62 protein-coding genes, 4 tRNA genes and 1 pseudogene (2 of these 67 only partly in view) are annotated in these 57,187 nt (G+C 53.8%); 8 read left to right on the top strand and 59 right to left on the bottom strand.

Features of this window, described 5'->3' with window-relative positions:
• The 23 genes from CHM34_RS01535 to CHM34_RS19155 all read right to left on the bottom strand — a co-directional run.
• Positions 1–179, bottom strand: partial view of a prephenate dehydrogenase gene (locus CHM34_RS01535; RefSeq protein WP_094263072.1) — the start only. The gene continues 925 nt to the left of window position 1, outside the view; 179 of the gene's 1,104 nt are visible here — the first part of the coding sequence; the start codon lies at positions 177–179; the stop codon falls past the left edge of the window.
• Positions 180–184: 5 nt separating this feature from the next.
• Positions 185–1,291, bottom strand: coding sequence for a histidinol-phosphate transaminase (hisC, locus tag CHM34_RS01540; RefSeq protein ID WP_094262811.1), 1,107 nt, complete (start codon positions 1,289–1,291; stop codon positions 185–187).
• A 433-nt stretch (positions 1,292–1,724) separates the two neighbouring features.
• Complete coding sequence (gene trpA / locus CHM34_RS01545) at positions 1,725–2,537, bottom strand: tryptophan synthase subunit alpha (protein ID WP_094262812.1); 813 nt, start codon at positions 2,535–2,537, stop codon at positions 1,725–1,727.
• On the bottom strand, positions 2,537–3,730 hold the full coding sequence (gene trpB / locus CHM34_RS01550; RefSeq protein WP_094263073.1) for a tryptophan synthase subunit beta: 1,194 nt from the start codon (positions 3,728–3,730) through the stop codon (positions 2,537–2,539). Before trpB ends, trpA begins: the two co-directional genes overlap by 1 nt.
• On the bottom strand, positions 3,711–4,391 hold the full coding sequence (locus CHM34_RS01555; protein ID WP_094262813.1) for a phosphoribosylanthranilate isomerase: 681 nt from the start codon (positions 4,389–4,391) through the stop codon (positions 3,711–3,713). Before CHM34_RS01555 ends, trpB begins: the two co-directional genes overlap by 20 nt.
• Positions 4,373–5,170 (bottom strand): indole-3-glycerol phosphate synthase TrpC, encoded by a 798-nt coding sequence (gene trpC / locus CHM34_RS01560; protein WP_094262814.1) that lies wholly within the window; start codon positions 5,168–5,170, stop codon positions 4,373–4,375. Before trpC ends, CHM34_RS01555 begins: the two co-directional genes overlap by 19 nt.
• Positions 5,160–6,185, bottom strand: coding sequence for an anthranilate phosphoribosyltransferase (gene trpD, locus CHM34_RS01565; protein WP_094262815.1), 1,026 nt, complete (start codon positions 6,183–6,185; stop codon positions 5,160–5,162). The genes trpC and trpD overlap by 11 nt, the downstream gene beginning before the upstream one ends.
• Before the next feature lie 13 nt (positions 6,186–6,198).
• Complete coding sequence (gene trpE, locus CHM34_RS01570; protein WP_094263074.1) at positions 6,199–7,722, bottom strand: anthranilate synthase component I; 1,524 nt, start codon at positions 7,720–7,722, stop codon at positions 6,199–6,201.
• A gap of 215 nt (positions 7,723–7,937) precedes the next feature.
• Positions 7,938–8,315 carry a chorismate mutase gene (gene aroH, locus CHM34_RS01575; RefSeq protein WP_094263075.1) on the bottom strand — a complete coding sequence of 126 codons (378 nt, stop codon included), beginning with the start codon at positions 8,313–8,315 and terminating at the stop codon, positions 7,938–7,940.
• Positions 8,312–9,409, bottom strand: a complete 1,098-nt coding sequence (gene aroB / locus CHM34_RS01580) for a 3-dehydroquinate synthase (protein ID WP_094262816.1) — start codon at positions 9,407–9,409, stop codon at positions 8,312–8,314. Before aroB ends, aroH begins: the two co-directional genes overlap by 4 nt.
• 1 nt (position 9,410) lies before the next feature.
• Complete coding sequence (aroC, locus tag CHM34_RS01585) at positions 9,411–10,580, bottom strand: chorismate synthase (RefSeq protein WP_094262817.1); 1,170 nt, start codon at positions 10,578–10,580, stop codon at positions 9,411–9,413.
• 377 nt (positions 10,581–10,957) lie between these two features.
• On the bottom strand, positions 10,958–11,404 hold the full coding sequence (gene ndk / locus CHM34_RS01590; protein ID WP_094262818.1) for a nucleoside-diphosphate kinase: 447 nt from the start codon (positions 11,402–11,404) through the stop codon (positions 10,958–10,960).
• A gap of 435 nt (positions 11,405–11,839) precedes the next feature.
• Positions 11,840–12,811, bottom strand: coding sequence for a polyprenyl synthetase family protein (locus tag CHM34_RS01595; RefSeq protein ID WP_094262819.1), 972 nt, complete (start codon positions 12,809–12,811; stop codon positions 11,840–11,842).
• 167 nt (positions 12,812–12,978) lie between these two features.
• A complete protein-coding gene (locus CHM34_RS01600; RefSeq protein ID WP_094262820.1) occupies positions 12,979–13,716 on the bottom strand; it encodes a demethylmenaquinone methyltransferase in 738 nt (245 codons plus the stop codon).
• A gap of 6 nt (positions 13,717–13,722) precedes the next feature.
• Positions 13,723–14,475 carry a heptaprenyl diphosphate synthase component 1 gene (locus CHM34_RS01605; protein WP_240511810.1) on the bottom strand — a complete coding sequence of 251 codons (753 nt, stop codon included), beginning with the start codon at positions 14,473–14,475 and terminating at the stop codon, positions 13,723–13,725.
• A 90-nt stretch (positions 14,476–14,565) separates the two neighbouring features.
• Positions 14,566–15,060 (bottom strand): hypothetical protein, encoded by a 495-nt coding sequence (locus tag CHM34_RS01610; protein WP_094262821.1) that lies wholly within the window; start codon positions 15,058–15,060, stop codon positions 14,566–14,568.
• Between the two features lie 74 nt (positions 15,061–15,134).
• Entirely contained in the window at positions 15,135–15,362 is a 228-nt protein-coding gene (gene mtrB / locus CHM34_RS01615) for a trp RNA-binding attenuation protein MtrB (RefSeq protein ID WP_094262822.1), read from the bottom strand.
• Positions 15,363–15,438: 76 nt separating this feature from the next.
• Positions 15,439–15,515: transfer RNA gene (locus tag CHM34_RS01620), tRNA-Pro, on the bottom strand.
• A 98-nt stretch (positions 15,516–15,613) separates the two neighbouring features.
• Positions 15,614–16,186, bottom strand: a complete 573-nt coding sequence (folE, locus tag CHM34_RS01625) for a GTP cyclohydrolase I FolE (protein ID WP_094262823.1) — start codon at positions 16,184–16,186, stop codon at positions 15,614–15,616.
• Between the two features lie 247 nt (positions 16,187–16,433).
• Positions 16,434–16,721, bottom strand: coding sequence for a non-specific DNA-binding protein Hbs (hbs, locus tag CHM34_RS01630; RefSeq protein ID WP_169713532.1), 288 nt, complete (start codon positions 16,719–16,721; stop codon positions 16,434–16,436).
• A 193-nt stretch (positions 16,722–16,914) separates the two neighbouring features.
• Positions 16,915–18,393: a stage IV sporulation protein A gene (gene spoIVA, locus CHM34_RS01635; RefSeq protein ID WP_094262825.1), complete on the bottom strand. Its 1,479-nt coding sequence runs from the start codon at positions 18,391–18,393 to the stop codon at positions 16,915–16,917.
• A 205-nt stretch (positions 18,394–18,598) separates the two neighbouring features.
• Positions 18,599–19,312, bottom strand: a complete 714-nt coding sequence (locus tag CHM34_RS01640; RefSeq protein WP_094262826.1) for a YphF family lipoprotein — start codon at positions 19,310–19,312, stop codon at positions 18,599–18,601.
• A 53-nt stretch (positions 19,313–19,365) separates the two neighbouring features.
• Positions 19,366–19,524, bottom strand: coding sequence for a hypothetical protein (locus CHM34_RS19155; RefSeq protein WP_169713533.1), 159 nt, complete (start codon positions 19,522–19,524; stop codon positions 19,366–19,368).
• Between the two features lie 220 nt (positions 19,525–19,744).
• Here CHM34_RS19155 and CHM34_RS01645 point away from each other — a divergent pair, with 220 nt between their 5' ends.
• A complete protein-coding gene (locus CHM34_RS01645) occupies positions 19,745–20,164 on the top strand; it encodes a hypothetical protein (protein ID WP_141201609.1) in 420 nt (139 codons plus the stop codon).
• A gap of 172 nt (positions 20,165–20,336) precedes the next feature.
• Here CHM34_RS01645 and CHM34_RS01650 read toward each other — a convergent pair whose 3' ends face one another.
• The 14 genes and pseudogenes from CHM34_RS01650 to CHM34_RS01715 all read right to left on the bottom strand — a co-directional run.
• Positions 20,337–21,368: an NAD(P)H-dependent glycerol-3-phosphate dehydrogenase gene (locus CHM34_RS01650; protein WP_094262828.1), complete on the bottom strand. Its 1,032-nt coding sequence runs from the start codon at positions 21,366–21,368 to the stop codon at positions 20,337–20,339.
• Positions 21,369–21,395: 27 nt separating this feature from the next.
• Entirely contained in the window at positions 21,396–21,995 is a 600-nt protein-coding gene (plsY, locus tag CHM34_RS01655) for a glycerol-3-phosphate 1-O-acyltransferase PlsY (RefSeq protein WP_094262829.1), read from the bottom strand.
• A gap of 72 nt (positions 21,996–22,067) precedes the next feature.
• On the bottom strand, positions 22,068–23,384 hold the full coding sequence (der, locus tag CHM34_RS01660; RefSeq protein ID WP_094262830.1) for a ribosome biogenesis GTPase Der: 1,317 nt from the start codon (positions 23,382–23,384) through the stop codon (positions 22,068–22,070).
• Positions 23,385–23,509: 125 nt separating this feature from the next.
• A complete protein-coding gene (locus CHM34_RS01665; RefSeq protein WP_094262831.1) occupies positions 23,510–24,007 on the bottom strand; it encodes a DUF3189 family protein in 498 nt (165 codons plus the stop codon).
• Positions 24,008–24,014: 7 nt separating this feature from the next.
• Positions 24,015–24,401, bottom strand: coding sequence for a hypothetical protein (locus tag CHM34_RS01670; RefSeq protein WP_094262832.1), 387 nt, complete (start codon positions 24,399–24,401; stop codon positions 24,015–24,017).
• Positions 24,401–24,592: a capping complex subunit for YIEGIA gene (locus CHM34_RS01675; protein ID WP_094262833.1), complete on the bottom strand. Its 192-nt coding sequence runs from the start codon at positions 24,590–24,592 to the stop codon at positions 24,401–24,403. The genes CHM34_RS01670 and CHM34_RS01675 overlap by 1 nt, the downstream gene beginning before the upstream one ends.
• Before the next feature lie 28 nt (positions 24,593–24,620).
• Positions 24,621–25,499, bottom strand: coding sequence for a YIEGIA family protein (locus CHM34_RS01680; RefSeq protein WP_206093740.1), 879 nt, complete (start codon positions 25,497–25,499; stop codon positions 24,621–24,623).
• Between the two features lie 12 nt (positions 25,500–25,511).
• Positions 25,512–26,126, bottom strand: a complete 615-nt coding sequence (locus tag CHM34_RS01685; protein WP_094262835.1) for a hypothetical protein — start codon at positions 26,124–26,126, stop codon at positions 25,512–25,514.
• Between the two features lie 126 nt (positions 26,127–26,252).
• Positions 26,253–27,401, bottom strand: coding sequence for a 30S ribosomal protein S1 (gene rpsA, locus CHM34_RS01690; protein WP_094262836.1), 1,149 nt, complete (start codon positions 27,399–27,401; stop codon positions 26,253–26,255).
• 88 nt (positions 27,402–27,489) lie between these two features.
• The gene (locus tag CHM34_RS01695) at positions 27,490–27,762 is read right to left on the bottom strand and encodes a hypothetical protein (RefSeq protein ID WP_094262837.1); all 273 of its coding nucleotides are present in this window, start codon (positions 27,760–27,762) and stop codon (positions 27,490–27,492) included.
• Positions 27,759–28,352, bottom strand: coding sequence for a lysophospholipid acyltransferase family protein (locus CHM34_RS01700; RefSeq protein ID WP_094262838.1), 594 nt, complete (start codon positions 28,350–28,352; stop codon positions 27,759–27,761). Before CHM34_RS01700 ends, CHM34_RS01695 begins: the two co-directional genes overlap by 4 nt.
• A 3-nt stretch (positions 28,353–28,355) precedes the next feature.
• On the bottom strand, positions 28,356–29,036 hold the full coding sequence (gene cmk / locus CHM34_RS01705; protein WP_094262839.1) for a (d)CMP kinase: 681 nt from the start codon (positions 29,034–29,036) through the stop codon (positions 28,356–28,358).
• Positions 29,037–29,323: 287 nt separating this feature from the next.
• Entirely contained in the window at positions 29,324–30,670 is a 1,347-nt protein-coding gene (gene ypeB, locus CHM34_RS01710; RefSeq protein WP_094262840.1) for a germination protein YpeB, read from the bottom strand.
• Positions 30,671–30,687: 17 nt separating this feature from the next.
• Positions 30,688–31,041: pseudogene (locus CHM34_RS01715) on the bottom strand (cell wall hydrolase); the annotation flags it as partial.
• 544 nt (positions 31,042–31,585) lie between these two features.
• On the opposite strand from CHM34_RS01715, the gene CHM34_RS01720 reads away from it, so the two are divergent.
• On the top strand, positions 31,586–32,566 hold the full coding sequence (locus tag CHM34_RS01720) for an asparaginase (protein ID WP_094263077.1): 981 nt from the start codon (positions 31,586–31,588) through the stop codon (positions 32,564–32,566).
• 72 nt (positions 32,567–32,638) lie between these two features.
• On the opposite strand, the gene CHM34_RS01725 is transcribed toward CHM34_RS01720, so the two are convergent.
• Entirely contained in the window at positions 32,639–33,622 is a 984-nt protein-coding gene (locus tag CHM34_RS01725) for a YpdA family putative bacillithiol disulfide reductase (RefSeq protein ID WP_094262842.1), read from the bottom strand.
• A gap of 89 nt (positions 33,623–33,711) precedes the next feature.
• Positions 33,712–34,995, bottom strand: a complete 1,284-nt coding sequence (locus CHM34_RS01730; protein WP_094262843.1) for a Glu/Leu/Phe/Val family dehydrogenase — start codon at positions 34,993–34,995, stop codon at positions 33,712–33,714.
• Positions 34,996–35,171: 176 nt separating this feature from the next.
• Between CHM34_RS01730 and CHM34_RS01735 the strand changes: the two genes are divergently transcribed.
• Positions 35,172–35,879, top strand: coding sequence for a PIG-L deacetylase family protein (locus CHM34_RS01735; RefSeq protein WP_094262844.1), 708 nt, complete (start codon positions 35,172–35,174; stop codon positions 35,877–35,879).
• A gap of 52 nt (positions 35,880–35,931) precedes the next feature.
• Here the strand turns inward: CHM34_RS01735 and CHM34_RS01740 are convergent, their stop codons facing one another.
• From CHM34_RS01740 to CHM34_RS01765, 6 genes are all read right to left on the bottom strand, one after another.
• Positions 35,932–36,525, bottom strand: a complete 594-nt coding sequence (locus CHM34_RS01740; RefSeq protein ID WP_094262845.1) for a genetic competence negative regulator — start codon at positions 36,523–36,525, stop codon at positions 35,932–35,934.
• A 460-nt stretch (positions 36,526–36,985) separates the two neighbouring features.
• A tRNA-Cys gene (locus CHM34_RS01745) sits at positions 36,986–37,059 on the bottom strand.
• Positions 37,060–37,119: 60 nt separating this feature from the next.
• Positions 37,120–37,211 (bottom strand) — tRNA-Ser (locus CHM34_RS01750).
• A gap of 20 nt (positions 37,212–37,231) precedes the next feature.
• Positions 37,232–37,324: transfer RNA gene (locus tag CHM34_RS01755), tRNA-Ser, on the bottom strand.
• Between the two features lie 81 nt (positions 37,325–37,405).
• Positions 37,406–37,807, bottom strand: coding sequence for a hypothetical protein (locus tag CHM34_RS01760; protein WP_094262846.1), 402 nt, complete (start codon positions 37,805–37,807; stop codon positions 37,406–37,408).
• An 86-nt stretch (positions 37,808–37,893) separates the two neighbouring features.
• Positions 37,894–38,496, bottom strand: coding sequence for a CPBP family intramembrane glutamic endopeptidase (locus CHM34_RS01765; RefSeq protein ID WP_094262847.1), 603 nt, complete (start codon positions 38,494–38,496; stop codon positions 37,894–37,896).
• Positions 38,497–38,633: 137 nt separating this feature from the next.
• Between CHM34_RS01765 and CHM34_RS01770 the strand changes: the two genes are divergently transcribed.
• Positions 38,634–38,843, top strand: coding sequence for a ferredoxin (locus tag CHM34_RS01770; RefSeq protein ID WP_094262848.1), 210 nt, complete (start codon positions 38,634–38,636; stop codon positions 38,841–38,843).
• Between the two features lie 30 nt (positions 38,844–38,873).
• Here the strand turns inward: CHM34_RS01770 and CHM34_RS01775 are convergent, their stop codons facing one another.
• Positions 38,874–39,221, bottom strand: a complete 348-nt coding sequence (locus tag CHM34_RS01775) for a rhodanese-like domain-containing protein (protein WP_094262849.1) — start codon at positions 39,219–39,221, stop codon at positions 38,874–38,876.
• 220 nt (positions 39,222–39,441) lie between these two features.
• Between CHM34_RS01775 and CHM34_RS01780 the strand changes: the two genes are divergently transcribed.
• Positions 39,442–39,939 (top strand): inorganic diphosphatase, encoded by a 498-nt coding sequence (locus tag CHM34_RS01780; RefSeq protein WP_094262850.1) that lies wholly within the window; start codon positions 39,442–39,444, stop codon positions 39,937–39,939.
• 70 nt (positions 39,940–40,009) lie between these two features.
• Here the strand turns inward: CHM34_RS01780 and CHM34_RS01785 are convergent, their stop codons facing one another.
• Positions 40,010–42,163: an ATP-dependent helicase gene (locus tag CHM34_RS01785; RefSeq protein WP_094262851.1), complete on the bottom strand. Its 2,154-nt coding sequence runs from the start codon at positions 42,161–42,163 to the stop codon at positions 40,010–40,012.
• Positions 42,164–42,281: 118 nt separating this feature from the next.
• Positions 42,282–42,629, bottom strand: coding sequence for a hypothetical protein (locus CHM34_RS18905; protein ID WP_141201610.1), 348 nt, complete (start codon positions 42,627–42,629; stop codon positions 42,282–42,284).
• On the opposite strand from CHM34_RS18905, the gene CHM34_RS01790 reads away from it, so the two are divergent.
• The 3 genes from CHM34_RS01790 to CHM34_RS01800 all read left to right on the top strand — a co-directional run bounded on the left by CHM34_RS01790 (position 42,603) and on the right by CHM34_RS01800 (position 46,207).
• Positions 42,603–43,760: a pyridoxal-phosphate-dependent aminotransferase family protein gene (locus CHM34_RS01790; protein ID WP_094262852.1), complete on the top strand. Its 1,158-nt coding sequence runs from the start codon at positions 42,603–42,605 to the stop codon at positions 43,758–43,760. The genes CHM34_RS18905 and CHM34_RS01790 overlap by 27 nt on opposite strands.
• A complete protein-coding gene (serA, locus tag CHM34_RS01795; RefSeq protein WP_094262853.1) occupies positions 43,745–45,325 on the top strand; it encodes a phosphoglycerate dehydrogenase in 1,581 nt (526 codons plus the stop codon). The genes CHM34_RS01790 and serA overlap by 16 nt, the downstream gene beginning before the upstream one ends.
• Positions 45,326–45,505: 180 nt before the next feature.
• Positions 45,506–46,207: an SDR family oxidoreductase gene (locus CHM34_RS01800; RefSeq protein WP_094262854.1), complete on the top strand. Its 702-nt coding sequence runs from the start codon at positions 45,506–45,508 to the stop codon at positions 46,205–46,207.
• A gap of 251 nt (positions 46,208–46,458) precedes the next feature.
• Here the strand turns inward: CHM34_RS01800 and CHM34_RS01805 are convergent, their stop codons facing one another.
• From CHM34_RS01805 to scpB, 11 genes are all read right to left on the bottom strand, one after another.
• A complete protein-coding gene (locus tag CHM34_RS01805; protein ID WP_240511811.1) occupies positions 46,459–48,279 on the bottom strand; it encodes an ATP-binding protein in 1,821 nt (606 codons plus the stop codon).
• Positions 48,276–49,001 carry a response regulator gene (locus CHM34_RS01810; RefSeq protein ID WP_094262855.1) on the bottom strand — a complete coding sequence of 242 codons (726 nt, stop codon included), beginning with the start codon at positions 48,999–49,001 and terminating at the stop codon, positions 48,276–48,278. Before CHM34_RS01810 ends, CHM34_RS01805 begins: the two co-directional genes overlap by 4 nt.
• A 71-nt stretch (positions 49,002–49,072) precedes the next feature.
• Positions 49,073–50,278 carry a c-type cytochrome biogenesis protein CcsB gene (gene ccsB, locus CHM34_RS01815; RefSeq protein ID WP_094262856.1) on the bottom strand — a complete coding sequence of 402 codons (1,206 nt, stop codon included), beginning with the start codon at positions 50,276–50,278 and terminating at the stop codon, positions 49,073–49,075.
• 11 nt (positions 50,279–50,289) lie between these two features.
• Positions 50,290–51,873: a cytochrome c biogenesis protein ResB gene (locus tag CHM34_RS01820; RefSeq protein ID WP_094262857.1), complete on the bottom strand. Its 1,584-nt coding sequence runs from the start codon at positions 51,871–51,873 to the stop codon at positions 50,290–50,292.
• A gap of 162 nt (positions 51,874–52,035) precedes the next feature.
• A complete protein-coding gene (locus tag CHM34_RS01825; RefSeq protein ID WP_094262858.1) occupies positions 52,036–52,752 on the bottom strand; it encodes a pseudouridine synthase in 717 nt (238 codons plus the stop codon).
• A 337-nt stretch (positions 52,753–53,089) separates the two neighbouring features.
• On the bottom strand, positions 53,090–53,629 hold the full coding sequence (locus CHM34_RS01830; protein ID WP_094262859.1) for a spore maturation protein: 540 nt from the start codon (positions 53,627–53,629) through the stop codon (positions 53,090–53,092).
• A gap of 24 nt (positions 53,630–53,653) precedes the next feature.
• Positions 53,654–54,241 (bottom strand): nucleoside recognition domain-containing protein, encoded by a 588-nt coding sequence (locus CHM34_RS01835; protein WP_094262860.1) that lies wholly within the window; start codon positions 54,239–54,241, stop codon positions 53,654–53,656.
• A 4-nt stretch (positions 54,242–54,245) separates the two neighbouring features.
• The gene (locus CHM34_RS01840; protein WP_094262861.1) at positions 54,246–55,391 is read right to left on the bottom strand and encodes a D-alanyl-D-alanine carboxypeptidase family protein; all 1,146 of its coding nucleotides are present in this window, start codon (positions 55,389–55,391) and stop codon (positions 54,246–54,248) included.
• 141 nt (positions 55,392–55,532) lie between these two features.
• Positions 55,533–55,985 (bottom strand): GerW family sporulation protein, encoded by a 453-nt coding sequence (gene ytfJ, locus CHM34_RS01845; protein ID WP_094262862.1) that lies wholly within the window; start codon positions 55,983–55,985, stop codon positions 55,533–55,535.
• Positions 55,958–56,620, bottom strand: a complete 663-nt coding sequence (locus CHM34_RS01850; RefSeq protein ID WP_169713534.1) for a DUF2953 domain-containing protein — start codon at positions 56,618–56,620, stop codon at positions 55,958–55,960. The genes ytfJ and CHM34_RS01850 overlap by 28 nt, the downstream gene beginning before the upstream one ends.
• Before the next feature lie 121 nt (positions 56,621–56,741).
• Positions 56,742–57,187: the 3' portion of an SMC-Scp complex subunit ScpB gene (scpB, locus tag CHM34_RS01855; RefSeq protein WP_240511812.1), read on the bottom strand. 235 nt of this gene lie beyond the right edge of the window; only the last 446 of its 681 coding nucleotides appear in the window; the start codon falls outside the window, past its right edge; it ends in the stop codon at positions 56,742–56,744.

Below are 57,187 nucleotides of genomic sequence, written 5' to 3' on the forward strand. Positions count from 1 at the left end.
TTCGTCACCGCTTCTTCCATCCGGGTAAACCCCCGGTGAATCACTCCCGCCGATTCCGCCAAATGAAGTGTTTTCTCCGACCGGTCATATCCGTAAACTTCCACCCCCGCCCTCTCCTTCAATCCGAGGGCCAGGGAGCCGCCAATCAGACCGATCCCCAGCACTGCCGCTCTTTCCATAGCAATCAAGCGACTTCCTTCGGTTTCGGCAGATGGAGACAGCCCGCCAGTTCTTGGAGAAACCGCTGGTTTTGTTCCGGTGTCCCTACTGTGACCCGAATATGGGTGGGATAACCTAAGGCCGCTCCGGAACGGACAATCATTCCTTTTTCCAGCAGGCACTGAAACACATCGTCGGCGGGCTTTTCCGTATCCATCATCACAAAATTGCCGTGGGCCGGAAAATAAGACAGCCCCCACTCATCCAGTTGGGCTTGGATCCGTTCGATTCCCCGGCGGTTTTCCCGGCGGCAGTTTTCTACAAACTCCCGGTCCGCCAAAGCGGCTCGTGCGGCCCGTTGGGCCAAACGGTTGGCGTTAAAGGGTTCCCGTACCCGGTTCATTTCGTCCACAATTCCCGGAGAGGCGACCGCATAACCGATCCGGAAGGCGGCCAGACCGTAAATTTTAGAGAAGGTGCGCAGAACCACGACCCGCGGATCCTTTTCCACTAAGGAAAGGGTGTCCGGATAGGAAGGATCCGTGACATACTCCTGATACGCTTCATCCACCACGACCAGTACATGATCAGGAAGCCGGTCCAGGAAAGAAACCAGAGCATCGTGGCTGATGATCGTTCCCGTCGGATTATTGGGATTGCATACCCAGACGATCCGGGTGTGATCGTTGACCGCCCGGGCCATCGCATCCAGATCATGGGTTCCCTCGACCATCGGCACCTCCACCGGAGTACACCCTTCAATCAGGGTCTGTGTCTTGTACCGGGGAAAGGTGATATCCGCCATTACTGCCTCATAACCGGGTTCCAGATAGGTTCGGGCGATCATCTGTACGATCTCGTCGGAACCGTTGCCGAACAGAATCCGGTCGGTGGAAACATTCAGGTGGGACGCTAGTTCCTGCCGCAGTTGAGGAGCCCCTCCTTCCGGATACATAAACAGATGCGCCTGTTCTTCAGTCAGGGACTCCCATACAGACGGAGAACAGCCGTAGGGGTTTTCGTTGGACGCCAACTTGATCACTTCTTCCAAACCGAGCTCCCGCTTCACTTCCTCCAGCGGTTTTCCCGGTTGATAGACAGGCACTCCTTGAAGTACAGACTTGGATTTCATGCGCGCGGTTCCTCCCACTTTTTTTCTCTCTAGTTTACACTAGAACCCCTGTGAAATGAAACGCCCGTTCATCCCCGGATACGGGATCAACGGGCAGACATCTAGAAGCATTGTGAAGTCGAGAGCGGCAGCCTTTACCCGAAACCGCTCCGATTGCACTCAAGATCACTTCGCTCTCGGGTTTCGCTATCCTGTCCGGCAGAGATGTAGACACTGGCCGCTCCGCATCTTCCTGCTGCGGGCAGAGGCAATGCCTGCGATGCAACACAAAGAAAGCTTTTGCATACACGCCCTTGCAGGCTGATTCTCCGCTGGGCAGGACAGCGTCCTTTACTTCAGGCGCTACCCATCAATTCTGTGGTGCCCGTGGGTGCAAAGTCGCTATTTCGGGTATATGCTTCTAGTCTTCCGATCATGGAAGTTGCGATTTGATTCAGTCTTGTTTTTCCCCGATCAGATCCCGGATAAATAAACGTAGTCCATCCAGAGCGGCCCGGCGTTTGGAAGGGTCCTGCAACTCTTCCCGCCGCTCTTCCACCTGACGGACGAGAGCGCTTCCCACCACCGCCGCGTCAGCGTGAGCCATGAACCGGTCCACATGCTCGCGCCTGGAAATACCGAATCCGACGGCAATCGGTACCGGGCTGTGCTGTTTCACCGTATCGAGGAACGCTTCCACCCCGTCGGCAAAAGCGGATCGAACACCGGTCGTACCCAAGGATGAAACACAGTAGACGAACCCCTTAGCCCGAGAAGCGATCTGCCGGATGCGTTCCCTCGACGTGGGAGCGACCAGGGGAACCAAGTGAAGACCTCGCTCTCCGGCGAAACGGGAAAGCTCTTCACTCTCCTCCCAGGGGAGGTCCGGGACGATCATTCCGTCGATGCCGGCCGCCTCGGCCTGCTGAACCAGCCGGGCGGGACCGAAGCGAAGAATCGGATTATAGTAGGAAAACAGTACGAGAGGGGCTCGCACGCCTTCGGCACGGGCCGCATCGGCCAACTGCAACACTTTAGGCAAAGTCATTCCCTCGGCCAGTGCCCGTTCCGATGCCGCCTGAATCACAGGACCGTCGGCCAAGGGATCGGAATAAGGCACCCCCAATTCAATTGCAGAAACCCCTTCTCCATCCAATAACTTAACCAGGTCCAGGCTGGTGTTGAAATCCGGATCCCCTGCTTCGATAAAGGGAATCACGCGACGGGAACGATCCTGTTGAAACGCCCGATCCAGCCGGTTCTCCATCACTCTCCCCCCAATTCGGAACGAATCGTTTCCACATCTTTGTCTCCGCGTCCCGACAGGCAGATCACAAGCAAGGAGTCGAAGCTCCCTTCACCCGCCAGTTTAACCGCCTCAGCCACTGCGTGTGCCGATTCCAGGGCCGGAAGAATCCCCTCCGTCCGGGAAAGGAGGCGCACAGCCTCCAATGCCTCCCGGTCTTCGGCACAGGTGTAGCGTACTCGGCCCCGCTCCTTCAAACAGGCATGTTCCGGGCCCACTCCCGGGTAATCCAATCCCGCGGAAACGGAGTGTGCTTCCAACACCTGTCCGTATTCATCCTGAAGCAGATAGCTGAGTGAACCATGCAACACACCGGGAGTTCCCCGGGATAAAGTGGCGGCGTGCCGATCCGTATCCAATCCTTCACCGGCGGCTTCCACACCGTGCAGACGAACCCCGCCGTCAGCGATAAAGGGGGTGAACATCCCGATCGCGTTGCTCCCCCCTCCGACACACGCGACTACATCATCGGGAAGACGCCCTTCTTTCTCCAAAAGCTGAGCCCGGGTCTCATCCCCGATGATTCGTTGAAAATGGCGGACCATTTCCGGATAAGGGTGAGGCCCCACCGCCGAACCGATCAGGTAAAACGTATCCTCCACATGAGAAACCCAATACCGGATCGCCTCATTGGTAGCATCTTTCAATGTGCGGCTGCCGGAAGTAACAGAGATCACTTCCGCCCCCAACAACTCCATCCGAAACACATTGAGCCGTTGACGGCGGACATCTTCCTCGCCCATAAACACCTTGCATTCCAACCCCAGCAGAGCGGCCACTGTCGCCGAAGCGACACCGTGCTGTCCGGCTCCTGTCTCAGCGATCAGCTTTTTCTTACCCATCCGCCGTGCCAAAAGCCCTTGCCCCAAGGTGTTGTTAATTTTATGGGCCCCGGTATGATTCAAATCCTCCCGTTTCAGATAAATGCGGGAACCACCGGCGTACTCCGTCAGCCCCTCGGCCAGCGTCAACGGAGTCGGACGGCCGGAGTACTCCTGCAGCAGGTAGGAAAGCTCTTTTCGGAACTCCGGGTCCTCCACTGCCGACCGGAACCCATTTTCCAATTCATTCAGCGCATTCATCAAAGTTTCCGGAACGAACCGTCCGCCGAAGGCGCCGAACCGACCCGGCCGGTCAACGGCTTGCTCCGACATTTTCTTTTCGCTCAAAATGTCTCACCCTCTCCACCAATGCTTTCATCTTTCTTCGGTCTTTTCGTCCCCCGGTCTCCACTCCACTGGATGCATCGACACCCTCCGGACCGCATCGGTCCATCAGCTTCCCCACATTATCCGGGCGAATCCCTCCGGCGACCCAGACAGGCACTCCGAACCGTTCCCAACGCCGTCGAATCTCTGAAACCTGATTCCAGGGAAAAGTCAGACCGGTTCCGCCGCGTTTTCCTCTTGAGGCGGAATCCAGTAGAATCGCATCCGTCCAGGGGGCATAGGCCTCGGGGTACAGCTTCCTGTCACCGTCTTCACCGATATGGATCACTTTGATCAACGAGACCCCCGTCGTTTCCTTGACCCACCGGCAAAAAGCGGGAGATTCATCTCCGTGAAGCTGAATCATGTCAAAGGGAACCCGGGACAACCAATATTCGACTTCCTCCCGTCGCGGATCCATCATGACTCCCACGGACCGGACACCTTCAGGCAACCGGGTGACCATTTCCCGTGCCGGACCGGGAGAAACTGTCCGCTTCCGACCCGGTACCAGAATCAATCCGGCGGCATCGAGGTCGAGCCCCGTTAACGCATGGATATCCTCCATTCGCCGCATCCCGCACAACTTTACGAAGGTTCGGCGCAACCGGTTCCACCTGCCAGTAACCGACGAATCGCCCGTTCCGGCGACTCTTGCCGCATCAGATACTCTCCCACCAGGACGCCTTCTACCCCGGCTCGGCTCAATCGTTCCAAATCCGCCCGGGAATGGATCCCGCTTTCACCAATGACGGGAATCCCCTCCGGAATCAGGGGAGATAGCTCTTCTGTCACCGCCAAATCCGTGTCGAAGGTGGTTAGGTTGCGGTTGTTGATACCGATCACATCCGGCTTTGCCTGCAGAGCGGCATCGATTTCCTCGGCCCGGTGCACCTCGATCAGTGTTTCCAGACCCAATCGACGGGCTTCCCAAGCCAGCTCCTTCAGCGCCTCTTTTTCCACCATGGCGGCAATCAGGAGGACGGCATCGGCTCCCAACAGCCGGCTCTCTACCAACTGAACCGGATGGAGGATAAAATCCTTCCGCAGTACCGGCAAAGAGACCTGTTCCTTCACTCGCCGGAGATAATCGGGATGCCCGTGAAAAAAGGTCTGATCCGTCAATACCGAAACAGCGGAAGCCCCTCCCGCTTCATAAGCCCGGGCAGTGGAGACGGGGTTTACCTGCTCTTGGATCGTTCCCCGGGAAGGTGAGGCCGGTTTTACCTCGGCGATCAAAGCCGGGGATTCCCGTTTCACCATCGCTTTTGCCAGAGAACGGCAGGACGACATCCGATCCGCCGCTCTCCGGTCGTCAGCAGTCAACTCCCGGGACAGGCCTTCCACTTCCTTCCGCTTCTCCTCTGTAATCCGATTAAGAAACACGGTGGACCTCCTTTCCGGCACCGACCATTTTCTCCAATTTCTTTTCCGCCCGGCCGCTGTCGACGGTTTCGGCGGCAATATGGATTCCCTCCTGCAGACAGGTGGCCCGGCCCGCCACATAGATGACCGCACCGGCATTAGCCAGGACCACATCCCGTTTGGGTCCGGAAATACCCTTTAAAACATCCCGGATCAACTCGGCGTTAATCTGGACATCACCCCCGGCCAGTTCAGAGAGGGAGCAACGATTCAACCCCAACTCCTCCGGAGTCACCCGGTAAGTATGAACCTGTCCGTCCTTTCCTTCACTGATTCGGGTTTCACCGGTGACGGAAACCTCGTCGATACCGTCCAGACCGGCGACAACCAGCACCCGGTCCGCTCCGAGGGATAGAAGCACCTGCGCTACCGTCTCCGTCAGGTCCGGATCATAAACGCCGACCAATTGGCGCCGAACCCCGGCGGGATTGGCCAAGGGCCCCAATAGATTGAAACACGTGCGAAAGCCGAGTTCCTTCCTCGCCGGCATCACATTTTTCATCGCCCGATGATACAGGGGGGCGAACATAAAACAGATTCCCCACTCCCGAAGGGCCCGTTCCGCCTCTTGAGCATCCATCCTAATATCGATACCCAAAGTCTCCAAAACATCGGCGCTTCCGCTTCGGCCCGATGCGGCCCGATTGCCGTGTTTGGCCACGGGAATCCCCGCCGCCGCGGCGACGATCGTCGCCGCCGTAGAAATATTGAAGGTACCCTTTCCATCTCCGCCCGTCCCGCAGGTGTCCACTGCATCGGGAATCTCCAGCCGAACCGGTGTCACCTTTTCCCGCATGGCATGAGCGAATCCGGAAATCTCCTCCACGGTTTCTCCCTTCATGCGCAGGGCCGTTAAGGCGGCCCCGATCTGCGCCGAGGATACGTTTCCTTCCATCATCGTCTTCATGAGTTCCGCCGATTCCTCCCGGGTCAGATCATGACCACTCACCACTTTGGATAAGGTTTGCTGGACCATATTCCCTCCCCTTTCATCGCTCTGCGGTTATTGAAAACAGGCTCTCTGCCAGGTTAAGAGCCCGAATGATTCCCTTGGCCTTATTTCTGGACTCCTCGTATTCCGCCTCCGGATCGGAATCAGCAACAACGCCGCCCCCGGCCTGGATATAGGCAGTGCCATTCCTGAAGTATACGGTCCGGATCGTGATACAACTGTCCAGATTGCCGGTGAAGCTGAAATAACCGATCGCTCCGGCGTAGATTCCCCGGGGTGTTCCTTCCATTTCGGCGATCAACTGCATCGCCTTCACCTTTGGCGCTCCCGACACCGTTCCCGCGGGAAAACAGGAACGGAAAGCGTCCAAAGGCTTCCGTCCCTTCGCCAATCGTCCAGTGACATGGGAAACCATGTGCATCACATGGGAATACTTTTCGATCACCATATGATCCGTCACTTCCACCGAACCGTAGCGGGAGATTCGCCCCAGATCGTTGCGGCCCAAATCCAGAAGCATCACATGCTCCGCCCGCTCCTTCTCATCGGCCAGCATCTGCTCGGCCAGGGATTCATCCTCCGTCGGATCGGCTCCCCGAGGCCTCGTACCGGCGATGGGCCTTGTCTCCATCCGGTCTTCCGTCACCCGGACCAGCAGTTCCGGGGACGCTCCCACCACCTCTTCGTCGCCCAGCGAGAGATAATACATATACGGAGAAGGGTTGAGCACCCGGAGCACCCGATAAACATCAAAGGCACGGGGAGCACGGGGCCATTTCCACCGCTGCGAGGGAACAATCTGAAAGATATCCCCCCGGCGGATATGCTCTTTGGACTTTTCCACCATCGCGCTGTATGCGTCCTTCGTCATCTCGGGAACCGTCCGGGAAAAGTCCGCCTCCAGCCTCTTGTCGATAGCGGGCGGAAAAGCGACGAATTCAGGATCTCGGAAACGAAGCGTCTCCGCCCACTCGTCAACAGCGGCAATGGTTTGTCGGTAACCCCGAAGCAGCTCATCTTCACCGGCTCCGTCAGGCACGTGAAAATTGGCCACCAGTGTGATTTCCTGCTTCAGATGATCGACGATCATCAACCGGTCGCAAAACATCAGATGCATGTCCCTCGCTCCCGTTCCTTCCGCCCCGGGATGGCGGGACACCGGTTCGAAATAGCCGATCGACTCATAACCGATATAACCCACTGCTCCGCCGAGAAAAGGCGGATATCCGGTATAGCCGGGAGAGCGATAACGCTGCAATAACTGCTCCAGTTCTTCCAGAGGATCGTCACAGGAATACGCTTTTTCACCGGTCCCTTCCGCGATCCGGATCTCCCCACCTTGACACTGAAAAGTCAGAAAAGGGTCCGTGCCGATAAAAGAATAACGTCCCCAGCGCTCGCCTCCTTCCGCACTTTCCAGCAGAAAGGAATAGGGTCGATTCCCCAAGCGCTGATACAGGCGGATCGGTGTCTCCGTATCCGCGAAGATAGTTTTTAAGACAGGAATCGTCGAGTAATCGCGGGAGAGCTCCCGCACTCGATCAAACGGGGGATAATACACGATATCTCCTCCCTCCTCCAGGTCATAACCCTTTTGGAGACGAAGAGATCGGTTGCGAGAGGAAAAAAGAGGAAAATAAAAAGACCAAAGCACAGAAAGCTTTGGTCGGTCGTCCGTTCCAAATACCTCCGCTCTCCTCTGCTTGCCAATCTCATCTCATCTCGTCTCTCAACTCATTGAATTGCTGTCTACTTTACCGAAGTCGGGCCCAGTTGTCAACGGTCGGTTTTCTCCGCCAAATCCGGCCGTAAAGAACGGGCCTCTTTGAGGTATGCATGGCGGATTTGTTCCGGTTGTAAATCCGTATTGACGTGAACCAGGAGACGGAGACACCTGGAAAGTGCACCCGGCACGTCAATTTCGCTGGCGCACATTAAGGGGACCGAGTCCCAGCCGGACATCTCCCGGATCGCGCGTGCGGGAAAAGTAGCGTTTAAATCAGGACTCATCGTGATAAACACACTGGCGATCGCATCCGGCCGAATTCCGTTCAACCGGACGATTTCCTCCAACAGCTCCCGGGTCGCCCTCAAGATGAGCCCGGCATCGTTTTTCTCAACGGTTGTGGCCCCTCGGATACCGCGAATCATCAGTCCTCTTCCCCTTTCAATCGGCGCAATACCCGGCGAACCGCCGATTCTTCGACGGAATGCCGCACCCGAACCGATCCGATCGACCTCGGCAGGACAAAGGTGTAATCCCCTTCCCGGGCTTTTTTGTCCCGACGCATCGCCGCCAACAGTTCCTCCTCCGACCATTTCGGCGACAATCGGGTCGGCAGACCGAAATCCACAAGGAGATCCCGGGTGGAGTCAAAAACGCGTACAGCGGTACCTAACTCCTCCCCGAGGCGGGAGGCCAATGTCATCCCGATCGCCACCGCCTCCCCGTGCGTGTAAGTGCCGTATCCGGCCACCGATTCCAATGCATGCCCAAGGGTGTGTCCGTAGTTGAGAATGGCGCGGAGTCCCGTTTCCCGCTCATCCCGGGAAACGACATCCGCCTTCACCCGGCATCCCCTGAAGATCGCCTCTGTCACCCGGTCGGGCTCCAGATCCATTAGCGAATCGCTGTTTTTTCGCAACCAATCGGCAAAGGAAGCATCCCAGATCAGGGCGTGTTTCACTACTTCGGCATAACCGGAAGAGACTTCCCGCTTCGAAAGCGTCTTCAGCGTATCGACATCGAATATCACCGCCGACGGTTGATAAAAGGCACCGATCATATTTTTGCCGAGACGGGAGTTGACACCCACTTTTCCCCCGACACTGCTGTCATGAGCCAACAGGGTGGTCGGCAACTGAAAAAAGGGAACCCCCCGCATATAAGAAGCGGCCAAAAACCCGGCCAGATCCCCGATGACGCCGCCTCCCAGAGCCAGGATGCCGCCGGTGCGGTTCAAACCGAACTGGAGGCAATCTTCCACCATCGATTCCAACCGAGTCAGGGTTTTGGAGGATTCCCCGGCGGGAACCGAAATCTGCCCGACCGTACAGCCCGCTTTCTCCAGGGACAGTGCAACGTGATCGGCATACAACGGGCCGACATGGGAATCTGTCACCAACATCAAAGGATGTCGGAGATTCCAACCGGATTCCTCCAGCAGACGGGGGAGCCGCTCGTAAAGTCCCGATCCGATATGAATGGGATAACTCCGGCTCGGCGTGTTCACTTCCAGCGTCTTCACCTTAAAACTCCTTCACTTGTTTACGATATTGTTCAACACACCGGTGCAACTCTTCCGCCGTATCCGAAGAAAACTTCTCCAACAAAGCCCGGGCCACTTCCCAGGCGACCACGTTCTCCGCCACAACGCCGGCGGCAGGCACGGCACAATTGTCCGAACGCTCAATACTGGCTTGAAAAGGCTCCTTCGTATCGATATCCACGCTGTTCAAGGGTTTGTACAGGGTGGGGATCGGCTTCATCACTCCACGGACCACAATCGGTTCTCCGGTGGTCATCCCGCCTTCAAAACCGCCCAACCGATTGGTGGCCCGATGATACCCCTTTTCCTCCGACCAGAGGATCTCGTCATGAACCTGGGATCCCTTTCGTTCCGCCGCTTCAAACCCGATTCCGATCTCCGCCCCCTTGAAGGCGTTGATGCTGACGATCGCCTGAGTGATGCGAGCGTCCAGCTTCCGGTCCCAGTGGACATGACTGCCCAGACCGACAGGAACGTTCTCCACGATCACCTCGACGACCCCCCCTAGAGAATCCCCTTCCTGTTTGGCTTCATCGATCAGGCGGATCATCGCCTGTTCCGCTTCAGGATCGAGACAGCGTACCGGAGACGCTTCCGACCGTTCTGCGATCTCTTCCGCCGTCCACCGGGCCGGGTCCAAGCGCTCGGTTCCCACGGTACCGATGCGGACCACATGGCTCGCCACGCGGATGCCGCAAAGCTGAAGCACCTGTCGGGCGACAGCCCCGGCGGTGACCCGTGCCGCCGTCTCCCGGGCGCTGGATCGTTCCAACACATCCCGCATATCCCGGTGGCCGTACTTGATCGCCCCGTTGAGATCGGCATGCCCCGGACGGGGCCGGGAAACGCGGCGCTTCTCCGTTTTTTCCCCTTCAGAGTCCGGACTCATCACGTCTTTCCATTTCACCCAGTCTTTGTTTTCAATGGCCAGCGCCACCGGAGCGCCTGTCGTCTCACCGAAGCGGATCCCCGATAAAACCTGAACCCGATCCGACTCGATCTGCATCCGTCGCCCCCGTCCATACCCTTTTTGGCGGCGGGCCAACTGCTGGTCAACCGCTTCCCGCGAAAAAGGAAGACGGCTGGGCAACCCCTCCACGATCAATGTTAATTGGGAGCCGTGTGATTCCCCTGCCGTTAAATAGCGCATATCCGATCGTCCTCTCTCCACTATGGCCTGCTTCGTTTTTTCCTGTACCAATGATAAGAACTCGACCTCGAAAAAGTTAGAAGTATGATAACATACCGAAGGCCAGCGGAAAACAAAAGATTTGTTTTTAAAGGGTATTTGATTGTTTTGCAAACCATTTTTAAATAATTCCTAAAAATATTGATTTACGTGGCTCATGGGAAAATTTAAATATCCACTAATGAAAACCTGGTAGAAGGATCATTTGGAGCAACCAATGCCTCTTCTTTTTTGCCATCACCCAGACCGGGGAAACGTCCTGAAGAATCCCGGGTCCACCGAAGATTCTTCTTAAAAAACATCGCCGCCCTTTCCCAGGGCGGCGATGTTTGAGTCGATCAGTAAATCCATTCATCCACCAGCTTCTTGTAGTCCACTTGCTCCTCATCCTTGAAAAAGAGAGCGATTTCACGCTCCGCACTTTCCGGAGAGTCGGAGCCGTGAACGATGTTTTTTCCCACTGTGATGCCGAAATCACCGCGAATCGTACCGGGATCGGCATCCGCCGGCTTGGTTTTGCCCATCATCTGCCGGGCGGTTGCGATCACGCCGTCCCCTGCCCAGACCATGGCGAACACCGGACCGGAGGTGATAAATTGAACCAACTCTCCAAAAAAGGGACGCTCCTTATGTTCAGTATAATGCTGTTCCGCCAATTCCCGGGGAATCGTCATCAATTTGCCGCCCACCATCTGAAACCCCTTTTTTTCAAACCGGGAAATAATCTCTCCGATCAATCCCCGTTGGACGCCGTCCGGTTTCACCATGATAAACGTTTTTTCCATTTGTCGTCATCCTCCATCCGTCTCATCCTATGTATGGATACCGTTTTCCCCGATGATCGGGGCAATCCATCAAAATTTTAACAAAAAGCCGAAGGTATAGCAAACCAGCCTTCTCTCCTAAGGTTCCTAAGGGCTTGTCTGGTCAATCACCGAAAGCAGCTGGGTTGCCGATTTCCAGCGTAGCAACGTTTGCACTCAGGGGAGCACAAGTCTCGCCTCGGTCGCTCCGCTCCCGGGTTTCACTATGCCTGACAATCGAGCGGAGTTTTCGGAGGACCGAACCAGCGGCCACTTTGCTTTTCTTTTGGCCGCTGGTTCGGTCCGTAGAAAAGGGAGCGGACCGTTAACCATCTGCGGGAGGACAACCCGGCGCGGAGTCGAAATCGGCTCCCGTGCCCAGTCAGCTAATCGTGGTAATTGATGACCGGACAGGCCCTAATACGATCGGTCACCGACAAACTCGGCAATCAAACGCAGGGATTCCCTCGCTTCTCCCCCGGGAAGGCGGGAAAGGACTTCCATCGCTTTCTCCAGGTACCGATCCGCCAACCGGTCGGCATATCCGATCCCGTCGGATCGACTGACACGGTGCAACACCTCTTCAATGGACCCCACCCGGCCTTCCGTCTCCAAGTAATTGGCGATCAACCGGCGATCCTTCCGGGAACCCCGCTGAAGCACGTAAATGACCGGCAATGTTACATTTCCCTGCCTTAGATCGCTTCCCGCCGGTTTACCCAGCGTTTTCTCATCACCGACGATATCCAGAACATCATCGGTAATCTGAAAAGCCATCCCCACGAAATACCCATAAAGACGTAGACAACGAACCCATTCCGGATCCGCCCCGCTGACGAGCCCTCCCAGATGGCAGCTGACCGCCATCAACAGAGCCGTTTTCCGCTTGATCCGGTGCAAATAGCGGAGCAGGGACTGGTCCATGTTGTAAAAGTCCCGGATCTGTTCAATCTCTCCCTGGCTCATCTGCATAATGGCCCGGGAGAGAACCTGATGAACCGCCGGTTCGCCGATCCGGGAAGCGATCATCAGTGCGCGGGCGAATATGTAATCCCCGGTGTACATCGCGACGCGGTTATCCCATTTGGCCTTAACCGTCTGGCGCCCTCGCCGGGTCGCCGCATCATCGATGACATCATCGTGCACCAGGCTCGCCATGTGAATCAGCTCCAACGGAACGGCAATCTCCTTGAGCCGACCCACATCATAACGGCCGAATTGACCGGAAAGCAAAACAAATACCGGACGCATCCGTTTACCCCCGGCCTCCAGCAGATGGGTCGCCGATCGGTTGAGCTGGTGGTGCTCCGTTTCAACGGACTTGCCCAGTTCGCCTTCGATCCATCGCAAATCCCGTCTTAAATTTCGATAAATGTCCTGCAGCTTCATAATCCTTCACCCTGGTTACTTGACACTCTCCACGCATGACGACGTGGGACTTTCTCCCTTTGTTTCCGCTGAAATCTCCCGCCTCCCGCAGGATGAGTAACTGTTTCCATTTAGTATCAGTATAAAATATCCGGATCGCTCTGACCATCCCGGACAACAGGAACGCTTTAACGGGAATCTCCCTTTACCCGACCGATATGCAAGGCGGCAATGCCTCCAGTCAACGGGTAAACGTCCACCCGGTCAAAACAGCCGTCTTCCTTCATGATTTCGGCCAATTCTTTGTAATCGGGAAAACGGATCAAAGACTCCGGCAACCAGCGATACTGCTCGTATCGGTTGGCGAACAGCTTGCCGAGCCATGGAAGGATTCGTTGAAAATATAGGTAATAGACAAACCGGAAAGGCGGCCAGGTAGGCTTGGACAACTCCAGCGAGACTACCTGCCCGCCGGGTTTCACCACCCGGGCCATTTCTCGGAGAACATGGCGAAAATCCGGCACATTGCGCAAGGCAAACCCGATGGTGGCGTGATCAAAGGTATGATCCGGGTAGGGAAGATGCATCGCATTTCCCTGAATAAGATCGACACGGGATTCTAGATTCTGATCGCTGATCTTTTTCCCTCCCACCTTCAGCATGTTTCGGCTGAAATCCAGCCCTACGATCCTCCCCGTACCGGAAGCCCGAGCCAGAGAGATGGTCCAGTCACAGGTGCCGCAGCAGACGTCGATCGCCGTTTCTCCGCCCTTCACCTTCATCTTTTTCATGGCAAAGGCACGCCAGCTCTTATGACGCCGAAAACTGAGCAGGGTATTCATCCGATCGTAATCCTTGGCAATGCTTTCAAACACCTGGTGGACAAACTCCTCCTTGGAGCGCTTCAATCGCTCTTCATCAGCCATTTCCCCTCATCCCTCCCGGACCAGCGCCTCTTTCAACGGCGACGACACGTAATTCTGAATCAGTTCGAGCAAATCATGACGCACTTCTAGAGGGCGTATGTTCCTCGCCAGTTGAAGGGTTTCCGCAGCCAGGGAACGGACGCGGTTCATCGGAACCGACCCCCACGGGGACATGCGCTCCGGGGAAACAGCTTCCCAGGAGTGAAGGAGCATCAGATATCCACAGAGAGGTTCCCAAGAATCCCGGGCCTCCTCTTCACAAAAAAAGCGGGCCAAGGCAGCGAGCAACCCTCCCTGAACGCGCATAGCCAGCTGAATGTAGGCCGACCAGGAAACCTCCCGTTGACCTCCCATCGCGTAAAGACCCATCTTCGCTTCGTTGACATCACAGACTGCCTTGGACAAGCGAGTGATCCCCTTAACTTCCCCCTCATCGGCGAGTTTTTCATAAAACAAGCTGCTCAAATAATCGCCCGCCAACACCGATAATTGGCGGGAACGCATTCCCTGTCCGCCGATCTCCTTCTCGTTGGACACGGTTTCATGGATATCCAAACCCATTTTCACCAGGCATGTCGCCACGCAATACAGGTGAATGCGCTCCTTCGGTTGTGAGCAGGAACGCATCATGTAGTAGAGAACCTGTACAAAAAACGAAGGGATCTCCGGCCTGGTAAGGGTTTGCTCCAGATAGGAGCAACGGATCATATTGTTGATTTCCGAGTGAATTCGGCGAATCTCTCTATCTGCGGACGTCATGTCGCGCCCCCCAACCATACAGTCAAATACGGTTATTTCCCCTTCAGTATAACATACTTTCCATGTACCAACACTGCACAGTTCGGTCTTTCAAGGGCCAAATCCCACCGGTTTCACCTGAAACATCCGTTCCATGTACTTTTGGGACGGCAACTCCTTGGCATTTTTCATCTGCGGATCCTGTTTGAGGTCCTCCCGACGGGCTTCCACCATCCAATCCTCCCCGGCCGCAACATGAACGCGGAGACGGACTGTCGATACGTTCTCCGTATGGACCAGGGAATGCCGGATCAGAGACAATACCTTGTCGTACACCTGGCGGTCGGTGGCGGAATCTTTGAAATCCACCCGGATCGACAGAACCTCTCCTTCCAGGTCAACCGTACGAATCTCATCGGTTTCCCGAAAATTGGACAAAAAATCAACCAGCGTTTCCTCTGTGACCACCCGTTCCTTGAAAGGATGGAAGGCGGTCACATCCGTATCATGGCGATCCGGCCGTTCAAGAGCCGGCAAAAGTGACAGGAGCGCAGCGATCATCGCCGATATAAAGACAGAAGCAAATAAATGGCGGGCAATCTGCATCAGACCCCTCCCTTGTCTTCCTGTCACCATTGTATCGGCGAACACCGCCAATCATGCCCCGATTCGCCCGGTTATCATTCCTCTTCCGTATCCATCTTTCCGAAGGGAGTCATGACCTCCGCTTTGCCGCGAATTTTGACAGCGGAGGTGCTCTCCGTAAACTGAGCGAGCATCACTTCTCCCTTGTCCAACTTCTCGGAGTGATGAAATCGCGTATCCCTTCCCCGGGTCATCCCGATGACACTCACTCCGTTTTCCTTCGCTTTTACCACAAAATAATCTCCAGCTTGATTCTCTTTCATCGAAAGACCTCCCTTAGTCCAATCCTCTTTGTTTCACCTAAACAAAAAGGCTCTCCAGCCAGGAGAGCCTTTGAATTGGTCGGGCTAGCCGGATTTGAACCGACGACCTCTTGCGCCCCATGCAAGCGCGCTACCAAGCTGCGCCATAGCCCGACATATCCGTTGAATAATGTTGTTCGCGTTGAAGCGACATGATTTAGTATATCGCGCTTTCATTAGGGTGTCAAGGGGTTATGTCGGGTTTTTTTATCTTATTTCGATCCGATCCCGATCAAGCTCAAAGCCTCGGCTCGCGCCGCCGGATCCTTTTCAAAGACCCCGCGTACGGAAGAGGTTACCGTCATCGCTCCCGGTTTTTTGACACCACGCATCGTCATACACATATGTTCCGCCTCCGCGACTACGATGACCCCGTGGGGATCCAGGGTTTTTTTTATCGAGTCGGCGATGGAATACGTGATGCGCTCCTGAAGCTGCGGTCGCCGCGAAATGGCCTCCACCGCCCGCGCCAGTTTGGAAAGACCCGTCACTCGACCACCCCTCGGGATGTAGCCGACATGAGCCTTTCCGAAAAAAGGAACCAAATGATGCTCGCACATGGAAAAGAAAGGAATGTCCTTAACCAAAACCAGTTCCTCATGCACCTCGTTGAAAATCGTCGAAAAATGCTCCTCAGGATCTTCCCGCATCCCTGAAAAGACTTCCTCGTACATGCGGGCCACCCGTTTGGGTGTATCCACGAGGCCCTCCCGGTCCGGATCTTCGCCTACCGCCTCCAAAATCATTCGAACCGCTTGTTGGATTTTTTCATGATTGATTTCCATCTCGATTCGCCTCCATTCCACCTGCTGTGTCTGAGGTTGGCGAAGAGCCGCTTATCAAAAGATACCCTCTGACCGTTTTACGCAAACCGAGATCCGATGAAAAAACAAAGGCCCCGAAGGGCCTTTGTCGGTACAGTTTTGGCATAAACCCGGGGAAGTAAACCTCCCCTGCCACCGGCTGTACCTGATGGAGGAGGGTACTCGTCCCGTCCTCCCGGGTGAGATCTATGTACCCAACCCTTTCGCATTACTTCGAGTTTACTCCGTCCTTTAGCGCTTTACCCGGTTTAAAAGCGGGCACTTTGCTGGCGGCGATCTGAATCTCTTCCCCGGTTTGCGGATTGCGGCCTTTGCGGGCGGCACGCTCACGTACCTCAAAGTTACCAAAGCCGATCAGCTGGACTTTTTCACCGGAACGAAGCGCCTCCGTGATCGCGTCGAATACGCCATCCACCGCTTGGGTCGCATCCTTTTTCGTCATGTTGGTCTTTTCAGCTACTTGAGCAATCAGTTCCGTTTTGTTCACTACCTTCACCTCCTTCAAACGCGTTCGGTTCTAACTCAATGTTTCACCGTTGATCTGCATCTTATACGTCCGCAGTCCCGACGGGAGCGGACAAACCTATAGTAATACACAAAACAGGCGAATTTCAAGTAGTTACGGGCTTTCCATCGGAAAAAAGCAAAAAAAGCACTCTTTTTGAGCGCTTTTTCCATGGAAGAGGAAATTATAAGATGATGGCGATCAAACCACCCGAACCTTCATTGATGATCCGCTCTAACGTCTCTTGAAGTTTATATCGGGCGTTTTCCGGCATCATCGATAGTTTGGCCTGAATTCCTTCCTTGACGATGGAATGGAGGGATCGACCAAAGATGTCCGATTCCCAAATGCTGAGAGGATTCTGCTCAAAATCCCGCATCAAGTAGTTGACCAGCTCTTCGCTTTGCCGTTCTGATCCGATGATCGGGGCAAACTCCGAATGAACATTGACCCGGATCATATGGATAGACGGTGCTGTCGCTTTCAGTCGCACGCCGAATCGGGGGCCCTGTTTGATCAGTTCCGGCTCATCCAGGGTCATCTCCTCCAGGGTCGGGGCGGCGACGCCATACCCTGTCGTCCTTACCATTTGAACCGCATCGGAAACTTTATCATATTCCCGTTTGGCCTTTGTAAACTCCTGCATCAGTTCCAAAAGGTGGTCTTTCCCGCGAATGGACACCCCTACAACCTCCGTCAAAATGCGGTCATACAACTCATCCGGGGCATACAGATCAATCTCCGCCACCCCTTGCCCCATATCCATTCCGGAGAGAGCCGCCCTCTGGATAAATTCATATTCCGAAAAGTACCCCACCACCTGATCCACATCTCTCAGGCGCCGGATATCCTGGACCGTATCCCGAACCGAGTTCTCAAACTCCTGCCGGAGCCAGTGTTCCTCATCCAATACCATAACCCAACTGGGAAGATTGACGTTGACTTCGTGAACCGGGAATTCATACAATACTTCCTTCAAAACGGCATAAATCTCTTCTTCGCCCATGGTGGCCACACTCATCGCCATCACGGGAATATCGTATTTCTCCTCCAGCGATTCCCGCAGTGCCTGAGCCTCTTCACTGTGAGGATGTGCAGAGTTGAGAAGAAGAATGAAGGGTTTGCCCACTTCCTTCATTTCTTCCACAATCCGCTCCTCCGCGTCTTCATATGCCTGCCGGGGAATATCGGCAATGGAACCGTCCGTCGTTACCGCAACACCCAGGGTGGAATGTTCCTGAATCACTTTGCGAGTCCCGATTTCCGCCGCTTCCTGGAAGGGAATCGGCTCCTCGTACCACGGTGTATTGATCATCCGAGGCCCGGCTTCATCCTCATACCCCTTCGCGCCTTGAATGGCATAACCGACGCAATCCACCAACCGGACATTGATGTCGATCCCTTCGCTGACGTTCAACTGAACGGCCTGGTTGGGAACAAACTTCGGCTCAATCGTGGTGATGGTCTTGCCGGCCCCGCTCTGGGGCAGTTCATCGGTGGCACGGACCTGTTCGGCGTCATCGCTGATGTTGGGGATGACGACCTGCTCCATAAATCGCTTGATAAAAGTCGATTTTCCGGTGCGTACCGCACCGACCACACCTAGATAGATATCTCCTCCAGTCCGTTCGGCAATATCTTTAAAGATATCGACTTTTTGCACGAAAACCCCTCCCTTGAAAGTTCCGGCTTGATCTGTGTCATCGGTGCGAAGGCCCTTCGCCTCCTTTTCACGCGTTCCGGATCATTTTGGACACTATAAATATATGAGGGGGACGCCGCTTTATGAATCCCCTTTCGGAAAAAAGAAATGAGCTGTCCATTCGACAGCTCATTACAAGGATTGATGAAATCCACGCTCCGATTGTTCATCGGTCAGCCCGGAAAACAGGATCGCCATCCTCCAGACGGATCGGAGGAGAAAATACGGGAACAAAGATTGAATCTTTATATAACAGCCGTCTCAGATCTTTGCTCTCTGGCGGCTTTTCCTCTGCTTGTTCCAACTTTTGCATCACGTCCTTGCGATAATCCAGATAAACCTTTCCCTTCTCATCCACGAGAATCGGCAGGTCCATCCGGGAAGAGTAGGGGCTGGGAATCGTCCACGGCTCTTCCCCTAACGCTTTGAAATCGAGGGAATAAAGGTTGGGCCCTTCCTTTTTGTCCTTGGGAACATCCGCTTGCTCCCGCCGATAAGCATCCACCCGGGATTGCAGATCGCGGACTTTCTCGATCAACCGCAGGTCCATCACTCGAACCTCAGGCTCTTTCCCGGGATTGACGATCACGTAAATATAATGTCCTCCTTTTCCAAAGGAGGTAGCCGGGGGGCTATCGATCACCGATTGCATCTTCGAGAAATCAACCACGTATTTTTGATATAAATGGACTCCCGCCGGAGCTTCTTTGATGGGTAGCACCGGGGTATGTTTCATGTATTCGTCCAGAGCGGTCTGCACCCGCTGGATATCCTGAGGCAAATCTTTTTCCACTTGACGGTTGAACTCCTCCGTCCGGACACATCCGGCCGCGAGCAGAACGATCAAGCATAAAACCACCGCCTGTTTGACTCGAACCATTCTTCTCCCTCTCTCCACATTGTGACATCGTCTTCGGGCCCCTTGAAAAAACTTTACACCAGCGCCCGAATCCCGAATAAAAAGGCCGGAAACAGCATTAAAACGGCGATGATGGACAGCAGTAAACGAACCCAACCGCGGCTCAATTGCCGGGTCCAAGCGATCATGAAATTGGCCACCAAAAGCAGTACGATAGCGATCATCGCGTCCATATCGGTCATCATCCTTCTCGGTTCAATCTACTCCCAGTATAGCAAATCCACATCCGCCTACCAATCTCCCGGGCTTCTGTCCCTTATCGGATAGGGGCGGGTCGCATAAGATAGGGAAGACATCAGCCCGAAGTGGAGGAGTCTTACAATGGGAAACCCCGCTTGGCAACGCCGACCGGTTCAACCGAGACGCAAACCAGTGCGAAGACGGAAGAGGACCGTGTCGCCGAGTCAGAAAAACTCGCTGTCCACTCCCACCTTATCGGATGTCATCAGTGGATTTTTCACTCTGAGATCCACGGTGAAAGAGTTGAGTCTGTCGTTACAACGTTTGGAAAATATCATGGATAATGCATACCGAATGTTCGATTTGGCCAACACAGTGCTCTCCCGGAAGCAACCCCCGCGCCGACGCCCCCCTCTGCGTCTGGTCAAGCCGAACCGGGAGGAGGAAGACATTCCCCGGCTGAATCTCCCCCCGGAGGAGGGAACAGAAGGAGCTCCCCTGGGAAAGCTGTTCGAATCCCTCGACTTGTCGCAGATTCTTAAATTGATCCAGTCTCCCGCCGCTCAACAATTGATGAACGGACTTCTGAAATCCCAAACCTCCAGCGACCACAGCCGACAAAAACAGGGGTAACGCTGACATAAGCGTTACCCCTTCTTCTGACTCCACCGCCCCTATCTGTAAACTGGTCCCTATCCCCTTGGCCAAGAGCCTGTATTACGGGGGGGTGGAATCAGATAGTAATACAGAGTATGAATGACCGGTCTTCCTTGCAACGAGTGATCCGCCTAACCCCCGGCGAAATTTATCGCGTTCCTTGAAGCATTTCTTCCATCTCATCGGTTTTCCCTCGGTTCATCAAATCCTCTACTGCCCGCTTCGGCTCCTTGTTTTCAAACAGAACGGCATAAAGCTCCCGGGTAATCGGCATCTCGACGCCATATTTTTCAGCGAGGCGTTGTGCCGCCTGGGTAGTTTTGACTCCTTCCACCACCATCCCCATTTCCCTTAGCACCTGATCCAGGGTTTTGCCCTGTCCCATCAGGTAGCCCGCTCGCCAATTCCGGCTGTGATGGCTGGTACAGGTGACGATTAAATCCCCTACCCCGGACAAACCGGCAAAAGTGACTGCCTGAGCACCCATCGCCATCCCGAGCCGGGCCATCTCCGCCAACCCCCGGGTGATCAGTGCGGCTTTAGCATTATCCCCGAAACCCAGGCCATCGGATAACCCCGCTCCGAGAGCGATGATATTCTTCAGCGATCCGCCGATCTCGATACCCACAACATCCGGGTGAGTATACACCCGAAAATAAGAATTGATCAATAAGGCCTGAGCCTCATCCGCCACCTCTGAATTCCCGGCTGCGACCACCACCGTCGTCGGGGATTTGCGAACCACTTCCTCGGCATGACTGGGCCCGGAAAGAACGGCGATCCGATCGGACAGTGCCAAAGGCAGTTCCTCCGCCAATACTTCAGAGATCCGTTTCAGCGATTTTAATTCGAATCCCTTTGAGGCGTGGATGACCACTGCATTCTCTCCGATATGTGGAGAAGCTTCCCGTGCCACTTCCCTCACCGATTGGGAAGGGACAGCGAACAGGACCAGATCTTTATCCGCTGCCGCCTTTTCGACGGAAACTGTCGCAGTCAAAGTCTCCGGTAACGCGATTCCCGGCAGGTACCCGGTGTTTCGGTGATCCCGGTTGACTTCTTCCGCCAATTCCCTGCGGCGGGCCCACAATGTCACATCATAACCATTATCGATCAAGACCGTGGCTAAGACGGTTCCCCAGCTTCCCGCACCCAATACAGCTGCTTTCTTCTTTGTCATGTAAGACCCTCCGTCCATCAACATCCGTCATTTCTTCGCAGTCCCGATCTTACTCTCCGTCCCTTTCATGAGACGCTTAATATTGGCGGCATGGCGCATGAAAGCCATCAACGTCACCAATAGACTGATATAGATATAGGGGGTCGGATAATCGAACACAGCGATCATCACGGGAAGAGCGGCGGCAAATATCAATGAACCCAATGAAACGTAACGAGAGATGATAATAGCCAGAATCGCCGCCACACCGGAGACGAGAGCCGCCAAAAACGCCAAGGGCACCATCACGCCGATCGTGGTGGCAATCCCCTTTCCACCGCGAAACCCCAGAAAGATTGGCCAGTTGTGACCGATAATCGCCGCAACCCCGGACATCATCGTTGCCGCAGGTCCGACTCCCAACAGGGCGGCCACCCCGACGGCGGCCATTCCCTTTAATGCGTCCAGAACAAAAACAGCGGCGGCAGGACCTTTCCCCACCACCCGAAGCATATTGGTAGCGCCGGCATTACCGGACCCCTGCTGACGAATATCGCCTCTCTTCAATATCCGGGCCAGCCAATAGCTGAAACTGAAAGATCCCAATAAATAAGAGACCAAAACCGCAAGAACAGACTTGACGATCATGGTTCCGTTCCCCTCCTCCCTGGTATCTATCTCCCCTTGCGGTAAGACCGGAACAAAGCATCTCGGCTCCTGTCAATCTTTTCGCTTTCGCAGGTAGATACGGATGGGCGTTCCCTCGAAACCGAAAGCCTCCCGCAATTCATTTTCCAAATAGCGTTGATAACTGAAGTGAATCAATTCGGGATCGTTGACAAACAAAACGAACGTCGGTGGTTTAACGGCCACCTGTGTCCCATATTGAATTTTTCCCCGGCGCCCCTTCACGGAGGGAGGGGGTGTCGACATGGTTGCATCCTGCAATACCTGATTGAGAACCGAGGTGGAAATCCGCATTGCATGCTGTTCCGCCACTTCTTTGACCAGGGGAAGTACCCGATGTACCCTCTGTCCCGTCAGGGCGGAGGTAAACACAATCGGAGCGTAATTCATGAAAGAAAAATGGTCCCGTATCTCCCTGCGGAACCGGTTCATCGTCTGATCGTCCTTATCCACAGCATCCCATTTGTTAACCACGAAGAGGACTGCGCGCCCAGCCTCATGAGCGACCCCGGCAATCCGCTTGTCCTGTTCGGCGATTCCCCGGGCCCCGTCGATTAAGACAATCACAACGTCAGAGCGCTCAATCGCCTTCAGGGCACGCAGGACACTGTATTTTTCCGTCGATTCATACACTTTTCCGCGCTTCCGCATTCCCGCTGTATCGATCAACACGTAATCCTGGTCCTGGTGCTGAAGGGGCGTATCAATCGCGTCCCGAGTCGTTCCCGCCACCGGACTGACGATCACTCGTTCTTCCCCCAGGATTTTATTGACTAACGAAGATTTCCCCACGTTGGGCCGTCCGATCACCGAAACCCGGATGGTATCCTCGTCATACTCCTCTTCCTCCCGGTCCGGAAGATGGTTTACAACGGCATCCAACACATCGCCGGTTCCCGTTCCGTGAATCGAGGAGACGGCAATCGGTTCGTCGAATCCGAGCTGGTAAAAATCGTACACCTCTTCATGATGTTTGATATGATCCAGCTTATTGACAGCCAGGATCACCGGTTTATTCGAGCGATGGAGCATTCGGGCCACTTCCTGGTCCGTTGCCGTCACTCCTTCCCTTCCGTCCACCACAAACAGGATTACATCCGCCTCTTCAACGGCCAGTTCCGCTTGTTGGCGGATATGTTGGATCACTTCATCCTTTTGGTCGAATTCCAGTCCACCGGTATCAATGAGATGAAAGTCGCGTCCCGACCAATCTCCTTTACTATAAATGCGATCCCGGGTGATTCCCGGTTTGTCTTCCACAATGGCAATGCGTTCCCCTGCTATACGGTTAAAAAGTGTTGATTTTCCCACATTGGGCCGCCCCACAATAGCAACCACAGGCAAAGTCATCAGCTGTCCTCTCCTTCTGTTACGATCCAACCGCGTTCTTGCGGCCAGGGTGATCCTGATCCGCAGTAAGATTGTCGTTCCTCATCCGTTGCCAGTATGATTCTACCATAGAAGACCGTATCCGCCTACAGCACAAAGCCATCGTCCCCAGCCTGCCGTCCGCTTTTTCCGGAGGAGTCGTTCTTTACCTGTTCCACCAGAGTGAGAAGACGAGGATAGCTTCGGCGGATTCCCCAAGCAGCCAAAGGACGTCCCAGAGAAGGGATTCCGTATCGCCGGGACAGCGCTCCCCCCACTTTCGTGAGTAAAGTAATGCGGTCCAAGGCGTGAACGAGGCGGCATTCCTCTTCATTGCGCCCCAGAAGCTGCCACAGAGAGCGGATCACCCTTTGACCCTCCCGCCAATTCCTTCCGAGACCGATGGTATAGACGGAATTCCCCCGCTCATCATCCCCCTTGTAAAAGAGAATTCCCATCGCATCATCCCGGGCTTGGTCAAAATCGGGCAAAGAAAGAATCTCTTCCATTGTGGGCGCCCGGTTCGACGGGAGCCGGTTCAGGTGGATAGCGGCGGCAATGATCGAAGAATGAGCGCTTCCATAACACTGGTAAATGATATGCATCAACGCCCTACTTCCTTTCCCGGTAGATCCGCAACAATTGCGGATAATACTCGATCCATTGTTCCCAGGAGACAACACCGGGAGCTTGAATCTTCACGGGGACCATATCCCAATCCCGGGGTGAATCACCCGCCAATTTCACGATATGGAACAAAATCCTTCGAAAGATGGCCTCCTCCCCCCTGAAACCGCTAAAATAAATGTGAATTCCCTGTGAATCGATACCTGCCGCCCATATCTGCCCCGGAATAAAACAGGAGATGCCGATCCTTTCTCCCCATTGAGCCAAGTCCTTTCCTGCCGGCCACGCTTCCGCTTCTGAAAAAATCTCCGCTGCCGCGAACAAAAATGCGGCCGCTCCCTCGTCACGGCTCAGATAGATACGATGCTTCATCAGTGACGAACAATAATCATGGTATGATCATCCAATTGATGAGCCATACCACTCAGTATTTTTTCCAGCAGAAAAGCCCGTTCTTCTAATTCTTGCGCGTCAGCAACATAAAAGACAGGTGCTCCACCGCCCACTTGCTCCTTCCGGTCCGAGACAACCGCCAGGATTTTCTTTTCCAGGGTTGTACCCATCACCCATCCTCCTTACCTGGATCGAAGATCAAGCCCGGTCCGGTTGTTCCTCCGGTAAACGGACCGCACTCTCCAACACCGGAACTTTCTGAACGACCCGAATCGCCCTTTCCTCATTCCGATCCTCGGGCAGCAACAAAACGCCCAGCCTCCCATCCTCCAAATCCCGCTTCGAAATCGGGGTCAGGGAAGGCTCTCCGGTATCCCGATATACCCCGAGAATGGTGGAAGCATCGTGCAGGATCGCCTGCCGCTGTCCCGCATTGGCCAAAGTAATGCGACTGTCCACATTCTTTGGCTCGATAATGATCCCGATTCCCCGATCCAGAATGCGCTGACGGTTCTCCTTCAAGCCAACATTCATCAAATAAATATCATCGACATACAGACCGGCTTCCTCCATCCGCAGTTCTCCGGGACGCACTTCGGTGATTTGCCCCAAATTTTTTCCGGACTGAAGCACCCCGGTAATTACGATGGCTACCAAACCGACAAGAATCCCGAGATACCAGGTACCGACTACAACGGTCAGCGAGGTGAGAAACGCCGTCAGGATCACCAGGTAGTTCCGTCCCTCAAACGCCATGGCGATCCCTTCAATATACGATGGCCCCCTTTTCACCAACTCCATCTGATCCAACTTGGACAAACTTTCCCGCTCCATATTCCGTACTTCACGAAACTGCTGTGCGGCCAGGGATAAAAAGGTAATCGCCGTATATTCTTTTTCCAACAATGCGGGAACAGCCACCGCTCCCAACCCTGCCGCAATAAATCCCAGGGATAGGTGGATCACCTGGCCGTGCAAGTAAGTGGGGTATTGACGGTAGTCAGTCCGAAGCATTCGCAACCGGCTAAAAAAGCCGGTCATCACTCCGATTATCACCGCCCATGTATACGGAGTCAGATTCATGAAAGCTCACCTGATTCGTCTGGTTGTTAACCGGAAGCGCAAGATCCAGCGGTGGGCGTAACGTTGCCCGTAATGAAGGAGGAGCAGAAACGAAAGGACCGCCCAGATAAAATCCCGAAATTCCGCATGTCCGAATAAGATCGGATTGAACGCGTCCCTGTGCAGAATGAGACTCAAACCTTCAGATACCATCAAACCACCGACGACCACGGCCATTCGATCACCTAGAAAACGGGAATTGGAAAAAGCGACTCCGAGAGCGATCAATCCCGCAATGACTCGGTAAACATACAGGGAACCGGACGATTCCATCCAGAACCACTCACGGGCCAAAAAGAGAAGAGAGGCGGCCAGGCACAGCGAGGTCGTCACCGTATAGGAACACCCGGTTTTTCTTAAGATGTGCAACAGAAAAGGGAAAAATAACAAAACACCGAGGTGAAATTGAAGGGAAGATGAAAGGGAGATCACCTCGCCCGAAAGAAAAACTTCACCCAAAAGGCAAAACAGCAAGACGGGACGCGCCAACCTCAACTCTTCATACAGTTCGCCAAACCAGCCGGTATAAATCAAAATGATCAGGGATATACAGCACACGATTGAAAAAGTACCGGAAACCATCAACCTCCCCCCTTTTGGTTTTTTTATTATGGCTGTCCCGCTCATCCATCAAAAGAAGTAAAAAAGACCAACCGATCCAGCGGTTGGTCTCCGTAAAAGGGATTTAAAGGTTCCCGGCAGGGTTATTTACTTCAGACGACGAAGCTGATCGCCGAACATATCACCCAGGGTTACGTTCATGCCTTCATTTTTGCGGTCCAGGTTTTCGATTTCTTCCCGAGTCTCTTCCTGTTCCGCTTCTTTAATGCTCAGGCTGATCCGCTTCTGTTCCGGCTGCATATCCAAGATCTTCACCTGAACCTCTTCTCCCTCTTCCAATACTTCAGAGGGGGTGGAGATATGGCGGCGGGAGATTTGGGAGATGTGAACAAGCCCTTCCACTCCCTCATACACTTCCACAAAAGCGCCGAAGGAAACCAGGCGTTTAACCGTCCCTTTCACCACATCACCGGTTTGCAGGACATCAGCCACTTTATCCCAAGGGCCCGGTTGCGTTTCCTTGATGCTCAAGCTGATGCGTTCATTTTCCTTGTCGACCTTGAGTACCTTCACTTGAACTTCTTCCCCTTCCGACAGCGCTTCGGAGGGATGTTCCACCCGGTGCCAGGCCAACTCGGAAACATGGACCAAACCGTCAACGCCTCCGATATCCACAAAAGCGCCGAAGTCGGTAAGCCGTTGAACGGTACCATCCAACACCATACCCGCTTCCAGACTGTCCAGGGTCTCTTCTTTCTTGCGATCCAGCTCTTCATCCAGAACGGCTTTGCGGGACAGGATCAGCTTATTCTTTTCGGGATCGATCTCGATCACTTTCAAGGTCAGCGTACGACCTTTGTAATCGGAGAAATCTTCCACAAAGTGACGCTCCACCAGTGAAGCCGGAATAAAGCCGCGGACACCCAAGTCCACCACCAAACCGCCTTTCACCACGTCGGCCACTTCCGCCTCCAGGCTTTCCCCGGTTTCGAACTTCCGCTGCAGTTCATCCCAGGCGCGTTCAGCATCCACCGCTTTTTTGGAGAGGATCAGTTTATCTTCTTCATCGTTGAGACGCAAAACTTTGACTTTGATTTCGTCTCCTTCATTCAGCACATCGGACGCCTTATCGACGTGCAGACTGGAAAGCTCGGAAATCGGGATCACACCGTCAAACTTGTAGTTGACGTCCACCAACACCTGTTGGTCATCCACCTTCGTCACTTTTCCTTCGACAACATCCCCGCGGTTCAGCGGAGTCACTTCCGCCATTTCGGATTGCATTTCTTCCACCATGACGACAACCTCCTCGTTTACCTACAGACTGATCATCCAGATTTATGAACTCCCCGGGAAGGGAGCGGAACAAATGAAATTAAGAAAGTCAGCCCCTTAATTTCATTAATCCTACAAGCAAGACAGCCGCTAATACCATCGCTCCCGCCGCCGCTGCCGCAAAAGCCAGAACTCCGATCTTAAGACCTCCCAAAAGGAGTGCCGTTCCGACCAAGAAGACTGCCGCCATCCAGGCCATGCGGCGAAAACGTTGCAATGCCTCGGCTTTGTCGAACCCTCGCCGCTGACACTCGCGAACAATCGCGATCCGATACAGCCAAGTGAGTATGAATAGCAGGAGAAGGATCCAGCTCAGCTTCATCGCTCTGACCCATCCGCCATTAAATCGCCGATCCGATCCATCATCCTCTCAGTCACCTCGCGGATCGCTTGGGAAGTAAACCGGTTTCCCCGGTAATCGGAGAGATCCAAAGGCGGACCGAATACGATCCGAACCCTTCGGAATAACCGGTAAGGACCGATGATCGCGGCGGGGATGACAGTGGCGTTACCCTTGAGGGCGATGAATGCGGCACCGGTGTGGGCTTCCCCCAACTCCCCGGTTTTGGAACGGGTCCCTTCGGGAAAAACCCCGAGAACCTCTCCCTTTCCCAACAATTGTAGGGATTTTTTCAGCGCCCGTTTATCGCTGGCACCCCGTTTGACCGGAAAAGCTCCAAATCGGGGAAGGAGAAAGGATAACACCGGAATTTTAAACAACTCCTCCTTGGCCATAAAGCGGATCGGGCGCTGAAGGGCCGATCCGACCAAGGGAGGATCCAAGTTGTTGATATGGTTGGAACAGATGACGACCGGGCCTTCTTTCGGGATATGTTCCAATCCGTCCACCTTCCACCGGTAAAGGACCGCAAAGAATGCCCGAAAGAGGGCCCGAAAGGATCGATACCACATGGTTTACTTCCCACCGCCCACTTTGGTTCGGCAAAGCTCTAAAATCGAACTCACCACTTCTTCCACAGAAAGACCGGTGGTGTCCAAATGCACGGCATCTTCTGCGGGACGAAGAGGAGAGTGCTCTCGATTCTTATCTTTCTCGTCCCGCATGCTGATTTCCTTCTTCAGGTCTTCCATATCGATAGAGTACCCCCGGCGCACCCACTCATGATAGCGCCGGCGGGCCCGTTCCTCGATGGATGCGGTTAGAAAGACCTTGATTTCAGCCTCCGGCAGTACACGGGTCCCGATATCCCGTCCGTCCATAACCACACCGCCTTCACGGGCCAGCTCCTGTTGTTTTTCCACCAATACTCTGCGAACTTCGGGCTGGCCTGCGACGGCGGAGACATTGGATGTTACAGCCGGAGCGCGAATAGCTTCCGAGACCAGCATACCGTCCACCCAGACCTCCATTCCCCTGCGGCCGGTTTTCAGCCGGATTCGGGTCTCCCGGACCAACTGGGCCAGCGATCCTTCCTCGGCCAAATCGATCCGGTTCTGGAGAGCTTTCCAAGTGATTGCCCGGTACATCGCTCCCGTATCCACGTAGGTAAGCCCGAGGCGTTTCGCCACTTGACGGGCCACCGTGCTTTTCCCGGCTCCCGCCGGTCCATCAATCGCTACTGAAAGTCGACTCATGCATGGTCCTCCTACTGCGCACACCGGGTAAAATACAAAGAGCAGGCACGGCCTGCTCGATGGTCGATGAACGGTATTTGATTCATCTCAATATCAAGGTTGATTCCCTGTTTGGAAACCCATGGCCTGCAACTGAACCACGAATGAAAATTCATTCGCTATGTATTCCTTTTTATAAGTCGCCTTTAGAATACCACAAAGCTGTAATGCTTGCAACGACTCAGACTATTTTTCTCGGGCATAAAAAAGGGATCGGACCGGCGAAGCCGGCCCGTTTTTTTCGCTCATTACAGCTGTTCGACATCCTCTTCCTTGACCTTCTCCACGAACTCTTCGTCACCGTTTTGAGCGTTGATAAAAACGCGGTACCGGCTCTTGCCGAGTTTGCCCATAAATTCATAACAAAGCACTTCTTTTCCTTTATCGCCGAAAATCACCGCCAGCTGGCTTTCCTCCGTTTTTAAACGGGGATTGACGTTTTTACGGGCTTCGGCTTTTGACAGCTTCGGTTTCAAATCCCGACTTTCCCGGTGGTTGAACACATATTCATCCGCTTGGAATCCGACGATTTCACCGTTGTCCATCGCCACCTTCACCCCCACCTTTTCGGGGTAGATCACCACATCGTTCTGTCGACGGACAAAAGTAAAGGTCGCCATTTTTCCTACTTCGTCATAGGAGATGGCTTCCATCTCGGGGTACCCGAGATGATCCAAAAATTGAATCGCTTGAGCCTGGGCCTGATCCAGATTTAACTTCGCTTTTTTCACCGGGCGGTCATAGATCATCGACAACAGATAACCGCCCTTTTTGGTGATTTCAGCATTCAGTTCTCTGTTTTCGTTCTTATTCAAACGGGCCGTATAAGTCTGAACATCTCCTTCACGATTGAGTACGACCTTGATCCCCTTCGTATCCGTCCGATCGAGAACATCCGCCACTTTTTCTTTTACTTCCGCCGGACTGACATGATTGCCTTTCAAATTTTTGTATTTCTGACGCTGGTGGGCTTCCAGGTTGTTAATCGTCGATCCCCAGTCTACCTCAGATAACCCTTCGGACACTTTGTCCACCTTTTTAAAACCATCGATAATCGTATTGTCCATCACCTTGTCTTCCGAAGCCTGGGCCAGTTCAACATCCATCCAGCGCAAGTCTTTTTTCAATACCTCCGACTGAACCTTCTGCAGATCCTTTTGCACCGTATTGGAACGATCATACAAATTCCGTAGCGTATTGTATTCCTTATCTGTCAACGGCTTTCGATCCAGATCACGAACCCCGACTCGGTAAGTGAAATCCCCAATTTTGGACAAAAACTGCTCGGTTTTATCAAAGGGCATCATCGTTAAGGGCAACTGACCCAAATCGTTGCGGGCGGAGGCGCTCAAACGCCACACATTGGTCATACAGGTGGAAAGTTGGCGCCGTGTATTCAGGGCGAGGGATTTACCCAGTTCATCCTGCAGTTGGTCCATGTGGAAGTTTAAATCGTGAAAAGCTCTCTGATACTGGTTTTCCGCTTTAATCAGCATACTGTTCTTATCCTGGTTCTCCTGGAATCCCCACACTCCGACACCGATCAAGGCGACCAGGGTGACGGGAAAGAGAACGGCGGCTATCCTTCTATACACGGATGTGTCACTCCTTTTTAATGGCAAAAGATATGCTTTCCGATTCTTTTAATCTGGGGTCGACTCCAGATCCAATCGGAAGTAGCGGTGTCCGGATTGAAATAATATATCGCTCCGGCAGCCGGATCCTGTCCATTTACCGCATCCATCACCGCCTTTTTCGCTTGTTCGTCAGGCGAGAGGTTAATCTGGCCGTCGGAAACTGCTGTAAAAGCGCCGGGCTCATAAATGATGCCGGAAGTCGAATCTGGAAATTTCCCAGCTTCCAGTCGATTCAATATGACCGCGGCAATCGCCACTTGCCCGGTATAGGGCTCTCCGCGGGCTTCACCGTGTACGGCGTTAGCCATTAACTGTATATCGTTTTTCGATAATGAACCGGAGCTCTTCTCGACGTTTTCCGCCCCGGAATCCGAACCGGACGATAATCCGACCGCAACCAGGATAATAAGGATGATAAGACACCGTCTCCAAAGCGAGCGTCCGCCCATGGACTCTTTTCAACCTCCTTTTGTCGAGAAACCTAGTTGTCGGATAGTTTGAGCCGTGTTTCCTTGATTTATGCAAAACAAAAAGCCGGCTGTCGCCGGCCGGTTACAATTTTTCGGATGTGATTTCGAACTCCCCGGAGTTATTGCACAAACATCGTTTGAACCCCGTTTCAACCTTTCCTCTTCGCAACTGGCCCTTTAGGATGAATCGCTCCCCACACTGCTTACAGCGGATTCTGACCAGATAGCGATGTTTTTCCACCCTGCTCCTCCTTTTCTATCAGAATCATTGTTCCTATTATCGACTGGGTTCCCCTTTTTTAGACGGAACTACCCTATAGCCTCGATTTATCGTATGATGGAATAGGATATCGAAAGGAAAGGTGGAATGTGCCGCCCCCTTACGGGTTGCGGTGCGCTTCAGATGAGTAAAATCGCAGTTTTAACTACCGGCGGCACCATTGCCATGGCAGAGGACGAACATACCGGCTCTGTCCGGCCGGCAGGGGCTGAGTCCCTCCGACCGGTTCTGCCGACAATCGCCCGCTATGCTGAAGTGGAGATGGAACACGTCGCCAATCTACCCAGCCCTCATATGACTCCTTCTGTCATGTACCGGATTAGCCTCCGGGTAGCCGAACTTCTCGACCGGGAAGATGTGGACGGAGTCGTCATTACCCACGGCACCGACACCCTGGAAGAGACGGCTTATTACCTGGATTTAGTCATAGCATCGGAAAAACCTGTTGTGATAACCGGAGCGATGCGCAGTCAGAACGAACTAGGGGCCGACGGTCCCCTCAATCTGGTTAACGCCGTTCGGACAGCGGCTTCTCCCCAGGCCCGGGGGAAGGGAACAATGGTTGTCTTTAACGACGAAATTCACGCCGCCCGGTGGGTGATTAAAACCCATACGAGTAACGTAGCTACCTTTCGTTCCCCTACCCACGGACCGATCGGAACACTGACCAAAAAGGAAGCCCTATTTCAACAAAGTTTCCCCCGGCAACACCACTTTCCTCACCGGGAACCGAAAGACCGTATCGACTTGGTCAAAGCGGCGGCAGGGACCGACGATCTGTTCATCCGTGCCTCCCTGGAAGCGGGATGCGGCGGTCTCGTCATCGAGTCCCTGGGTCAAGGAAATCTTCCGCCATCCATGCTTCCCGGTCTGAAAAAAGCTCTGGAACAAAACATTCCCATCGTGCTCGTCTCCCGGTGTTACAACGGTTTTGTAGAGGATACCTATGGCTATGAAGGCGGGGGTAAACAGCTAAAGGATTGGGGAGTTATCTTTTCCAACGGCCTCAACGGACAAAAAGCGCGCATTCAACTGATGGCCGCTCTGCACATCAGTCGGGATCCGGTAACATTGCAACAGTACTTCCATGAATTCCGCATATAAAAACGAAAAAACAGCCCCTCTACTCCGCAAAGAGAGAAAGAGGGGCTGTTTTTTCAAGGGAAAGCACCACTGTCACTCAGCCGGCGCCTTCATCGTCTTTTCGATGTGAGCGGCGATTTTTTCACCGTGAAACCGTCCATTCTCGATAAATATGGAGTTGGCATCCCGTCCTGCGGCAATTACCCCAGCGATGTACAAGCCAGGCACCTCTGTTTCCATCGTATCCGGATCGTGAACAGGGGCACCCGTCTCATCATTCAACGACACACCCAGTTGAGTCAGCCTGTTTGTATTGGGACGGTATCCGGTCATGGCAAAGACTGCGTCATTCTCCAGGGTAAAAGTTCGCCCTTCCTGTTCCAAAACCACGTGATCCTCCGCGATCTCCTTGACCTGAGTATTCCAGTACATATCGATCCATCCCTTTTGGATCGCGGATTCAATCACCGGTTTCACCCACGCTTTCACGCTCTTGGTAAAGGCCTCCCGCCGATAGGCCATCGATACCTCGGCCCCGGCGTTGTAAAGATCCATCGCCGCATCAACAGCGGAGTTCTTCCCGCCGATGACAAGAACTTTCAGTCCGTTATAGGGGTGGCCTTCCTTATAATAGTGATGAACCTTGTCCAGGTCTTCACCCGGTACATTCAACCGGTTGGGTGAATCGTAATAACCGGTGGCCAACACCAGACGACGGGTCTGATATCGCCTGTTCCCGTCCTTACGGCGAGTATCCACCGTGAATTCATCCCCGCTCCGATCCACCCGGGTCACCTCTTCATAAGTATGAACATTTAATTGATACGCCTGTACAACGGCCCGGTAATATTTTAACGCTTCGTGGCGCATCGGTTTTTCCCCGGATGTAACAAAAGGCAGTCCTCCAATCTCCAGGAGATCCGGAGTGCTGAAGAATTGCATCATCGTTGGAAAGTAATAGATCGAATTGACTACAGACCCTTTTTCAATCACGACAGGATTGAGTCCTCTTTTTTTCGCTTCGATGGCCGTAGAGAGTCCACAGGGACCCGCTCCGATAATGACGATATCTTCCATCTTTTTCAAAACCTCCTTTTTGCAATCAGGTCGACAGAAAACACCCCGGTACAAAGCGGGGTGTTTTCCGGCATGCCCCCTGTCTCTATTTATACCCAACCGCGGAACCGGGAAGCCTCCGCCATTTTACGCACACCCACCATATAGGCGGACAAACGCATATCCACTCTGCGGTTGCGGGCTGTCTGGTAGACATTATCAAAAGCTTTTACCATAATTTCTTCCAACTTTTGTTCCACTTCTTCTTCGGACCAATAATATCCCTGATTGTTTTGTACCCATTCGAAATAAGAAACCGTCACACCGCCGGCGCTGGCCAGTACATCGGGAACCAGCAGAATCCCCCGCTCAGACAAAATTCGGGTGGCATCCAGGGTGGTCGGTCCATTGGCCGCTTCCACGACAATATCCGCCTTGATCCGGTGAGCGTTGGCCGCCGTAATCTGGTTTTCCACTGCTGCCGGAACCAGAATATCGCAATCCAACTCAAGGAGATCCTGATTGGAGATCGTCTCTTTGAACAGATTGGTAACTGTCCCAAAGGAATCCCGCCGGTCCAGGAGATAGTCGATGTCGAGACCATCCTCATCGTAGAGAGCTCCGTAAGCGTCGGAGATGGCGATCACTTTGGCACCGACATCATTCATAAATTTGGCCAGAAAGCTGCCGGCGTTTCCGAATCCCTGGATAACGACCCGGGCATCCTCCAAGGATAGATCCCGCGTTTTGGCAGCCTCGCGGATCATGATCGTGACCCCTTTGGCTGTAGCGGTTTCCCGCCCTCGGGAGCCGCCCAACACCAAGGGTTTTCCCGTGATGAATCCCGGTGAATCAAATTCCCGGATTCGACTGTATTCATCCATCATCCAAGCCATAATCTGTGAGTTGGTAAATACGTCGGGAGCGGGGATATCTTTCGTCGGTCCGACGATCTGACTGATCGCTCGCACATAGCCCCGGGAGAGGCGCTCCAATTCCCGAAAGGACATCTGGCGAGGGTCGCAGACGATACCGCCTTTTCCTCCTCCATAAGGTAAATCGACGATCCCTGCCTTGAGACTCATCCAGATTGAAAGCGCCTTCACTTCGCTCTCTGTAACGCCCGGATGAAACCGGACTCCCCCTTTGGTGGGACCGACGGCGTCGTTATGCTGCGCCCGGTAACCGGTGAATACTCTCACCGAACCGTCATCCATCCGGATGGGAACCCGAACATGCATCATCCGCATCGGTTCTTTCAACAGCTCAAAAACGGGTTCGGGATACCCCAGTTTATCCAGGGCCTTCTTGATCACCGTCTGCGTCGAAACGAGGACGTCCAGGTTTTCCTTCATCTGTTTATCTCGACTCGAAGTATCGGACTTTTGTACCATCCCTGACCACCTCAAAAATAATAGTTCCCATGAATCCATTACCAAGTATACACCACTTGGCAAGAAGGTGAGAACACTATTTCCGACATTCGGTTCCTTCCCTCTTTCTGACTTTTTTCCTCCGGGGAAGCAACCGCTATAATGGAGTAAAATCCACTGTTTCAAGGAGGCATTCGATGGCCCATCACATCCTGTTTGTATATGCTCATCCCGATGACGAGACATTCAGCTGCGGCGGAACCATTGCCCGCTACGCGGAACGGCCCGACGTCCGCATCAGTTTATATTGCGCCACCCGAGGCGAAGCCGGCAGCCCAGGCACCCCGCCCCTGTGCCGCCAAGACGAACTCGGCGCTTTCAGAGCCCGGGAATTGGAATCCGCCGCCGGTATCCTGGGAATCGATCATGTGCTGATTCGGGACTACGGGGATAAGAAACTGAAGCGGATGCCCGAGGGGAGCCTCTCCGACGACATCGAAGGCGTGATTCACGCTTCAAAACCCGACGCCGTCATCACGTTTCCGCCCCACGGAATCTCCGGCCACCCGGATCACCAGGCAGTTCAGAAAGCCACCTTTCAAGCGATTCACCGGGTCGACCCCGATGCAAAGATCCGCTTCTATTACACCGTCATTCCGGAATCGACCGCCTCTTCCGCCTCGCCGGTTCATCGAACTCCTGACCATGAAGTAACGACCCGGATCGATGTCACCCCCTACCGGCAGACAATGATGGAGGCGCTTCAACAGCACCGAACCCAGCACGTATCCATCAAAAGAGTGTTTCCGGGGGTCCTGGCGGGAAAGTGGGAGCGACTCAGAACCACGGAATATTTTCAGGCGGTACGACCCGCCGATAGCATACCCCTAACCGAACTCCTGTAAATATAGAGAAACGACCGCGCCTTCACCGGCGCGATCGTTTCCTATCCATCGATCAGGAAAAATAATGGATGATTCGTCCGATAGCATCCTCATTCCAGATCGTTTTTCCGTATTCGGCCAAAACGTGCTCAGTCATGGTTGAAGGTTCGCCAAACTCGGTCAGAACAGCAATCCCTTGCTGAAGGGTATTCAACTCCATGTCCGTGTCGAGGACCAGGAAATAGCGATCCCGATAGGCGTAGACACGGCCGCCTGCACCGAGGAGATGGCGAACGGAAACAGCGGCTTGAACAAGATCTTCGAAATCATGGAACTGGAAGACGACTTGATCGCTCTCCTCCAAGGTTACTTCCAATTCATACATGTCATCGCCCTCCAACTCATCCAGATCGGCTGGATGAGGTGTACGGCCGCGAGTGACAACAACAACCATACCCTGTGCCGGAAGAGCGAATACTTCCACCGCGACGGGACCGGAGATCTCAAAGCCCAGCTCCCGATAAGCCTGATCCATCATATCGTTGAATAACTCATGGACCTTGGGAATATCCCGCCACATATCTTCTTTTTCGATTCCCCTTTCCATTAAATCGTCCAGGGATAGAAAAAAGCGAATCTTATCTCGGCTGAGTCGCTCGACACGCATGGTTTACCCTCCCTCGCTGGAGACCCGCACAATACAGCGTATGAGGGCACAAAACGATTCGTTACGCGGTCAGGTCTCCTTGTTCTCCTTTTTCCTGTCTTACATCCTGTGAAAACCATCATACACGATTAAACGGCGAATTGCATCCGTATTCTGTGACGAGCAACACTAAAGCCACTCGTGTGAAAGATAGCAAAGAAGCCTTGTGATTGAATGCGTTCTTGATCGGTCCGGGTCGGGTTCCACACTCCGTTTCGTTATTCTTACGAGCCAAAGGTATTCCGTATGGAGCCCTCCCTGCCCAAAGGGGGTTTTTCAACGCCTCCAGGCCTGTCTGATGATTCCATCGTTTGGTGTCAGCCCGTGGGTGGGCAGGCGTTTGCCCGCTCGCATTTTATAAAAAAGGAACCCTTGGCTTGTACGAGCCGGGATTCCCGTCGGTCGGTTATAGAAGCAGTGTTGGAGGGGGCACCCGGATTCGAACCGGGGATGAGGGATTTGCAGTCCCGTGCCTTACCGCTTGGCTATGCCCCCCGAGCGGGACCGTGCAGGGCGGCAGGAATCGTATCCGCACCGTCCCGCAGAAACGAAAAATGGCGGAGAGAGCGGGATTCGAACCCGCGCGGGGCAAGACGCCCCCTAACGGTTTAGCAAACCGTCCCCTTCGGCCTCTTGGGTATCTCTCCGCGTGATCACTATATGATTATGGCGGAGAGGGAGGGATTCGAACCCTCGAGACGGTGATTACCGCCTACACGATTTCCAATCGTGCTCCTTCGACCAGCTCGGACACCTCTCCAAAAGCAACACTTTAAATAATAGTATACACGGCATACCGATGTCAAGGTACAAACAGACACCTTTTTCCGCTTATTTTCCTTTAACGAAGTCCGCTGCGGAAGATTTCTTTGTGTTTCGCACGCCAGAGAAGGATTTCGCGAAGGATGAAAACAGACGTAAAAACCGCCGTATGAACCAATAGGACCTTTGCAAAAAAGCCGATACAAACCACAGTAAAAAGCACAGGGCAGACACAAGCCCACCGCCGCCTGTCCCGCCACCGACCGGGAAGGTCCAATCCCCTGGCCACCGACCGGATGGTCACCCGGGATAACAACAGACAGCTGAGGGCAAGAAGCCCGACAGAGGTCAGGTATTCCAGAGAAAAAACTTGCCACCAAACGGAGTTCCCTCGCCCTTCGATGCTCTCTGGAAATAAAGTCAGCGCGAAAGCTCCCAAACACCCGGCCGCGGCGGCCCAAATCCAAAGTTTGAGCAGCATGTTTTCCCTCCCGCTGCATATCGGTCTTTATCTATGTATATCCGAACCTATAGAAAGAATGAAGGGGAATATGCCGGAAAAAACGCTCACACCATCCTCCCCTTCCGGATCATCATTCCCATGACAAAATCCACGGTAAAATGACACGAGATCGCCGGTGCCAACACCCCTGTCACCTCTACCATTCCCCCTAACAGAAGGCTGACAGCGACCAGCATCGTCATCAGCATCCATTTTTTCCAATACCGGAAATGAATGGCCGCAAACAGGAGGGTTGCACCAACGACACCCAACCCATGTTGCAATGCTCCCCGAAAAAGGACTTCCTCCGCCACCGCCGCCAAAGCGGATATTCCGAAAATATGAGGGAGGGACAATCTGTTGAACAGAAGACGGTTGATCCCGCCGTCATCCAACCATTCTGCCGGAACCACCCGGCTCAGCAACCATTCGACACCCACCACCGCCAAACCGACTCCCACCCCCAACCACCACCCATGCCATGGTCCGAAACCGAACAGGTCGATTTGAAGGCGTCCCTGCATCCAGAGCAACCCGAAGCCCAGCACGAGCAGAATCCCTTGAGTCAAGTAGAGATTCCACAACAACAGGCGTTGATCCCACTCCGGTGAATTTCCGTCGGCCCGACTCTCTCCGCTTTCCGCCTTGAACCCCTTTTGGTCTTCCATCTTCAGCCTCCTCTACAAGCAGGCGACACCGCCTGTGGTTCAACCGGTTTTCACTTGCAAATCTCAAACACTCGTTCTAAAATGAGGTTTGATATCAAGGTTATGAGGATTGGACCCTATGGAGAGGAGAAAGATTTATGCGCACCTGGGTGGATAAAGATACTTGCATCGCTTGCGGTGCATGCGGAGCCGCCGCTCCAGACGTATACGACTATGACGAAGATGGAATCGCCTTTGTACTCCTGGATGACAATACAGGAACCGCAACCGTCCCGGAAGAGTTTCATGACGATGTCCTCGATGCCCGGGACGGCTGTCCGACCGATTCCATCAAAGTTGAAGAATAGAGCAAAAGCTGCTCCTCGAGAGCAGCTTTTTTAGTTCCGGCCGGAGGATAAATCCCCCTCTTCCAGATAGAGACTGACCTCCGCCAAACCGCCGTCTACGTTGACGACCCTTTGAAATCCCTGTCCGTAGAGCAGATGAACAGCATGGACACTGCGCACTCCATGAGCGCATAGGACATATAAATTTTTTTCCCGGCTCAGACGGCCCAGTTCGAAAGGAAGTCTTTGCAAAGGAATCAATAATGCCTCTTTCAGGTGATAAACCTGCCATTCCTCTTCCTCCCGAACATCCAACACGAGAGCATCGTTCAACTGTCCTTCCCGATATTTTTTTGCAAATGCCTCCGCACGGATGCGGTCATTCTCTTCTTCATTCATGATAACGGATCCACCTTGTCCGCATTGCAGAAAGGACCCTTCCTCCTTTCTCCATCTCGTCTTCATCCATTCTTCGTTGATATTGTATCACGCCAAACTCTGCGGACCCACCCTTCGAAAAACTTCCATAATTGATTCCGCGGACAAAAGCGAATACAATGTTGGGTAGAATCAGCCCCGTCGGGGTGGATACATACCGAAAATCAAGGAGGTTCCTGCCATGGCCCAAAACGAGCTGGTCGTCGACGCATTCATCGAGATTCCCACCGGCAGTCAAAACAAGTACGAATATGACAAAGAGGAAGGCGTTTTCCGGCTGGACCGGGTTCTCTACTCCCCGATGCACTATCCGACAGAGTACGGTTATCTGGACAAAACCCTGGCGGAGGACGGTGATCCTCTGGACATTCTCGTCTTGACCACCTTCCCCACCTTCCCCGGTTGCGTCATTCAGTCCCGTGTCATCGGAGTCCTGCTGATGGCGGATGACAAGGGTCAGGACGAAAAGCTGCTGGGGGTTCCCGTAGATGATCCCCGCTGGGACGGAGTCCACAGCCTGAATGACATTCCCTCCCACACATTGAGAGAAATCGAACACTTCTTCCAGGTGTATAAAGACCTGGAGAACAAGGAAACCCGTATCGAAGGATGGAAAGATGCCGATGTGGCGGCAAACCTTTACGAAGACTGCATCAAACGCCATCAACAAAAAGGATAAGCGCAAAACAAAAAGGGCAGCGGAACCGGCAAAAGCTCCGCTGCCCTTTTTTGTTCCAGTCCAGGCGGCGTCACAACGCACCGGAATCCTCCGGGTGCAGCAACCCCAACTGCCGCGACAGTTCATAGTGAAGGGTGTGGGTTCCGTCGGTAAATCGGAGGTGAACTTTCCTTCCGGGGGTCGCTCCCTGAAGCATTTCAATGCGGATCACTTCCCCGCGCCCCCACTTATTGTGCCGAAGGACGGTTCCATGGGTTAAACCCTCTTCTCGAAAGCGCAGATGAGGCTGGTCTGAAGACGGGCGACCCGCCGCCGCTGCCGGCGGTGACATGGAAACGGCTTCCTTTTCTCGGGCCGACTCTTGCCGGCCATGATCATAACCGATTTCCCGCAGGAAAGGAGACGGGCCGACCCGTCGCCCCTGTCGGGTCTGGCTGATAGAGAGAACCAACTCCCGGCGGGCTCGGGTCATTCCCACATACAGAAGCCTTCGCTCCTCTTCCCAGGCGGCATTTTTTCGCTGTTCCGGTACCTGCAGACTCCGCCGATGAGGGAGTACCATGGCGTGAAGACCGATCAGAAACACACGATCAAACTCCAGCCCCTTCGCCCTGTGAAACGTCATCAACCGTACCTGGGGGCGGGACCGCTGTTCCCGAACCACTCGTTCCACCTCTTGGGCATGGGCCAACAAAGCCGGTCCGTCAGCGTATGATGCGGCGGCGACAGATAATTCCTCCACCGGTTCTCTGAGTGCGGAACCATCGATTCCCAGATCTTCGGAACAGGCGGTCAAGAAACGATCATAGCCGATCTGATGCCGGATCCGGTCCACCGCCTCCCGGGCCGATATCCCTCGGAGGGATTCCACGTCCTGCGCCAACCGGCTCAAGTATTTTCGCTTATAGGGTTCGAAGTTCTTCATCCTCGGGAGAACCTTCAGAAGCGGATCATTACCCTTCCGAGAAAGCATCCATGCTTCATCCAGCCAGTCTTCACCGAACAGATATCTTTTCGGCTTATTGATGATACGGACCAGAGAATCCAGATCGTCGGGATCCTCCGCCAATTTTAAATAAGCCAAGACATCCATCACCTGCCAGCGGCGATAAAAGGAAGCGTCTCCGGGGGCGACTGAAAAAGGGATCTTTTCCCGAACCAGGACGTCGATGACGGCACGGGCCTGGGTGGACGTCCGGTAAAGAACCGCTGTTTCCATTCCGTCCCGGAGGGCTGACCGGATTTGCTCCGCTTCCTCCTCTTCATCCCCCGGCTCCATCCACTGCGGATCCGGTCCTCGCCGGTCGGTCCCCGACAGTTGTTTATCCCGACGATGGCGATTGTTCCGGATTAATCGCTGACCGAGGCGGATGACTTCCTCCGTTGACCGGTAATTGGTGGAGAGAATCACCCGTCGACATCCGGGAAAGCGCTCCTCCAACCCGAGAAGATACCCCGGATCGCTTCCCCGGAAGCCATAGATCGACTGATCGTCATCCCCCACGGCAAACAACGCCCCTTCTTCAGGAAGAAGCAGTCGAAGAGATTCAAACTGAACGCGATTGATATCCTGAAACTCATCCACTAATATATGTAAAAAACGATTCCGTTGCGGATGGGAAGTCGACAGACGGCGAAGGCGGGCCCAAAAGGCGAGCAAAATATCGTCATAATCCCAACTTTCCCGTTCCTGCTTGGCCTTCTCATACTCCTGAAACACCCGGCGAAAAGCGATATTTTTCTCCTTTTTCACCTTCATGTATTCCGGCAGAATACCGTTTCCCTTACAGTACCCGATTTGCCCCAGGGTACTGGTCACCGCTTCCTCATCCGCAGGGCGGTCCAAGGCCTCAAGTCGTCGACGAATCAGCTGGTGCTGCTCAAATTCTTTCAACAGGGGAGGAAGCTTCAAGCCTTGTCCGGCCAACAGACGGAGGAAGATGGAATGAAATGTTCCGATCGTCAAACCGGTCATGCTTTCCCCTAACTCCCGCACCAGCCGATTCTCCATCTCCCCGGCCGCCGCCCGGGTAAACGTGACCACCATCATCTTCTCCTTGGGAATCCCTTGCCCGATTAAGTACTGTACGCGACGGGTCAACACGGTTGTCTTTCCGCTTCCGGGTCCGGCATAGACCGCCACCGAACCTCCGGCCGCCGTAACGGCTTCCCGTTGGCTCGGATTGAGACCGGCCGCCGGATCCCGGACACCGGTTATATGCATGAAACCTCCCCTCTCTACCTATCGATCTTTTCATGGTATCACACCCCATCGGATCACGAACAAGATCTTTCACTCGACTTCCCCTGTTGACACCCCTACTTTACCGTGTTAGAGTAATCTACAACCTTTTCATAATGCTGATCGACAAAGAAGGAGCCAAGTCACGAGAAGGATCCCCAGAGAGCCGGGTCCGCTGCAAACCGGCGTTCCGACCGTGGCGGAGCACTCCTGAGTCATCCGGTTGAACCCTCTCGGAAGTAGGCCGGATCGGTGATCCGTTATCTCCAGGGTCGTCCGGATGGATGGACCCGTTGAGGTCCCGGACTGCGAAGCCGGGATGAATAAGGGTGGCAACGCGAGCCCTTCGCCCCTTACCTGCCGATGCGGCAGGTATGCGGCGAAGGGCTTTTTTCATGGACCCCAAAGGAGGAAAGAAACCATGTTGCAGGACAAATTCCGTCTTCAAATCCCCGGGCCGACTCCCGTCCCCCCGCGGGTACAGCAAGCGATGGCCCAACCCATGATCGGCCACCGCGACCCGGATTGTTCCCGTCTGGTACAAGAGTGCAGCCGACGTCTACAACCGGTGCTTGGCGCCCGGGAACCGGTACTCCCACTGACCAGCAGCGGCACTTCCGCGTTGGAAGCGGCGGTGGTCAACACGGTCTCCCCCGGTGAGGAAGCCGCCGTCGTCGTTACCGGAGCCTTCGGTGACCGGTTCGCCAAAATCCTGAAACGGTATCAGGTCCAACTCCACCGTTTGGATCTGCCCTGGGGGGAAGCCTGCCCCCCGGAAACACTCGCTTCCTTCTTAAAAGAACATCCCGGGGTGAAAGCTGTCTTTCTCACCTATTGTGAAACCTCCACCGGCGTTTTAAATCCGGTGGAAGAATTGGCCGCGACAGTGCGTCAACTCACCGACGCCCTTGTCATAGTCGACGGTGTCAGTTGCGTCGGTGCCGTTCCCGCAAAAGCGGAAGCCTGGGGCATCGATATTTTAGTTACGGGTTCGCAGAAAGCCCTGATGTTACCCGCCGGTCTCTCCTTTGCCGCCGTCAGCGAGAGAGCCTGGCAAGTGATTGAAAAAAATCCACAGCCCCGTTTTTACCTCGATTTTCAAGCTTATCGCAATCATTTGGAAAAAGATACGACGCCGTTTACACCAGCGGTTTCCCTCTTGTTCGGTCTTCGGGAAGTGCTCGACATGATCGAGGAAGAAGGTTTGGAAAAAGTTTTTCAACGCCACCGGCTGATGATGAAAATGACCCGGGAAGGAATCAAAGCCATGGGCCTTTCTCCCTTGACTTCTGACGAAGCCGCTTCACCGACGGTCACCGCCGTACAGGGAGGAAAAAGCTGGTCACCGGAGGACTTGCGGAAGGAACTGCGCCGCTTGGGTATCCGCTTGGCCGGCGGACAGCAACATTTGAAGGGAAAGATTTTCCGAATCGGTCACATGGGCTATCACGATCCCCTGGATATCCTGGCCGCTCTCTCCGCCATCGAGATCGCAGGGGTGCGAATTGGCGCTCCTGTGGATTCGGGAGCCGGAATCAAAGCCGCAGAGGAGGAATGGATCCAATGTACCGAGTTTTAATTACCGACCCGCTCAGCCATCACGGTATTGAACAATTGATTCGGGCCGAAGATGTAGAAGTGATTCAAAAAACCAGTCTGTCTCCCGAAGAATTGCTGGAGGAAATCCAGTATGCCGATGCCCTTCTCGTCCGCAGTCAAACCAAAGTGACAGCGGAAGTCATCGCCGCGGGAAAAAAACTGAAAGCGATCGGACGGGCCGGTGTCGGCGTTGATAATATCGACATCCCCGCCGCCACCAGCCGCGGAATCATCGTAGTCAACGCCCCGGACGGAAATACCGTCTCCACCGCTGAACACACATTTGCCATGCTGATTTCACTGGCTCGCAATATTCCCCAAGGCTATCACTCCACGATTCAAGGGGAGTGGAAGCGAAAAGCGTTCGTCGGTGTGGAATTGAACCGCAAAATCCTGGGTATCATCGGTCTGGGACGGATTGGGACCGAATTGGCCAAGCGAGCCAAAGCCTTTCACATGGACGTCCTTGCCTTTGATCCCTATTTGACCGAAGAACACGCCCGAAAAATCGGCATCACCCAAGCTTCCCTGGATGAAGTGATCGTCCGGGCGGATTTTATCACCGTCCACACACCCTTGACCAAAGAGACCCGCCATTTGCTCAGCACGGAAGCTTTTGCAAAAATGAAGCCCGGCGTGCGAATCATCAACTGCGCCCGAGGCGGTATCATTGACGAAGAAGCCCTCGCTGAGGCGATTCGAAACCAAAAAGTAGCCGGTGCCGCCCTTGACGTCTTTGAAACGGAGCCGCCGGGAGAACATCCCTTGTTCGCCTTGCCTCAGGTGATCGCTACACCCCACCTGGGCGCCTCCACCCGGGAAGCCCAGGAAAACGTGGCCATCGATGTTTCCGCAGAAGTGCTTCACATCCTGCGGGAAGAACCTTTCAAAAACGCAGTCAATCTCCCTTCCATTCCGGCTGAGCTTCAGGAAAAACTGCGTCCCTACCAAAACCTGGCCGAGAAATTGGGCCATTTTGCCGTCCAAACGGTAAAGGGAGCCCTTGACGAAGTGACTGTGACTTACTCCGGGGAACTGTCAGAGGTGGATACCGCTCCTTTGACCCGGATCATCCTGAAGGGGACCCTTTCCCATTACCTTTCCGATGTGAACGACGTTAATGCCCCGTATCTGGCCAAGGAGCGAAACATACGGGTGACAGAGCAAAAGATGTCCAGAAGCCACGGCTTCACCCATCTGATCACAGTGAAGATCCGGACCGACAGCTCCGACACCAGTGTTTCCGGAACGCTGTTAAACGGGTTGGGACCCCGCATCATCAAAATCGGGGAATATTCCGTCGATGTTCAACCCTTTGGTCATCAACTGCTCATCCGCCATAACGATCGTCCGGGAGCGATCGGACGGGTGGGGACCATCCTCGGGGACCATCGTGTCAATATTGCCACCATGCAGGTGGGACGGCGGGATGTCGGAGGCCGTGCCATTATGATGCTGGGTGTGGATAAAGCGGTCCCTGAGGAGCTCGTGAATGCCCTTGAACAGATGGAGGAAATCGATGCAGTGACGCCCATCGACTTGTAATACTCAAGCGGCACCGATCCGTAATCGGTGCCGCTTGTTGGATAACGAGTGTTTACGGACCTCCTCCTGTTCCTGAATACACGAAGTTTAAACAGGAGCGGTGTAAGGTATAAATAGGAGGGCCGTTTCATCGCGGGAAAACGACATGACAACCCATGGAGAAAAAGGAGGCAACGCACCATGGCAGACTTAAATGGAAAAATAGCCATCGTTACCGGAGCGAGTAAAGGGGTCGGTGCCGCCGTCACCCGCCGGTTTGTCGAAGGAGGGGCCAAAGTAGTGGCCGGTGCCCGCAGCCGGGATCGACTGGAGACTCTGTCCCGTGAGTATCCGGACCAGATTCTTCCTGTCACTTGCGACATCACCCAACACGATCAGGTGAAACGACTGATCGATACAGGAATGAACGCTTTCGGCCGGCTCGATATCCTGGTTAACAACGCCGGGGTGGGCCGCTTCGGCAAGGTTCAGGAACTGACAGAAGAAGATTGGGACGAGATGATGGACATCAACTTGAAAGGAGTCTTCCTCACCTGTAAACATGCGATCCCGCACCTGGTGGAGCAAAAAGGACATATCGTCAACGTCTCCAGTGTCGCCGGAACCGTCGCCTTTCCCGGCGGAGGCGGATACTGCGCCTCCAAATTCGGGTTGATGGCACTTTCCGATGTTCTCACCCAGGAATTGAAGAAGAACGAAGTCAAAGTCAACACTATCTGTCCCGGTTCGATCCAGACAGAGTTTTCCGATGATCCGAAATCCTACGCCTTGACAGCCGAACAAGTGGCGGAGACCATTTGGACCATGGTCACCGCTCCGGCAGGGGTCATCTACAACCAAGTAATTATGCGCCCGCAAGTTCCCCCGGAATTTCAAAAGTAAACCCCGAATGCGAAAAAACGATGGTTTACCCGAATCACGGTGGTAAACCATCGTTTTTTGGTTTCAGGGGCGATCCATAGACCCGCTAGGTTACTAGAAGACTGGTGATTGAGCACGTCCTTGGTGGGTTGGGGTGGGGTTCCACACGGAGTGCCTTTGGCTCGTCAGAACGAAACGGAGTGAGTACAAAGGTCACTACGATGGAAATCGGCGCCCAGCTACTTTTGGCGATTTACAGGCACACGTCCTCGTCAGTTCTGCTCCTCCGGTGTCGGTGCCTCCACAGGAAGCTGAACCGAAAAGAGAGTCCCTTCCCCCAGGCGGCTCTTTACAGAAACCGTCCCTTGATGGGCGTCGATAATATACTTGACAATGGCCAATCCCAGTCCGGTCCCTGCCGGCCCCCGTTTTCGGGCTTTATCCGCTTTATAAAAGCGCTCAAAGATAAAGGGCAGATCCTCCTCGGGGATTCCCGACCCCGTATCCCGAACATTTAATTGCACGGAACCTTCGTTGGCGTCGGCGGCCAAGGTGACCGTTCCTCCTGCCGGGGTATGGCGGAGAGCGTTATCTACCAAATTGGTCAAAACTTGCTCCACCTTATCTTCGTCCCAGAAAGCGGATATCTTTTCTTCGGGAAATTCCCCTTCCAATTGAATTTGCCGCTCCTTGGCAATCGCCTGGAATTTGCGCTGCACTCTGTGGATCAAATCGGTCACATTTACCCAGGAACGTTCCAACCGGATATGGCCGGCTTCCATCCGGGCCAAATCGAGGAGCTCCCGCACCAAACGACCCATCCGAAGGGATTCGTCGTGAATCACTCTGGCGATTTCCTGTTGCTCATCCGGTGTCTGGGCGATTCCGTCCAACAAAGCTTCACTATAACCCTGAAGCATGGATAAAGGCGTTCGCAACTCATGGGAGACATTGGCGACAAAATCCTTACGCAGTTTATCCAAACGACGCTCATCGGTCACATCCCTGAGCACCGCCACCGCTCCCCGCACCTGTTCCCGAGCGTACAGAGGAGCCATCACCACAGCCCAGGTGCGCCCGTGGACGGAAATGTCGCTGAAGTGCTCCCGCTCATCCTTCACGACCTGCTGAAAAACCTCATCCAAAAGCGGGGGCAAATCTTCTCGGACCGGTTTATCATTCGAGGCGTCATGGTCGTGCCACTCCGCCAATAACCGCTCCGCCGGCGGATTGGTGACAATCACCTGACCCTGGGCGTTCATGGTGATCACTCCGTCCACCATGCTCCGCAAAATACTGCTCAGTTGTTCCTTTTCCTGGGAAAGAGCCCGAATCGACCCTTCCAGTTGTGCGGCCATTCGGTTGAAAGAGACGGAAAGGTCGCCAATCTCATCCCGCTCATGGGAGCGAACCGGCACCCTGGCGGAGAAATTCCCCTTCGCCATCCGCTCCGCCGCCTTTTTCATCTGGATCAAGGGCTGGGTGATCCGGGTCGAAAGAAAGAAAGCGAAAATGGTCGTCAAAAAAATCCCGATGAGGGCGGAAAAAAAGATCAGCTTCTTGATTTCACCTTCGGAAAGCTGCTCCTGGGTGCGGTAAAGCACCACAGCTCCTTTCACTTCACCGTTTTTTTGTTGGAGGGGGTAAGCCACCATCATGATTTCATCTTTAAAAAGAGGAAAGGAAGAACCCTCTTCCCCCACCATCACCCGGGTACGGAGTTCTTGCTCCTTCCCTTCGAATACCCGGTCGATCTCCGTCTGTTCCAGGATATCCTGCCAGGGGATATCCGGAACATTGGGAGAAACGCCGATGGGTTCCACGGAACCGTCGGGACCGAGCACGATCATATAGGTATCATATAGATCCGCCACTTCCAGGATGGAGTGCAGATAGTCCGAACGCCCCTGTAAATCGGGAGATTCCAGTGTATGATCCACATGTTCGGCCAGCTGCTTCAAATTTTTCATCTCCGCCTGGTAGTAGGTATCCATGATCCGCTCCGTGAGGAACAGACTGAGCACTAACAGAACCATGGTAACCAGGCCGATAATCGTCAACCACAGCTTGCCGACGACACTGCGCCAAATCACTCTTTCGGCACCTCAAGTTTATATCCGACACCCCAAACCGTATGAATCATAGCGGCCGCCGCCGGAGAAGCCCGGTTCAACTTCTCCCGCAACCGCTTGATGTGTGTGTCCACCGTCCGCAGATCTCCAAAAAACTCATAGTTCCACACGTCCCGGAGCAATGCCTCCCGGGTAAACACTTTATCCGGTGAGGAGGCCAGGTAGTAAAGCAGTTCGTACTCCTTGGGAGTCAGGGCAACCTCTACCCCTCCCGCACGTACCTCATGGGCATCATGATCGATCGTCAGTTCCGGAAACACGAGTACGTTATGCGTCTCAGTCTCCGTGGACAGAAACGCGGTGGCAGAGGATCTCCGCAGGACCGCCTTGACCCGGTGGACCAGTTCACGGGGACTGAAGGGCTTGACGACGTAATCATCCGTCCCCGCTTCAAACCCTTCCACCCGGTTGGCTTCTTCTCCCCGGGCCGTCAACATGATGATCGGCGTCGCCTTCTTTCTGCGAAGCTCCCGGCAAATATCCAACCCGTCCGTTCCAGGCAGCATCAGATCCAGCAAAATCAAATCATAATCCGTCTCCATCGATTTCGCCAGTGCGGACTCTCCGTCTTCCGCTTCATCGATTTTATAACCTTCCCGTTCCAGGTACATGCGCAATAAGCGGCGGATGCGATCCTCGTCATCTACAACCAGAATGTGTTCCTGTTTACCCACCTGATTCACCTCTGCTTCACAAACCGAAAATTCGTTCCTTCTGTCTTATTCCTATCATATCATATCCCTTGCCACTTCACTCAAGCATAGGAATGCAGGCCCGCCAGCACGAGGTTAATCGCAATCAGGTTGAGCATGATAATCACAAAACCGCCTACGGCCATCCAGGAAGACTTCAACCCGTGCCATCCGCGGGACAGACGCAGGTGCAGATAAGCACTGTAGAATAACCAAGTGATCAAGGCCCAAACTTCTTTCGGATCCCAACCCCAAAAACGCCCCCAAGCCTCATGGGCCCAGATCATCGCAAAAATGAGCGCACCCAGAGTAAAGACGGGATATCCGATAGCGATTGCCCGGTAGCTGATCTCATCCATCAGTTCCATGTCCATATTTTTCACCATCGGGACCATGGATTCATAAATCCGCTTGCGGAGAATCAAACGAAGGAGTCCGTACAGTACAAGACCGGAAAAAACCGACCACAAAACGGTATTCAGTTTGTTGGCCGCTTTTTCTCCTTCCATCCAAGCCGGCGCGTCAAACAGGGGTCGCTCCATTCCCAAAAACGGTTGCACCTGTATCGCTTCGCCTCCAGAAGGTCCGACGATGGGGGGCATGGAGTACTCCTGAACCACTTCTTGCTCGTCGACGGTATGCTTGAAAGAGGCGTGATAATCCAACCCGCTGAAGGTGAAGGACAAAACTACAAAGGCGACCACCATCAGAATCACAGCCATCACCACTTCCAAATACGCTGCGGTCCGGCTGTTAGGATGGGAATCCGCCCAGCGGATCAAGTAGATGAGACCCGCAACGAACCCCACGGCGAGGGCCCCTTCTCCCAAAGCGGCGGTTGTTACGTGAATGCCCAACCAATGGCTTTGCAGAGCGGGAATTAACGGCTTGACCTCCCGGGGAAACACAGAAGCGTAAGCCAACATAATCACCGCCAGAGGCATGACAAACGCCCCTAAAGCCACCGTCCGATAAATCGAGAAAATGACGATAAAGGCGGCTACGATGGCGAAACAGAGAAATGCCGTGAACTCAAACATATTACTGGTGGGAAAGTGTCCGCTGAGAAAGATTCGGGTCACCGTAAATACCACATGCAAAACGGCCCCAATCATAGCGAAGATGAGCCCGCGCCGTCCCCAGCGGACGACATGGGCCTCCTTCTCCTCCTCGGTTCCCTTACCCGTCATCGCCGCTACAAAAGTAACCCCGGCGATGAGATACAGGAAAAATGTAGCCAGTAAGGAGTATTCCATCAATTGTTCCATGAGAGATCCCCCTAACGTTTTTCAGGAGAAAACGAGAACGGCAGATCCGCCGCGGCCGTGGCTTGTTCCAGCTCCCGCCGCAGTCCGAACCAGTTTTTGTTCGTATGCGCTCCCAGGTAGAGAGTACCTTCCTTCCAGCGGATCCATACCCGACGGTGATACCAGAAAAGGCCGATCGACAGGCCGACCATAAAGATGCCGAGACCGAGGAAGATGATCGGAAGACTCTTGTCGATCCGTACCATTAGCCCGGACATATTAACGGTCTTCAACTTTTCCAGCTCCATCTTATACCGGTTGTCCCGGTGCAGATCATCCAGGTCGGTTCCGGCGATCATCCAGGATTTCTCCGCCTTTTCTTCCTCCGGAGAGGTCACTTTAAAGATGAAAGCGGGCCGATTAGGCACTTCCGACTTTGTTGTCGGCCGATTGCCATCCATCACGAAATCGGGAAAGTAGTCCATGATCTGGACTTCTACTCCATCCTTCACCTCATAGTTCATCTCGGGATCGTAAAGATCGATCCAAAAGCTCCCCAATTTTTCATCCGTCTCTTTATCCTTGACGGACAGGCGGATCGCTTCCGTCTGGTTGGGTTGAAAGTCCGCCTGGTACAGGAGCAGATCTTTATATTTCAACGGTTCGTTCACCAGAATAGGACCGCTTTCGACCCGCTCCAATTGATCGGTTTCCGGATCTTTTTCATAAAGAACCACCTGGGTTTCATACTTTTTGACAATCGGCTGGTCCTTGCTCGCCTGTTGTCGATTCTCTTTTTCATCATATAATTCCGCAATGGCTTTTTCATTCTTTACATAGTAGTTCAGCTCGGGGAGCTTTTTGGTCTCCCCTTCCCTGACATAAACCGCCTCATCCAGATGCCACCCCGGAATCAGGCGCATCAGGGTTCCCAGGAGGAAGATGATCAATCCGATATGATTGATATAGGGGCCCCAACGGCTGAACCGACCTTTTTCCGCCAGAATCGAATCCCCTTCCCGGCGGATGTTGTACCGTTTTTTGGAGAGGCTTTCCGCCAACCGATCCAGGAGGGGATCTTTTTCCTCCTCGGATACTTGCAGAGTCCGGCTGGCCCGCTGTCGAGTGATAAAAGCAGTATTCTTGGTCACCTTCTGTCTTCTCAGCGCCTGATACAAGGGAACCACGCGATCCAGACTGCAGATGACCAATGAAATCCCGATCATGGCCAAAAGCGAGATATACCACCAGGAGGAATACATATCCGACAGACCCAATTGGTAATAAAGGTCGCCCCAAAACCCGTATTCCTGGGCATAATAAACATCGGGCCTTCCGCTGGGGATCTGTCCCTCCTGGGGAAAAACCGTTCCCAGAATGGAAGCCAAAAGCGTGATTACAATCAGGTAAATAGCCACTTTGACCGAAGAGAAAAAATTCCATACCCGGTCCAAAACCGTTCTTTTCTGTGTCTGAGACCGGCGCGCCTTTCCCTCATACCGCATTTCCAGCGGCCGGTCCGTGTTTTCTTCTTCTTGAAGCGGTTTACCGCAGTACTCGCATAAAATCGTACCAACGGGGTTATTATGGCCACATCCGCATTTTGTATTTTTCAATCGGTTCACCCCCGTTTCGGCAAAAGGGTGCGGGATTCAAAGATGCCGAAGCAAAATGTTAGTTTTCCTATTTATTATAACGTCCCGCAAAACCCCGGGTAAAAGTTCGCTATGAAGATTATTTGAAAAGATAGGGGCTTTGCCGCGGGAAAACAGCAAGGCCTAAAATCCCAAAAGCACCTTCAAACGCCGAACTTCCGGGGGGCGAAGCTCCCGGAAAGTACCTCTTCCCAACCCCTCCAAAGTCAAAAAAGCGATCCGAGTACGAACAAGCTTACGAACTGGATGACCCACTTTTTCACACATACGACGGATTTGTCGGTTTTTCCCTTCATGAATCACCAGCTCCAACACCGTGTTGTTTCCCCGGGAGCGAATCTTTCGCACCCGGGCCGGCGCCGTCCAGCCATCCTTCAATTTTACACCCCGCTCCAAACGGCGGAGGGTTTCCGCATCCGGCTTTCCACGAACCGTGGCCCGGTAATACTTGTCCACTTCATGACTTGGGTGGGCCAACCGGTTGGCCGTCTTCCCGTCGTTAGTGAGAAGCAAAAGGCCTTCCGTATCGTAGTCCAGGCGTCCCACGGGATAAACCCGCTCTGGGACTCCTTGAAGATAATCGGTGATCACCGGACGCCCTTGGGGATCGGACAGGCTCGTAATCACGCCCTCAGGTTTGTAAAAGAGGATGTAACGCTTTTCTTCCAGATGGATCGGCCGATCCTCCACTTCGACAGCGTCCACCTCCGGATCCACCCTCACCCCCAACTCCGTCACCGTCCGTCCATTGACGCGGACCTTGCCGGCCCGGATCAGTTCTTCACTTTTTCGCCGCGAGGCCACCCCCGCTTGAGCCATCACTTTCTGTAATCGTTCCATTTTGTCACCTCATTTGTCATCTTATCCATCTCTCTCCTTCTTCACAAGGCAGAGCATGTCCATGTCACAAAAACAACACGGAATCAGCCTTTTTTAAAAGCAATCCCCGCAAAAAAAGCGACACCTCCATGTGTCGCCTTCGTTACAATGGATTGTCAACTAGGACATGTCTGGTAAATCATCGAAAGCAGTTGGGCGCGATTTCCAGCATAGCGGCCTTTACACCCAAAGGGCACAATTCTCGTCAAGATCGCTCCGCTCTCGGGTCTCGCTATGCACCTAAAGGGCACAAGTGCGGGTATTGATTATCAAACACACCCTAGGCGAAAACAGGCGGCTATCCGCCGAATACCGCATTTACAATGAACCATGCCGCCAACACACCCGCCAGATCCGCTGTCAGTCCCACTTTCACTGCGTACAGGGAACGCCGGATACCGACAGCCCCGAAATAGACCGTCAACACATACAATGTGGTGTCCGTACTCCCTTGCATCGTCGCTGCCAGTCGACCGAGAAATGAATCCGGACCGTGCGTGCGAAAAATACTTTCAGTAAAAGCCAGCGCCCCTGTTCCGGAAATCGGCCGAAGCAGTCCCAGCGGGAGCACTTCCATCGGAAACCGGATCAGAGAAAGAGCCGGTTTCAGCAAATCCAAATAAAATTGAAGCGCACCGGTCTCGCGAAAGATGGATACCGCCACCATCATACCGACCAGATGCGGAATCAGCTGAATCGCTGTCGGGAATCCCTCCTTCGCTCCTTCCACAAAACTTTCGTATACCGGTACCCTTCGAAAAAAGAGGGCATATAGAGGGATAAAAGCGAGTAGGGCCGGTATCAACATTTTGGACAGAAAAGAGATCGCCTCAAACATGCTTTCACCCACTCTTTCGACCGGTTAACCTCTGTTTTCCTGTCTTCTCCGATACCACCGGTCCAGGGCCACCGCCACCAGAGTGGAACAGCCTGTAGCGAAAACGGCAGTACCGATAATCTCCGTCGGCTGGGCGGATCCGTGCTCCATTCGCAGCCCGATCACCGTGGTTGGAATCAGCGTCAAGCTGGAAGTGTTGAGAGCGAGCAGAGTACACATCGCCGGGCTCGCTGTCTTGGAATTCGGGTTCAATTTTTGCAGTTCCTCCATCGCTTTCAACCCCATCGGGGTAGCCGCATTACCCAAGCCAAAAAAATTGGCACTCATGTTGGACAAGATATAACCCATAGCCGGGTGATCCGAGGGAACGCCGGGAAAAAGAAAACGAGCGACAGGGCGGAGGAGTCGGGACAACTTTTCCAACAACCCGGCATCCCGGGCCATATTCATCATCCCCAGCCAGAAGACGAGAATGCTGATCAAACCGATACAGACCGCCACCCCCTCTTTGGCTCCTTTTAAAGCGGCCTGTGTCACCACATCCATTTCACCCTGTACAGCGGCGGCCACCACCCCGCTGATGATCATAAACAGCCAGATATAGTTGACCACCGCCTCACCCTCCTCTTCCCAATACACGGGCTAAAACGGACCACCAATCAGTAAAAACCGTATCTTCCGCTTGAGTGGTTTTCGTCACCAAGGGAACCGAACCGATCGGTTCTTCGTCCAGGTAAACCCTCGCTGTTCCCACCCGCATTCCTTCCCGGTCGACCCGGGACAAAGGATAGGTAATCACAGGCACCACCTTGATCCGGTCCTGTTCTTGATCGGTCAACGGGTAGGAAAATCCGGAAGAGGCGACAACCCTCCACTCCTCCTTCCTTCGTGGACCATCCGCCGGAACATCTGCCATTGTTTCCCCCTTGCGAATCACTTCCAGCGCTTGAAACCGCTGAAAGCCGTATTCCAGCAGATGCATCGAATCGTCCCAATCGTCGGGAGCGTTCAATGTAACGGTAGCCAGTTGCCGTCCGTCCCGGGTGGCGGAAGAGATCAAGGTCCGCTTGGATCGTTTGGTATAACCCGTTTTCACTCCGTCTGCCCCGGGATAAAGACGGAGCATCTTATTTTTGTTGTACCATTTGCGATGCCAATCTTCACCGGGCCAGGGAACTGTCTTTACCGGCGTACTCACGATCTGGCGAAATTTCGGATTCTTGAGGGCATAGGCCGTCAACCGAGCCATGTCGGAGGCGGTGGAATAATGATGGGGGGCATCCAATCCGTGAGGATTTTCAAAGTGAGTTCCCTGTAAACCCAAATAGCGTGCCTTTTCATTCATCATATAGACGAACCCTTCCAGAGAACCACCGATATGCTCCGCAATGGCCACAGCCGCATCATTGCCGGACCGGAGCATGAGGCCATAGAGCAGATGCTCCAGGGAAATCCGTTCTCCCTGTTTGAGATAGATGGACGAACCTTCCACCCCCACCGCTCCGGGACCGACCTTTACTTTTTGATCCAAATCCCCCTCCTCGATGGCCACGATCGCTGTCATCACCTTCGTCAGACTAGCGATCCGCATCCTTTTATCCGCCTCTTTTTGATACAGGATCCGACCGGAGGGAACATCGATCACTGCTGCGGCACGGGCGCTGACCTCCGGCACAGAGATCTCCTGCGCTTGCCCCCGATTCGGAATGCTGAACCCGGGTATCACGAGAATGATTGACAAAAAGAGCGTGATCCACCGCATCGCTTCTCCACCTTACGGCTTGTTTTACCCTCATTTATATGCCGCAGGGACAAGGTTATGAAAGCACATGAAAAAACACCGCCCCTCTTCGGAAACGGTGTCCTTCCCGTACAGATTCCTGTTCGATCCGGTCTGTTCACATCAAATATCCGTTTTCGGTTCGCTGAAACGCTCCTTTTTCTTCGGCTCGGCCATTTTTTGCAGCTTTTCAATCAAGCCTGGAGCGAGATCGAGAATGCGATCATAAAGGTTCTGAGAACCCTCCACGTTCAACATGCGAATACCCTTTTCACTGACCACCAGGAATCCGACGGGGGTGACGGATACCCCGGCACCACTCCCGCCTCCGAAAGGCATCTTGCCGCCTTCTTCATCATCTTTACTCCCGCAGCGATCCCGTTCTGATCCGGAATCTTTCTGACCGCTGAATTCACTGCCCCCGGCGGCGAAGCCAAATCCGACCCGGGAAATGGGGAGGATGACACTCCCGTCCGGAGATTCTACGGGTTCTCCGATAATGGTATTGACATCCACCATCTCTTTGATGTTTTCCATCGCTGTCGTCATTAAGCCTTGGATAGGGTGTTCTGCCATTTCCCTTCACTCCCTTTCCTGCGCATTCGGGTGAATAAACGTATAACAGCAAGGATAGCATACCCGATGCGGAAACGTATTATACAATCCAGATCCGTGTGTAGAAGTTTCTCGTTAAACCGGGGTTCTACATCGATATCGGGAGACCGGTCCCAACGAATATGAGACCCGGCTACACCGATAAAAGAAGATTTAATCCCCCAGACCAATCCGGTGACCACCCCGGTTTCCGCCGCATCCCCCGTTCCGATTTCCGTATACCAAGTGAAACGCTCACAGACGATACGACTCAAAAATCGGCGTATCACCCCGGTCAAGTAAACAATATTTTCACGCAGGAACGCCCACTGTTTTCGCGCCCTCTTCACAGCGGCCCAGTTGATCCGGTCACGAAGGGTTTTTCCTTTATCCCGAGCATTGGTATCCATCTTTTCCCGGACATTCAAACCTTTTCGTGAAATATCTTCCATCGGAACCCGGTAGCGAAAACGGATCAGTCCCCACAGCCAGAGAAAACGAAGAGTCAACTGATCATCTTCACCGCTGCGCCGATAGGCTACATGGATCCACAACGAGGTGAACGGAAAAAGAAGCAAAACGGCGGCGAGTAACGACAGACCGATCACCCATCCCATGCTATCCCCCCCCATCGCTTACCAATATCAGGTATTATAAACACAAACCCTTCTGTTCATACAAAGAAACCCTTCCACAAATGTGAAAGGGTTTCTCAAAACGCTCCCGCATAAAAACCGTTCAGACCGGGCTTTCCGCTTCCCCGTCTGACTCCGCCGTCTCCTCTGCGGGTGCAACACTCTCTTCTGCTGCTCCTTCAGCTGCGGGATCCACACCCAGCCGTTGGTACAACTCCTGCCTTTCTTGCTCCAACTCAGCCCAATCAAAGATGGTATCCACTGAAGGTAGTTCCTCCAGAGACTTTAAACCGAAGTAATCCAAAAATTCCCGACTCGTGCCGTAAAGGATGGGACGGCCGACGCCTTCGGCACGGCCCACCTCTCGGATTAAACCTTTGCGCTTTAAATAATAGATCGTCCGTTCACTCTTGACACCGCGAATTTCCTCCAGATCCGCCCGGATGATCGGTTGACGATATGCGATAATGGCCAATGTCTCCAGGGCGGCCCGGGACAGTCGGGATCGATTGGGGGATTGGGCCAGCTTCTCGAAGTACTCCTGGTGTT

It is taken from the genome of Paludifilum halophilum (genome assembly GCF_002245355.1).
GTDB lineage: Bacteria > Bacillota > Bacilli > Thermoactinomycetales > DSM-45169 > Paludifilum > Paludifilum halophilum.

Bases quoted from the DNA above. Each gene is read 5' to 3' on its own strand.
- trpD (WP_094262815.1), bottom strand. From the start codon at position 6,185: ATGGTCCAGCAAACCTTATCCAAAGTGGTGAGTGGTCATGATCTGACC.
- CHM34_RS01780 (WP_094262850.1), top strand. From the start codon at position 39,442: ATGGCCCAAAACGAGCTGGTCGTCGACGCATTCATCGAGATTCCCACC.
- aroC (WP_094262817.1), bottom strand. From the start codon at position 10,580: ATGCGCTATTTAACGGCAGGGGAATCACACGGCTCCCAATTAACATTG.
- hisC (WP_094262811.1), bottom strand. From the start codon at position 1,291: ATGAAATCCAAGTCTGTACTTCAAGGAGTGCCTGTCTATCAACCGGGA.
- CHM34_RS01735 (WP_094262844.1), top strand. From the start codon at position 35,172: ATGGCCCATCACATCCTGTTTGTATATGCTCATCCCGATGACGAGACA.
- ccsB (WP_094262856.1), bottom strand. From the start codon at position 50,278: ATGGAACAATTGATGGAATACTCCTTACTGGCTACATTTTTCCTGTAT.
- CHM34_RS01700 (WP_094262838.1), bottom strand. From the start codon at position 28,352: ATGTGGTATCGATCCTTTCGGGCCCTCTTTCGGGCATTCTTTGCGGTC.
- CHM34_RS01650 (WP_094262828.1), bottom strand. From the start codon at position 21,368: ATGACAAAGAAGAAAGCAGCTGTATTGGGTGCGGGAAGCTGGGGAACC.
- rpsA (WP_094262836.1), bottom strand. From the start codon at position 27,401: ATGGTGGAAGAAATGCAATCCGAAATGGCGGAAGTGACTCCGCTGAAC.
- CHM34_RS01800 (WP_094262854.1), top strand. From the start codon at position 45,506: ATGGCAGACTTAAATGGAAAAATAGCCATCGTTACCGGAGCGAGTAAA.
- der (WP_094262830.1), bottom strand. From the start codon at position 23,384: ATGACTTTGCCTGTGGTTGCTATTGTGGGGCGGCCCAATGTGGGAAAA.
- CHM34_RS01740 (WP_094262845.1), bottom strand. From the start codon at position 36,525: ATGCGTGTCGAGCGACTCAGCCGAGATAAGATTCGCTTTTTTCTATCC.
- CHM34_RS01640 (WP_094262826.1), bottom strand. From the start codon at position 19,312: ATGGTTCGAGTCAAACAGGCGGTGGTTTTATGCTTGATCGTTCTGCTC.
- trpA (WP_094262812.1), bottom strand. From the start codon at position 2,537: ATGGAGAACCGGCTGGATCGGGCGTTTCAACAGGATCGTTCCCGTCGC.
- CHM34_RS01610 (WP_094262821.1), bottom strand. From the start codon at position 15,060: ATGCAGATTGCCCGCCATTTATTTGCTTCTGTCTTTATATCGGCGATG.
- CHM34_RS01770 (WP_094262848.1), top strand. From the start codon at position 38,634: ATGCGCACCTGGGTGGATAAAGATACTTGCATCGCTTGCGGTGCATGC.
- CHM34_RS01675 (WP_094262833.1), bottom strand. From the start codon at position 24,592: ATGGGTACAACCCTGGAAAAGAAAATCCTGGCGGTTGTCTCGGACCGG.
- trpB (WP_094263073.1), bottom strand. From the start codon at position 3,730: ATGTCGGAGCAAGCCGTTGACCGGCCGGGTCGGTTCGGCGCCTTCGGC.
- CHM34_RS01760 (WP_094262846.1), bottom strand. From the start codon at position 37,807: ATGCTGCTCAAACTTTGGATTTGGGCCGCCGCGGCCGGGTGTTTGGGA.
- cmk (WP_094262839.1), bottom strand. From the start codon at position 29,036: ATGAGTCGACTTTCAGTAGCGATTGATGGACCGGCGGGAGCCGGGAAA.
- CHM34_RS01785 (WP_094262851.1), bottom strand. From the start codon at position 42,163: ATGCATATAACCGGTGTCCGGGATCCGGCGGCCGGTCTCAATCCGAGC.
- folE (WP_094262823.1), bottom strand. From the start codon at position 16,186: ATGGAAATCAATCATGAAAAAATCCAACAAGCGGTTCGAATGATTTTG.
- plsY (WP_094262829.1), bottom strand. From the start codon at position 21,995: ATGATCGTCAAGTCTGTTCTTGCGGTTTTGGTCTCTTATTTATTGGGA.
- CHM34_RS01765 (WP_094262847.1), bottom strand. From the start codon at position 38,496: ATGGAAGACCAAAAGGGGTTCAAGGCGGAAAGCGGAGAGAGTCGGGCC.
- ndk (WP_094262818.1), bottom strand. From the start codon at position 11,404: ATGGAAAAAACGTTTATCATGGTGAAACCGGACGGCGTCCAACGGGGA.
- CHM34_RS19155 (WP_169713533.1), bottom strand. From the start codon at position 19,524: ATGGACGCGATGATCGCTATCGTACTGCTTTTGGTGGCCAATTTCATG.
- CHM34_RS01595 (WP_094262819.1), bottom strand. From the start codon at position 12,811: ATGAAGCTGCAGGACATTTATCGAAATTTAAGACGGGATTTGCGATGG.
- ytfJ (WP_094262862.1), bottom strand. From the start codon at position 55,985: ATGGCAGAACACCCTATCCAAGGCTTAATGACGACAGCGATGGAAAAC.
- CHM34_RS01725 (WP_094262842.1), bottom strand. From the start codon at position 33,622: ATGGAAGATATCGTCATTATCGGAGCGGGTCCCTGTGGACTCTCTACG.
- CHM34_RS01670 (WP_094262832.1), bottom strand. From the start codon at position 24,401: ATGAAGCATCGTATCTATCTGAGCCGTGACGAGGGAGCGGCCGCATTT.
- CHM34_RS01695 (WP_094262837.1), bottom strand. From the start codon at position 27,762: ATGAAGCTGAGCTGGATCCTTCTCCTGCTATTCATACTCACTTGGCTG.
- CHM34_RS01600 (WP_094262820.1), bottom strand. From the start codon at position 13,716: ATGGCTGATGAAGAGCGATTGAAGCGCTCCAAGGAGGAGTTTGTCCAC.
- CHM34_RS01790 (WP_094262852.1), top strand. From the start codon at position 42,603: ATGTTGCAGGACAAATTCCGTCTTCAAATCCCCGGGCCGACTCCCGTC.
- CHM34_RS01840 (WP_094262861.1), bottom strand. From the start codon at position 55,391: ATGCGGTGGATCACGCTCTTTTTGTCAATCATTCTCGTGATACCCGGG.
- CHM34_RS01720 (WP_094263077.1), top strand. From the start codon at position 31,586: ATGAGTAAAATCGCAGTTTTAACTACCGGCGGCACCATTGCCATGGCA.
- CHM34_RS01825 (WP_094262858.1), bottom strand. From the start codon at position 52,752: ATGGAACGATTACAGAAAGTGATGGCTCAAGCGGGGGTGGCCTCGCGG.
- CHM34_RS01775 (WP_094262849.1), bottom strand. From the start codon at position 39,221: ATGAATGAAGAAGAGAATGACCGCATCCGTGCGGAGGCATTTGCAAAA.
- serA (WP_094262853.1), top strand. From the start codon at position 43,745: ATGTACCGAGTTTTAATTACCGACCCGCTCAGCCATCACGGTATTGAA.
- mtrB (WP_094262822.1), bottom strand. From the start codon at position 15,362: ATGAAAGAGAATCAAGCTGGAGATTATTTTGTGGTAAAAGCGAAGGAA.
- CHM34_RS01850 (WP_169713534.1), bottom strand. From the start codon at position 56,620: ATGGGATGGGTGATCGGTCTGTCGTTACTCGCCGCCGTTTTGCTTCTT.
- CHM34_RS01685 (WP_094262835.1), bottom strand. From the start codon at position 26,126: ATGGTTTCCGGTACTTTTTCAATCGTGTGCTGTATATCCCTGATCATT.
- CHM34_RS01605 (WP_240511810.1), bottom strand. From the start codon at position 14,475: ATGACGTCCGCAGATAGAGAGATTCGCCGAATTCACTCGGAAATCAAC.
- CHM34_RS01830 (WP_094262859.1), bottom strand. From the start codon at position 53,629: ATGTTTGAGGCGATCTCTTTTCTGTCCAAAATGTTGATACCGGCCCTA.
- CHM34_RS01665 (WP_094262831.1), bottom strand. From the start codon at position 24,007: ATGCATATCATTTACCAGTGTTATGGAAGCGCTCATTCTTCGATCATT.
- CHM34_RS01730 (WP_094262843.1), bottom strand. From the start codon at position 34,995: ATGGTACAAAAGTCCGATACTTCGAGTCGAGATAAACAGATGAAGGAA.